The sequence below is a fragment of the Planomonospora sp. ID82291 genome (genome assembly GCF_015711645.1).
Classification (GTDB): Bacteria; Actinomycetota; Actinomycetes; order Streptosporangiales; family Streptosporangiaceae; genus Planomonospora.
On the sequence record NZ_JABTEX010000002.1, the window covers coordinates 1,764,406 to 1,821,367 of the forward strand.

Genomic DNA, 56,962 nt, shown 5'->3' on the forward strand with positions numbered 1-56,962 from the left:
GCACGCCGCAACTTCGTCATGGTCATGGTGGATTTCCTCTCTGTTCCGCCGACCTGCGCCGGCGCATGGGATGGAGCACCCGAAAGGGCCCTGTGCGACGGCTCCGGACGGACCGGGAACCGCCGTACGCCAGCTGTGCTTCCCTGGCCTCCTCCGGCCGAAAACACGGAGTGCAACGATCTAACTACTGATGGACATGATCGGTAAACACATGGATCAACCCTTGCGAGCGGTCCGGCGCGTCTTCTCCGGGCGGCGAGGAGGGGCGCGGTGCGGGCGGGCCTCCTCGCCGCCCGGCGGAGCACCCGGGCCCGGCGGTCAGCGGGGCAGGGGGAGGACGGCCTCCACGGCGGTGCCGCCGCCCGGAGCGCCGGCGATCACGCAGCTCCCGCCGAGCTCGGTGGCGCGCTCGCGCATCGAGACCAGGCCGATCCCCGACCGGGAGGACTCGGGCAGACCGCACCCGTCGTCGGTGACCCGGACGGTGAGCGAGGAGCCCTCGTGCCGCAGACGGACCGTCGCGCCGCGCGCCCGGGCGTGCTTGCGCACGTTGGTCAGCGCCTCCTGGGCGATCCGGTACGCCGCCACCTCGACCGCCGCGGGCAGGCCGGACAGGTCGCCCGAGGCCTCCACCGTCACCGGCGGTCCCCCCTCGGCCGCCAGGGCCCGTACGGCGCCGGCCAGGCCGAGCTCGTCCAGGGTCGGCGGACGCAGGCCGTACACCAGCTCCCTGATCTCCTGGCTGACCGCGTCCATCCCGCTGCGCAGGTCGAGCAGGAGCCGGTCGGCGGAGGCGGGGGCGGAGCGCAGGCTGATCCGGGCCATGTTGATCGACATCGCCATGTCGGTCAGCGCGTGGCCCAGGCCGTCGTGCAGGTCCCGGCGGAGGCGGCGGCGCTCCTCCTCCCGGGCGGTCAGGATGCGCTCGCGGGAGCGCTGCAGGTCGGCGGTCATCCGTACGGCGTGCGCCACGTCGGCCACGTACGGCGTCACCGCGGCGATCAGCCGCTCGTTGTGGGCGGCGGCGAACCTGCGCGGCCCCGGCGAGCCGAGCAGCAGGCGGCCGACCGGCTCACCGTGCCAGACCAGCGGCACCGCGCGCGGCGAAGGACCCGGCAGGCCGAGCGTCACCTGCCGGGAACCCGGGCCGCGCACCTCGATCGTGACGCCGGTGACGCAGAGCCCGTCGCGGATCACGGCGGCGACGGCGGCCAGCGCGCCCGCGGGCTCGGCCTCCCCGACCTCGCGGGCCAGGCGGGCGGCCAGGACGGCGGGATCACCCTGCGTGCCGTACATGAGCCGGTCGACCAGGCGCCGGAGCCGGTGGCGGAGGGGGTGGAAGAAGACGCCCGCGGACAGTGCGGCGACCAGGCCGCCGACACGGTCGTAGTCCGACAGGGCCATCCCGGCGAGGGCGCCCGCGCCGAAGTAGACGACGCTGACCGCGGCGATCAGCCCGGCGGCCACGAAGGCCCGGCTGATCACGGTGTCGATGCCGTACAGCCGGTAGCGCAGCACGGAGAAGGCGATGGCCACCGGGATCAGGCCGGTTGAGACCGTGGCGGCCAGCCACCAGCCCGGCCCGGCGATCAGGCAGACGCTGTAGACGGCGAAGGCCGACAGCGGCCACGCGATCTGCCGGCGGCCGGCGGGATCGGCCCGGCGCAGGCGCAGGACCAGGGAGAGCACGGCCGTCACCACGAGGACCGAGACCATGGTGCTGAGCACCGGCAGCACCGTGCGGTGGTGGGGGGCGAGCGCCTCCACGGCGAGCGGGTTGGGGATCACCCGCGGGTAGGGGTAGTCCTCCGGGCGGGGCGTGGGGCGCAGGACCATCACGGTCGTCTGCGCGACCAGCACGGCGACGCCCAGCGCCGCGACCGGCCGCCAGCGCGGCGACGGCAGGCGGCCGTCGGGGGAGTACAGCGGGAGGAGGACGGCGAGCAGCATGCCGCCGGCGCCCCATCCCACGACGCTGAACCAGCGCAGGTAGCCGGCGGTGGTCAGGTCGCCGGAGGAGGCGGCGGAGAGCACGGCCGCGTCCGCGAAGACGTTGACCGCGCAGCCCAGGCCGCCGACGCACATCAGCCAGGCCGTGATCGGCCGGGCGCCGTGCAGCAGCAGGAAGGCGCCCACCACGGGGAAGGTCAGGCCCGCCGAGAGGTCGGGAGTGGCGGGCGCCTCGGGCGACCACTCGGGCGGCAGGCCGAGGATCCCGACGAACCCCGTGACGGTGAGCGCGACGGCCAGCACGGCGACCGCGACGGGGGCGAGCCGCCGCGGCGAGGTCAGCAGCGCGGCCACCGGGCTCCGGCGCGGGACGTCGAGGCTGACGGCGTCCACGACGCGGCGCGGCACGCCCCCGGCGCCGGACGCGACGCCGGTGCGCGCCCCCGCGCCGGGCGCGCCGCCCGCCTCCAGATACATCGCTACCTGCTCACGGCGCCGGGGTTGACCAGGCCCGACTCGTACGCCGCGACGACGAGCTGCGCGCGGTCGAACAGCCCCAGGTGCGCCAGGAGCCTGCCCACCGACTCGGCCACGGACGGCTCGGGGACCGACAGGGTCGCCGCGATCTGCCGGTTGGTGAGCCCGCGGGCGATCAGCTTCATCAGGTCCAGCTCGGCGTCGCCGAGGCCGGCGAGCGCGGCCGGGGCCGCGGGGTCGGAGCGCCCGGCGAAGGCCGCGATCAACCGGGTGGTGACGGCCGGGTCGATCAGCGCGTCCCCGGCCTGCGCGGCGCGCATCGCGGTGATGAGCTGCTCGGGGGCCGAGGTCTTGAGGACGAAGCCGCTCACCCCGGCCCGCAACGCGGAGTAGAGGTTGTCGTCGGTGCCGAACGTGGTCATCATGATCACCTTGGGCGGGTCCTCGTCGGCGAGGATGCGGCGGGCGGCGGTCAGGCCGTCCAGGCGGGGCATCTGGATGTCCATCAGCACCAGGTCGGGACGGGCCTCGCGGACCAGCGCGATCGCCTGCTCGCCGTTCTCGGCCTCCCCGGCGAGCACGAAGCCCGGCTCGCTGTCCAGCACCACCCGCAGGCCGGTGCGGACCAGCGCCTGGTCGTCGGCCACGACGACGCGCAGGGTCTCCGGCTCCGTCCCCCCGGAGGCCTCCTGCCCGGGAGCCTCCCCCCGTCCGGGCGCGGCCGTCTCCGGGAGCGCCTGCGGGGCCGCGGTCCGGACGGCCCGGGGGGCGGGCGGGTCCAGATGGGGGGCCTGGGCGAGCATGTCGGACTCCAGGCGCTGCAGCGTGGCGCCCAGGTCCAGTCCGAGCTCGTCGCGGAGCACGGTCCGGGCGCGCCGGAGCGCGCCGAGGGCGTCCCCCTGCCGGCCGCCGCGGTAGAGGGCCAGGGCGAGCAGCCGCCAGGCCTCCTCGCGGAGGGGGTGGGCCGAGACGTGCGCCTCCAGGTCCGCGACCAGGGCCGCGGAGTGGCCGAGCGTGAGCCCGGCGTCGGCCCGGCGCTCGACCGCGGTCAGCCGGAGCTCCTCCAGCCGCCCCGCCTCGGTCACCGCCCACGGCAGGTCGGAGAACTCGGCCAGCGCCGGTCCCCGCCAGAGCGCGAGCGCCTCCTCCGTCCGGGCCCACACCGCGGCCGGGTCGCCGTCGAGCTTGACGGCGCTCTCGAAACGCCAGGAGTCCACCTGCCCGGGCGCGGCGCGCAGCGCGTACCCCGGCGGAGCCGAGACCAGGACCTCGGCCTCCTCGCGGGGGGCGCGGTCCGGCTCCAGCGCGCGCCGCAGCCGCGACACGTACCCCTGGATGGTGGACAGGGCCTGGGCGGGGGGTTCGCCCGGCCAGAGCTCGTCGATGAGCACGCTCACCGGGACGGCGCGGCCGCCGGCCACGAGCAGCCGGGCGAGCACCGCCATCTGGCGTTGACCGCCGAGGTCGAGCACCACGTCGCCGTGGCGCGCCTGGAACGGTCCGAGGGCACGGAAAGTCAGCATCGCAGTGGTAAGGGTACGACCACCCTGACTATGGCAATACGGCAAGATTCACCATCGTTCGCGTCCTGTAAGGAATCGGTTATCCGACGGGCCCCGTCTCGACGGCCGCGTCCTCGGCCGCCGGGAGCACCGCCTCGACCACGGTGCCGCCCCCCGGGGGAGAGGTGATCATGCAGGTTCCGCCGAGTTCGGCGGCCCTCTCGCGCATCGACGCCAGTCCGACCCCCGAGCGCCGGCCCGCGGGCACGCCCACGCCGTCGTCGCTCACCCGGACGCCCAGCCGCCCGTTCCGCTCCAGCGCGACCCGGACCGTGCGGGCGCGGGCGTGCCGGTGCGCGTTGGTCAGGGCCTCCTGGACGATCCGGTACGCGGCGACCTCGACGGCGGCCGACAGGCCGGTGAGGTCGCCGCGCACCTCGACCGCGACCTGCGGCCCGGCCATCTCCCGGATCGCGCCGACCAGGCCGAGGTCGTCCAGGGCCGGCGGGCGCAGGCCGTACACCAGGTGCCGGATGTCGCTGGTCACGCTGTCCATGCCGGAGCGCAGGCCGTCGAGCAGCCGCTCGGCGCTCTCCGGGGAGGTGCGCAGGGAGAGCCGGGCCGCGTTGATGGACATGGCCATGCCGCTGAGCGACTGGCCGAGCCCGTCGTGCAGGTCGCGGCGGAGGCGGCGGCGCTCCTCCTCGCGGGTGGTGATGATCCGCTCCCGCGAGCGCCGCAGCGTGTCGACCAGCAGGACCGCGTGGGCGGCGTCGGCGATGTACGGCGTGAGCGCGGAGACGACCCGCTCGTTGTGCGCCGCGGGCAGCCGCCGGGCCCCGGGGCGGCCGATGAGCAGGTCGCCGACCGGCTCGCCGTGCCAGGCCAGCCGGACCCGCCGGGCCACCTCGCCGAGCTCGCCCACGACCTCCTCCGCCGGTCCGGCGGTTTCGCCGGGGGGCCGGTCCGCGCCCCTGTCGGCCGGCCGGGGCGAGAAGCGCACGGCCACGCCGGTGACGGAGAGCCCGTCGCGCAGCACCTCCAGGGCGGCCCGCAGCCCTTCGGCCGGGCCGGTCCGCTGCAGCCGGCGCCGCGCCTCCGCGGCGAGCGCGACCGGGTCGCCCCTGCTGCCGTAGAGCAGGCGGTCGGCGCCGCGCTGGAGCACCTTGCGCAGCGGGTGGAAGAACACCCCGGCGAACAGGGCGGCGAGCAGGCCGCCGATCCGGTCCACGTCGGACAGCAGCAGGCTGGAGGCGGTGCCCACCGCCATGTAGACGCCGCCGATGACGCCCACCAGGCCGGCGCCGACCAGCGTGCGGGTGATCAGCGTGTCGATGCCGTAGAGCCGGTGCCGCAGGACGGCGAACGCGATCGCGGCGGGGACGAGCGGGATGGTGAACGACGCCAGCCACCAGACCGGGTCGCCGACCATCCAGGGGACGACCACGGTCGTCGTCGCCACCAGCGGGCAGAGGATCCGCCGCCGGTCGAGCGGGTCCGCCCCGCGCAGGCGCCCGGCGAGCGAGGCGACCGCCAGCGCCATGCACGCGGCCGACAGCCCGTGCAGGACGTCTCTGAGGACCGGCTGCGGGGGCGCCGCCCCGAGGAGGACGGCCGTCGAGAGCAGCCCTTCGGAGGCCGTGGCCGCGCCCCCGGCGAGGACCAGCGGACGCCACCGGCGCGAGGGCAGGCGGCCGGTCGGGTGCACCAGCGGCAGCAGCACGCCCAGCAGGAACGACGCCAGGGCCCAGCTCTGGCCGACGACCACCCACAGGAACGCGGGCGCGCCCGGCGCGGAGGGGGACGGGGCGTGCAGCAGGGCGACGTTGGCCGCCAGGATGTTGGCGGCGCAGGCCAGCCCGCCCACCGCCAGAACCCAGCCGACGAGCAGCCGCGGGCGCTGGAAGACCAGCAGGGCCCCGAAGACCGGGAAGGCGGTCCCCGCCACGTCCTCGGGAGCGAACGGCAGCGGCGTGGAGGGGGACTGCGGCAGCCGGGAGGTCACCCAGATGTCGGCGAGTTCCATGGCGACGGCGACCGCGGCGATCGTCGCCGCAGCGGCCCGCGCCCGCCCGGGGCCCACCACGGCGGACAGTCGGTCCAGCCCGCGCATATGGCCGGTCCTTTCACGAAACACGATGTGAGAGGACCCTAACCGGTGCGAACAGCAATCCGATCAAACCGGATCGCACCGGATCAACGGACGATCAACGCGCCGCTTCCGCCGCTCCCGTCTCCGCCGCCGCTCCCGTCCCCGCCGCGGTGGTCGCCGTGGTCCCGGTGGTCTCCGCGGTCCCGGTGGTCTCCGCGGTCCCGGTGGTCTCCCTGGTCTCCGCCGTCTCCGCCGTCTCCGCCGTCTCCGCCGCCGCGCGGGCCCTGCGGCGCAGCGCCGGGCCGATCGCGAGCAGGCCCGCGGCGGCGGCCAGCCCGATCGCCCCGACGACCGGCCACAGGACGGCGGGACCGGCCGCCAGCAGCCGGGTGCCGAGCAGCGGGGCGAGCATGGTCCCGGCCGACCAGGCGAAGCCGTACATCCCGGAGTAGCGCCCGCGCAGGTGGGCGGGGGCGAGCGCGGCCACGATCGCCCCGGGGACGCCCGCCGTGACGATCTCGCCCAGCGTCCAGACGGCCACCGCGGCGGCGTACCCGGCGACGCCGGAGACGACGGCGTTCAGCGCGAAACCCCCGCCGATGACCGCGCACCCGATCGCCAGCACGGTGCTGTGGTCCCGCCTGCCGATCCAGCCGCCGGTCAGCGGCTGGACCAGCACGATCAGGACGCCGTTGACCGCCATGACCAGGCCGTAGGCGGAGGGGGACAGGCCCGCGCCGGTCATGGCCAGCGGCAGGGTGGTGAACGCCTGGGCGTAGACCAGGGTGGAGAGCACGGTGATCACGGTGTAGGCGAGCATCAGGCGGTCGGCGAGGACCGCCCGGTAGCCGCCGCCCGCCGGGCCGCCCGGCGCCGGACGGGCCTGCGGCCCCGGCCGGGTCTCCGGCACCGCGCGCCACACCAGCAGGCCGAAGAGGACCGAGGTCGTGGCGTTGAAGGCGAACATCCAGCCGTACCCGGCCTCGGCGAACCAGCCGCCCGCGACCATGGCGACCGCGAAGCCGAGGTTCAGCGCCCAGAAGAGCAGGCCGTAGGCGCGGGGCCGGTCCTCCGGCGCGATCAGGTCGGCCACCAGGGCGTTGGACGCGGGCCGGTAGGCGTCGATCGTCACGCCGAGCACGAACATCAGCGCCACGATCGCGGGCAGCGAGGCGGCGGCCCCCAGCGCCCCCATGGTGGCGGCGGTGGCGACCATGCCGCCGGTCAGCGTGACCCGCCGCCCGAACCGGTCGGCCAGCCAGCCTGCGAGCGGCTGCGAGACCAGCGAGCCCGCGCCGAAGAGCGTCATCACCGCGCCCGCGGCGGCCAGGGACATGCCGCGGGCCTGCGTCAGGTACACGCCGATGAACGGCTCCACCATCATGCCCACGCGGTTGACCAGGGTCCCGGTCCACAGCGCCCAGAAGGCCCGGGGGAGCCCGCCGATCTTCGACTGCAGGAACGAAGGGCCGGTGAGGGTCGTGCTCGTCATGAGGACAGGTTTGGACAGCGGGCCGGGCGGGTGCGAATCTTTTAGCCGTGCCTGAACGGTCGTGCGGTCTCCGGCGGACCTCCTGCCGCGTCGAATGGGTCTTCGCCCCCGACGACGTGGCCCGGATCCGCTTCGCCTTCTCACCCATCTGGGAGCTCGTCGCCAGCCTGCGCACGCTCCGCGACCCGGCCCGGCACTCCCTGCACCTGCCCTGGCTGCGCGCCGTACGGCCCCGCCTGGCGGGCCTGGACCTGGACCTGTCGGAGCTGTTCGCGCTGGTCCCCCCGCGCGGCTACCTCGTGGACTTCGTCACCCCCACGCCCGACACGCCGATGCCCGACTTCGCCGCCGAACTGGAGCGGGTACGGCGCACGCCGCCCGACCGGGCCGCGGCCGAGGCCGGCTGGGTGGCCGGGGCCGGCTCCCGCGCCGTCGAGCGGTTCCGGGCGGATCCGGCCGCCGGGGTGGCGCGGGTGGCCGACACCCTGCAGCGCTACTGGGAGACGGCCTTCGCCGATTTCTGGCCCCGGGTCCACGCGCTGCTGGAGGGCGAGGTGCTGCGCCGCTCCCGGCAGCTCGCCGCCGGCGGCGCCCGGGAGCTCTTCGCCGACCTGCACCCGAACGTCAGCTGGCGCGGCGACCGGCTCGCGGTGGTGCGGAACTGGTCCTACTCCGCGCCGCTGGGCGGCGACGGGCTGGTGCTGGTGCCCACCGCCTTCTGGTGGCCGGACACGGCCGTGGTCGTCGAGCCGTACCAGCCGATGCTCGTCTACCCGGCGAACGGGGTCGGCACCCTCTGGACGGCGAGCCCGCCGCCCGCCCCCGGCGCGCTCGCCGCGCTGATCGGCCGGACCCGCGCGCGGATCCTCACCGCCCTCGCCGACCCGGCGACCACCACGGCCCTGGCCCGGCGCATGGAGCTCACGCCGGGCGCGGTCAGCCAGCACCTGACCGTCCTGGCCGGCGGCGGGCTGGTCACCCGCCACCGCCTCGGCCGCGAGGTCGTCTACCGCCGGACGCCGGTGGGGGACTCGCTGGTCTGCGCCTCCTGAGCGGAGGCGGCGGGATCCGCGGCGGCGGGACCGGACTCCCGGAGGTGCTCCAGGTGGGCCCGGGAGACGGTCAGGAACGCGCAGGCCACCCGGGTCACGTCGCGGCCGGCGGCCAGGCCCAGGCCGTGCCGCTCCACGAGCACGGGGACCGTCAGGGCCGCGGTCCACAGCTCCTCCGTCCGGGCCACCAGCCGCTCGACGACCCGCGCGGCCTCGTCCCCGCGCCCGTCGTGGCCCCCGTGTCCGGCCGTACGGTGCCCGGTCGCGGTCGCGGTCCCGTGCCCGTGCCCGTGTCCGGCCGTACGGTGCCCGGTCGCGGTCCCGTGCCCGTGCCCGTGTCCGGCCGTACGGTGCCCGGTCGCGGTCCCGTGCCCGTGTCCGGCCGTACGGTGCCCGGCCGCGAGGTCGTCGCACCAGGTGACGACGTCGCCGCTCGCCTCGACGAGCGCCCGCCACCGGCGGTCGGCGGCCACCGGGGCGGGAACCTCCACTCCCAGGCACGGCTCCGCCAGGTCGAACAGGTAGGGGCCGGAGACGGCCCTGCTCCGCGTGGGCGGGGGTGCGGACGACGCGGCGTCGAGCAGGGCCGCCCGCTGGGCGGTCAGCCCCGCCAGGAACCGCTCCCGCCACTCCCGGCTCATGCCCGCCGCGGACTCGCGCCACAGCCCGGCGAAGGCCCGCTCCACCGGCCGCGGTCCCGGATCGGCACCCTCGGCCGCCATGAGCACCCCGGTGTAGGCGTCGGACTCCTCGCGGAACCGGCGGGCCCAGGCCAGCCAGCGGGCGAACAGGGTGGCCGCGCCGACGTCGCACCGGGCGAACGCCCGCCCGGCCACCCGGTGCAGGGCCGCCGCCCGGTCGACCTCCAGACCGGCCAGGCGGGACCACTCGATGAGCGCGGCCTCGATCCGGTGGACCGACGGATGCATGGGGCACGGCGCCGACAGCGCCGCGAGCCGTTCGGTGAGCGGGGCCAGCAGCGCGGCCGTACGGGGCGGGGTGCGGAGTTCGGTGCGCATCGTCGTCTTCTCCCCGGGTGGAACGTCGGCGTCTTTCCCGGTCGCTCACTGTAGTGAGACGGTCACGCGGGTTCCGCGGAGGCGCGACGGGAAGAACGGAGGGGAATGCCCGGCGGAGGACCGAGGAGCACCGATGAGCACCGATGAGGACGGAGGCGGGCGGAGCGGTGCCGCGGACGGCCCCGATGCCGCACGCCACCGTGATTCCTCGTAACGTGTGCGAAACACGCAGCGGGCAGACTGGTAGGCGACCAGGAGTGTCGCACCACGTCGGCGGTGACTCCTCCGCTCCCTGAAGGGAGCGGCTTCTCGCTCTCCTCTGCCGAGGTGGGCGACGGACAAGCCCTGCCCGTTTCAAGCAAAAAGACTGTAACAGGGAAGCGATTCCCCTGCCGGTTGAACCCGGCAGCCCCCTCGCTAGATCTGATGGAGGAAAAGCATTGGACCGCCAGCAGGAGTTCGTCCTCCGCACTCTCGAGGAGCGCGACATCCGGTTCATCCGGCTGTGGTTCACCGATGTGCTCGGGTTCCTCAAGTCGGTGGCCATCGCCCCGGCCGAGCTCGAAGGGGCCTTCTCCGAGGGCATCGGCTTCGACGGCTCGGCGATCGAGGGGTTCGCCCGGGTCTACGAGTCGGACATGCTGGCCAAGCCCGACCCCTCCACCTTCCAGATCCTGCCGTGGCGCAGTGAGAACCCGGCGGCGGCCCGGATGTTCTGCGACATCCTCATGCCGGACGGCTCCCCCTCGCACGCCGATCCGCGCTGGGTGCTCAAGCGGACCCTGGCCAAGGCCTCCGACATGGGCTTCAGCTTCTACACCCACCCCGAGGTCGAGTTCTTCCTGCTGAAGAACCGGCCCGAGCGCGGCACGCGCCCCGAGCCGATCGACGAGGGCGGCTACTTCGACCACACCCCGCACAGCTCCGGCCACGACTTCCGGCGCAACGCGATCATGATGCTGGAGTCGATGGGCATCTCGGTGGAGTTCAGCCACCACGAGGGCGCCCCCGGCCAGCAGGAGATCGACCTGCGCTACGCCGACGCGCTCACCACCGCCGACAACATCATGACCTTCCGGCTGGTGATGAAGGAGGTCGCGCTGGAGCAGGGCATCTGGGCGAGCTTCATGCCCAAGCCCTTCACCGAGCACCCCGGCTCCGGCATGCACACCCACATGTCGCTGTTCGAGGGCGACCGCAACGCCTTCTACGAGCCCGGCGCCGACTACCAGCTCTCCAAGATCGGCCGCTCCTTCATCGGCGGCCTGCTCACCCACGCCGCGGAGATCACCGCGGTCTGCAACCAGTGGGTCAACTCCTACAAGCGCCTGTGGGGCGGGGCCGAGGCCATCGCCGGGCAGGGCGGCGAGGCCCCCAGCTACATCTCCTGGGGCCACAACAACCGCTCGGCCCTGGTGCGCGTGCCGATGTACAAGCCGCACAAGAGCGGCTCCACCCGCATCGAGTTCCGCTCCCTCGACTCGGCCTGCAATCCCTACCTGGCCTTCGCGCTGATCCTCGCGGCCGGGCTGAAGGGCATCGAGGAGGGCTACGAGATGCCGCCGGGCGCCGAGGACGACGTCTGGGCGCTGACCAGCGCCGAGCGCCGGGCCCTGGGCATCGCGCCGCTCCCGCAGTCGCTGGACGAGGCCATCGCCGTCATGGAGCGCAGCGAGCTGGTCGCCGAGACCCTCGGCGAGCACGTCTTCGACTACTTCCTGCGCAACAAGCGCGCCGAGTGGAACGACTACCGCCGCCAGGTCACCGAGTTCGAGCTGGGCCGCTACCTGCCGGTCCTGTAAAGGGCGCGGGACCGGACGGTGAGGGACCGCCCGGTCCGCATCGGCGCCGCCGCACGCCCCACCGGGGCGTCGGCGGCCACCGGCCCGTTGAAGGCGTGCGCGGCCACGACCGCGGCCTTGTCGCGGGTTCTCGGATGACGAAGAACAGGGCGAGAGCGCCGAGCGGCATGGGCACGAAGCGGCGGAACGCGCGGAGGGCCGCAGCCGTCGCCCCCTGCCGTGCGGTGCGGGCGCCGCTGGGGACGTGCGCCGTCTGCGGCGGCGCCGGAAGCCGCCGAGGGGCGTACGACCGATCTCCTGTGCTGTTGCCGTCCCCCATGCGAGCTACCGGCGATTGTCCACCTGGCGGGGACGATCCCGGCGCGCCGGATGCCTAGCGTTTCCCCGTGGAACGGCGGGGTCCCGCCGTGTGACCCGCACGTGGGGGAGTCGTCATGCGGTTGTTGAAACAGTTCGTGCCGGTCGCGGTGGTCGGCTTCGGCGGTAGTGCGATCATGGGCGCGGTGCGGGGCGGTGCACTTCTCACTCTGCTCTCCGGCGTCGCGGTGGCCGCACTCGCCGTGTTCGTCTACGCGCGGACGGTGCGGTGGTCCGAGCGCCGCGCACCGGTGGAGGTGGCGGCGCAGGGAGCCTCCGGCGCCGTCGCGCGGGGGACGCTGATCGGTGTCGCGCTGTTCGCGGCGGTCATCGTGAGCATCGCTGTCGTGGGCGGCTACCGGATCGGCGGTCCGGGTTCGCCGGCGGCTGCGGTCGGGCTGCTGGGCGTCATGGCCGCCGCCGCGGTGACCGAGGAGCTGGTGTTCCGCGGCATCCTGTTCAGGATCGTCGAGGAACGCGCCGGTACGTGGCCGGCGATGGTGCTGACCAGCCTGCTGTTCGGCCTGGCGCACCTGTTGAACCCGCATGCCGGCCTGTGGGGTGCGATCGCCATCGCGATCGAGGCGGGCGGCATGCTCGCCGCGGCCTACGCCGCCACGCGCACTCTGTGGGTGCCGATCGGTGTGCACTTCGGTTGGAACTTCGCGGCGGCCGGCATCTTCGGCACCGAGGTGTCGGGCAACGGCGTGGCGCAGGGGCTGCTGCACGGTGTGACGTCGGGCCCCGCCGTGCTGACGGGCGGTGAGTTCGGTCCGGAGGCGAGCGTGTTCGCGGTGGTGGCCGGCCTGCTGCTGACGGTCGTGTTCATGCGCCTGGCCCGTCGGCGCGGAAACGTGGTCCCGTTCCGGCGCGGCGCGGACGCTACGCTCGCACGGTGATCGATCTGCGGCGGATCATGGAGCTGTGGCGGCGGTGCGGCGTCGTGGTCCGGGATTCGGTGTTCGGGCTGCTGCTCGCCGTCGCATCGCTGCTGCCGGCCCTGCACGGCAAGGGGACGCAGGTCGGTGATCTGCCGATGAGCCCTTTCGACGCGCCGGCGTTGGTGGCGATCGCTCTGCAGTGCCTTGCGCTCGCCGCGCGCCGGCGGTGGCCCGCGATGTGCCTGGTCCTGGTGTCGCTCGGCTTCGTCCTCGACCAGGTGCGCGCCTACCACGTGTTCGCGAGCAACGCGATGCCCATCGCGCTCATCAGTGCGGGCGCGCACCTGGAGCGGCACCGGCGCGTCACGGTGGTCGTGCTGTCCACGGCGTACGTGGCGCTGGCGCTGGTGCTGGACCGGTTGGGCGGGGCCGAGAGGGCGGAGGGCTATGTGGCGTTCTACCTGGCGCTGGCGCTGGCGTGGGGTACGGGGGCGTGGTTGCGCTCGACCCGCGCGGCCGAGGCCGAACGCCGTCGCCGCGTCGCCGAGGCCACCCGTGCCGCCGAGCGCACGCGGATCGCCCGCGAGCTCCACGACGTGGTGACGCACCATGTGACGGCGATGGTCGTGCAGGCCGAGGCCGCGCGTTATCTGACCGCCGCTCCCGACCGCCTCGACGCGGCGCTGGGCGCCGTCACCGACACCGGTCGGCGGGCCATCTCCGATCTGCGCCACATGCTCGACCTGCTCAAGGCCGATCATGACAGTGAGGCCGGGGTGCCTTCCGCGGGTGAACTGGGCGCGCTCGTGGAGCAGACCCGTCAGGCCGGGCAGCCGGTGGAGTTCACCGAGGAGGGCAGTGCGGCGGAATCGGCGGGCAGCGCCGAGTTCGTGGCCTACAGGGTCGTGCAGGAGGCCCTGACGAACGCGCTCAAATACGCCCACGGCAGCCGTACCGTGGTGGTGGTGTGCTACGGGGAGAAGGAGATCGGCGTGGAGGTGGGCACCGACGGTCCGGGCGCGCGGGCCGGGTCTCCCGGTGGCGGCGGGCGGGGTCTGGCCGGGCTCCGCGAGCGGGTCGACGCCATGGGCGGTGAGTTCAGCGCGGGTCGGCGGGCGGGTGGCGGCTTCGTGGTGCGGGCCCGCATCCCGGCGGGACGCCCGTCGTGACGGCGCCGCTCCGGGTGCTGGTCTGCGACGACCAGGCGCTGATCCGCACCGGTTTCGCGACGATCATCGATGCTCAGCCCGACCTCGTGGTGGTGGGCGAGTGCGGCGACGGCCGTACCGGGGTCGATCTGGCCCGGCGGCTGCGTCCGGACATCGTGGTGATGGACGTGCGGATGCCGGTGCTGGATGGCATCGAGGCGACTCGCAGGTTGGCCGGCGCCGGGGTGGCCGATCCCGTCAAGGTGCTCGTGGTGACGACGTTCAACCTGGACGAGTACGTCTATGAGGCGTTGCGGGCGGGGGCGAGCGGGTTCCTGCTGAAGGACGCCCCGCCGGCGCAGTTGCTGCACGGTATCCGCACCGTCGCGACGGGTGCGGCTCTGCTGGCGCCGGAGGTGACGCGGCAGCTCGTCGGCAGGTATGCGGCGCGCATCCGTCCTGTCGGGGGCACGGAGAACGGCGTCCCGTTGACCCCGCGTGAGCTGGAGGTACTGCGTTTGATCGCCGACGGCCTGTCCAACGGTGAGATCGCCGCCGCGCTGGTGATCAGCCAGGAGACCGTCAAGACGTACGTGTCGCGCATCCTCACCAAGCTCGATCTGCGCGACCGTGTGCAGGCGGTGGTCTACGCCTACCGCCGGGGTCTGGTGACCTGAGAGGCGCCCGCCGCGCCCGCCGCCGCTCTCGAGGGTGCGCGTCGTGGGGAGACCATGGCCCTCTCCGGGGCGAAAGCGGCCGTTGAGCGTGTGCTCCGCGGTGCCCTCAGCGGCGTCATACCCCCGTTACCGATGGCTCACAAAGGTGTTATCGAGCTCTGGTTGGGTGTGCACGCAACCAGTTCGGTGGGTCGGTTGGTCCTTTTCGTATAAGAATCTGAGACTTAGTCGCCGAGCAGGGCGATGAGGAGGTGCGGCATGACGACGGCTACCGGTCTGCAGACCGTGGTGACCGTTCCGGCACGTTTCCGCGGACCCGAGGGCACCGCGAACGGCGGATGGATCGCGGGCACGGTCTCCGAGGCGCTGAACGGCGCCCGGCCCGACTCGGCCGTCGAGGTGACGCTGCACGCGCCCACGCCGCTGGAGACCCCGCTGCACCTGCGCCGGCTCGCCGACACCGCCACCCTCACCCACGGCGACGAGCTCCTGGTGGAGGCGATCGGCGTCACCGAGCCGCTGGAGGCCCCGCCCTTCGTGCCCTTCCCCGACGCGGCCCGCGCCGAGCGCGGCTTCCCGGGCCTGGCCGGGCACGCCTTCCCCGGCTGCTTCGCCTGCGGCCTGCGCGCCCCCGGCGACGGGCTGCGGATCTTCCCCGGTCCGGTGGAGGGCACCGGCCTGGTCGCGGCGGGCTGGCGCGTGCCGATGACCCTCACCGGTGAGGACGGCCTGGTCCCCGGCGCGGTCATCTGGTCGGCGCTCGACTGCGCCACCGGCTGGGCCCACTTCAGGCCCGGCGAGTCCGCCCTGCTCGGCCGCCTGACCGCCCGGGTCCACCGCCGCGTCTACCCCGGCGGCGCCTACTCCGTGGTCGCCCGCGCCACCGGCCGCCAGGGCCGCAAGCTCTTCGGGGAGAGCGCGGTCTACGAGATCGACGGCACGCTGGTGGCCACCGCCAAGACGATCTGGATCACGCCGGCCTGAGCGCCGCCGTACGGGGTCCGGTGCGCAGAGCCCGTCCGCGGGCCGTACGGGGTCCGGTGCGGAGAGCCCGTCCGCGGGCCGTACGGCCGCGGGCGGGGCCCGGGGCGGGCGCCCGGGGACGCGACGTGTGCCTGCGGGCCCGCGATGGGAAGATGAGCAGACGTCAGCTGTGCCCGTGACCGGAGACGAGGGAGGGGCGGTGGGCGCCGTGCCCCGGATCCAGACGACCGCCGGACGACTGGCCCGCCTCGGCTTCGGCGACGGGACCAGGGCCGAGCGGCTCCTCGGCGAGCTGGGCCCCGAGGCGGCCGGGGACCTCGGCCTGCTGGACTCCCTCGTCGCCACCGCCGACCCCGACCTGGCGCTCACCTCGCTCAACCGGCTGGCCGAGCGGGACCCGGGCGTCCTCGGAGCGCTCCGCGACGATCCCGGCCTGCGGGCCAGGCTGCTGCGCGTCCTCGGCGTCAGCGCCGCCCTGGGGGACCACGTCGTCCGGCACCCGGAGCACCGGCGGCTGCTCGCCGGCGAGCGGGCCGCGGCCCGGCCGTCCACCGCCGACCTGCGCGCCGGGCTGCTCTCGGCGGTCGGGGCCGATCCCGAGGCGGCCGAACCGCGCGCCGCGGGGTCCGGCACGGAGGTCCTGTCCGCGCTGCGCGTCGCCTACCGGGGCCGCCTGCTCCACCTGGCCGCGCGCGACCTGGCCGGGGAGACGACGCTCGCCGAGGTCACCGCCGAGCTGTCGGCCCTGGCCGGCGCCGCGCTGGAGGCGGGGCTCGCCGTCGCGCGCTCCCAGCACCCCGAGTGCGCCGGGGTACGGCTGGCCGTCATCGGCATGGGCAAGTGCGGCGCCCGGGAGCTCAACTACATCAGCGACGTCGACGTGATCTTCGTCGCCGAGCCCGGCGAGGGGATGGACGAGACGGAGGCCGTCCGGCTCGCCACCCGGCTGGCGCAGGGGATGATGCGCGCCTGCTCGGCCACCACCCCCGAGGGCTCGCTGTGGGAGGTGGACGCCGCGCTGCGCCCCGAGGGCAAGGCCGGGCCGCTGGTGCGGACCCTCGCCAGCCACCGGGCCTACTACCGGCGCTGGGCCAAGACCTGGGAGTTCCAGGCGCTGCTGAAGGCCCGCCCGGTCGCGGGCGACCCGGAGCTCGGCGGACGCTACGGCGACACCGTCGACGAGCTGGTCTGGCAGGCCGCCGCCCGCGAGGGGTTCGTCGAGGACGTGCAGGCGATGCGCCGGCGGGTGGAGGCCCACGTCCGGGCCGAGGAGGCCGAGCGGCAGCTCAAGCTCGGCCCCGGGGGGCTGCGCGACATCGAGTTCGCCGTCCAGCTCCTGCAGCTCGTGCACGGCCGCTCCGATCCGCTGCTGCGCCGCCGCGCGACGCTCTCCGCGCTGGCGGCCCTGTCCCGGGGCGGCTACGTCGGGCGGGAGGACGCCAGGGCGCTCGCCGAGGCGTACACGTTCCTGCGCCGGATCGAGCACCTGCTCCAGCTCCACCGGCTCCGCCGGACGCACGTGGTGCCCGAGACGGAGGCCGACCTGCGGCGGCTCGGCCGGGCGCTGGGCATGAGCGCCGACCCGGTGGGGGAGTTCACCACCCGGTGGAGGCGGCACGCGAGCCAGGCCCGCCGCCTGCACGAGAAGCTGTTCTACCGGCCGCTGCTGGCGGCCGTGGCCCGGCTGCCGGAGTCGGAGGCGCGCCTGTCCGCCGCCGCCGCGCAGGCCCGGCTGGAGGCGCTCGGCTACACCGACCCCGCCGGGGCGCTGCGCCACATCAGCGCGCTGACCAGCGGGGTCTCCCGGAGGGCGGCGATCCAGCGCACGCTGCTGCCGGTCATGCTCGGCTGGTTCGCCGACGCCCCCGACCCCGACGCGGGCCTGCTCGGCTTCCGCCAGATCTCCGACCGGCTGGGCACCACCCCGTGGTACCTGCGGCTGCTGCGCGACGAGACCGCGGTGGCCGAACGGCTGGCGCGGCTCCTGGGCACCGGGCGGTACGTCACCGGGCTGCTGCTGCACGCCCCCGAGGCCGTCGCGATGCTCGGCTCCGACGGCGAGCTGGACCCCCGGCCCGCGCGGGCGCTGCTGTCGGAGGCCCGGGCCACCGTCGGCCGCTACCCCGGCGACGCCGAGACCGGGGCCGTCGCGGCGCGGGCCCTGCGCCGCCGGGAGCTGCTGCGCACCGCGGTGGCGGACCTGACCGGGCGCCTGGACGTCGAACAGGTCGGGCAGGCCCTGTCCGCGCTCAACGACGTGACGGTCCAGGCCGCGCTGGACGCCGCGATCGGCAAGATCGAGATGGAGCGGCGGACCCCGCTGGGCACCAGGTTCGCGGTGATCGCGATGGGCCGCCTCGGCGGGCTGGAGTGCTCCTACGGCAGCGACGCCGACGTGATGTTCGTGCACGCGCCGCTGCCCGGCACGGCCGAGAAGGCGGCCGCGGACGCCGCCCACGCGGTGGCCAACGAGCTGCGCCGCCTGCTGGCCCTGCCCGCCCCCGACCCGCCGCTGCTCGTCGACGCCGGGCTGCGTCCCGAGGGCAAGGCCGGGCCGCTGGTCCGCACGCTCGCCTCCTACGCCGCCTACTACGGGCGCTGGTCGGCCCCGTGGGAGTCCCAGGCGCTGCTGCGCGCCCGGTTCTGCGCCGGGGACGCGGATCTGGGCCGGGAGTTCCTGGAGCTGGCCGACCCGCTGCGCTACCCGGCCGGAGGCGTGCCGGAGGAGGCCGTGCGGGAGATCCGCAGGCTGAAGGCGCGGATGGAGGCCGAGCGGCTGCCGCGCGGAGCCGACCCCGCGCTGCACACCAAGCTCGGCCGGGGCGGGCTGTCGGACGTGGAGTGGGCGGCCCAGCTCCTCCAGCTCCGCCACGCCGGGCGGCTGCCGCCGCTGCGGACCACCCGCACCCTGGAGGCGCTGCGCGCGGCGGTGGCCGAAGGGCTGCTGCCCGCCGGGGACGAGGCCGTGCTGGCCGAGGCCTGGCGGTTCGCCTCCCGCATCCGCGACGCGATCATGCTGGTCCGGGGCCGCGCCGCCGACTCCATCCCCGCGGACGTGCGCGAGCGCACGCTCCTGTCCCGGGCGCTCGGCTACCCGCCGGAGGCCAGTGAGGACTTCCTGGACGACTACCGCCGCGTCACCCGGCGGGCCCGCCAGGTCGTGGAGCGGGTCTTCTACGGGAACTGACCGCCCCGCGAGGCGGCCGCCCCGCGGGGCGGCCGTCGCGGGGGCGGGCTTTTACCGGAACTGGAGAGTCTCCTTGCGCCGGGCGTGCCGTCCGTGTAGTAACGGTGCGGGTGATCTCTTGTGATATCGGTCTACGTCGACCTGGCCATCGGGCTGGTGCTGGCCTTCCTGCTGCTCTCGCTCGTGGTGAGCGGGATCAACGAGGCCTTCGTCCGCCTGCTCGGGATCCGGAGCAAGTTCCTCTGGGCCTACCTGCGCGACACCATGGACGGAGGCTCCGCCGACGGGACGTCGTGGATCCCGTCCAAGATCGCTGATGTCTTCGCCAAGCTGCCCTTCTCCAGGAACGATCCGCGGCCCGCGCACAGCCCCGACCCCGCTCCGCCCGTGGTCGCGCCGATGCCGGTCGACCCCGCCGCCGTGCTGACGGCCGAGGAGCCCGCCCCCGACGTCGACATGACCGCCCGGCTCTACCGCCGGCTGCAGGAGATCGACCATCCCAAGGGGGCGCGGACCACCATCGCCGACATCCCGCCCGAGCGCTTCTCCGGCGCGGTCATGGAGCTGGTCTCCGCCGAGGAGGGCGGGGTGGAGGGCCTGCTCGTCAAGCTGGAGGCCGTCGGCAGCCCGCTGGCCGGCCACCTCAAGGGCGTCTGGGAGGGCGCCCAGCGCGACCTGGGCAGGTTCCGCAAGGGCGTCGAGAACTGGTTCGACGGGGAGATGCAGCGCCTGTCCACGCTGTACCGCCGCTACGTCACGTGGGTGGTGTTCGCGCTCGGGGTGGCGCTGACCCTGCTGCTGGGCATGGACGCGCTGGAGTACGGCAAGACCCTGCTGCGCGACAACGCCTACCGGGCGGCGGTCACGGCCGTGGCGGAGGGGGGCGAGGAGGCGCTCGCCGGGCTGCGGGAGCGGTGCGACCCCGCCGTCTCGGCCGACGCCCTCGGCTGCGTGACCGAGTCCTTCAGCTCACCGGCGCTGGTCAGGATCTTCGACCACTCCATCGTGAGCGTCTCCCTCCCGCCGGACGGCGGCGACCCCTCCTTCAACTGGAACGGCGCCCTCTGGTGGGACCGCCTCCTCACCCCCGGCCACTGGCCCGGCTACCTCCTCACCGTGATCGCCCTGCTGTTCGGCGCCCCCTTCTGGTGGGACGTGCTGCGCCGCATGACCGGCTTCCGGCACCGCTCGTAGCCGTCCGCGCCGGTCGGGCCGCCCGGGGCTACCGCAGGGCGGCGAGGATCCGGTCGACGTGCTCCAGCGGGTCGGGGCCGACCGGGCGGAGCACCACGGTGTCGGCGCCGGCCTCCCACAGCGACCGCACGACGTCGGCCGCCTGCCCGGCGGTGCCCGCCGCCATCGGGACGTCCTCCGGCGCGACGCCCAGGAACCCCGCCTGCTCCACCGCGGCGGGCCGTACGGCCGCGCGGACCCGGTCCGGGTCGTCGCCGACGTGCAGGTGGACGAAGACCACCAGCTCGTGGTCCTCCTTCCCGCCGCCCGCGGCGATCAGCCCGCGGGCCTCCCGGACCCGCTCGGGGCCGAACCCCTCGGGCAGGATCGTGCCCTGCGCCACCCGGCCGGACAGCTCCAGCGACCGGGGCCGCACCACCCCGGCCAGCACCGGCGGCGGCACGGCGGGCGGGTGCACCAGGCTCACCCCGTCCAGCCGTACGGCCCGGCCCTCGACGGTGACCGTCTCCCCGCGCAGGAGCGCCCGCACCGCCACGAGGGTCTCCTCCAGCAGGGCCAGGGGCGACGGCGCGAGGACCCCGACCCGGCGCATCCAGTCCTGGACGCCGTGGCCGATCCCCGCCGCCAGCCGGTGGGGGTGCACGCGGGCCAGGTTGCCGAGCTCCATGGCCAGCAGGGCCGGGTTGCGCAGCGGGGCGGGGGTGATCCCGATGCCGACGCGGAGCCGCTCGGTGACGGCGAGCGCGGTGGCCGCCGACGAGATCGACCCGGTCCAGCCCAGGTCCTCCACCACCCACAGGTCCTCGACCTCGGTGCCGTCCAGGTCGCGGGCGAAGGGGATGAGGGATTCGGGGGGAAGGTCGCGTTCGAACATCACGCCCAGGCGCATGTCTCTCCTCTGGATCGGCCGGTTGTTACAGGTATCGGAAATATCCGGCGAAATCCTCGATCCAGGTGACGGGATCGGTGCGGACCTCGGTGCCGGTTCTCAACGCACCGATCATCATGCCCCGGCCGGTGCGGATCCCGGCACGGCGGGTCCGCACCCGGCGTTCACCCGTCTCACCGTAGAAGACGAGACGACCGGGGGCGGGCCCGCGCAGCCGGGACCCCGCCGGGCCGTCGGGCCGCCGGACGGCCCGCGGTCCTGCGCGAGTGTCGCCGAGGGGGGCGACGGCGCCGAGGAGGCCGCGGACAACCCGGTGACCGGCGTGCTCAGTCGCAGTCGTCGGCGTCGACGTCGACCTTCTTCGTCTTCTTGGGCTTCGGCTTCTGGTCCGCCGAGAAACCGGTGGAGGTCTGGACGAACCGGACGGTCGCCGTGGTGCCGGCCGAGGCGGCGCACGCCTCGTCGTCCACGCTGCAGGCGACGAGCGAGGACAGGGCGAGGACGATGACGCCGGCGGTGGTGGCGACGGTGCGGAACACGGTTTTCTCCTGAATGTGTAGTTCTGTGCCCTCAATGACTACCGATGACCGCTTGCAGAACGCTGGGACGCCGCTTGCGTCCGGGACGTCCGCGGCTCGGAGGATTCCCGGCCCACGACCTCCGGGGGCTTCAGGCCGGCGGCCAGTTCCGGAGGACGGCGTCGAGGGCGTCCAGGGTCCTGGACCAGGAGGCGTCCACCTCGCGGGGAGTGCGGCGGAACCCGCCCGCCATCTCCAGGCTGACGTACCCGTGGAACGTGCTGTGCAGCATCCGCACCGCGTCCGTCTGGTCGGGCTCCGGAAGGCGGTACCCGCGCAGGATCGCCCTCGTCATCTCCGCGTGCCGGACCGCAGCGCTGGTGTCCAGCTCCGCCGAGTCGAGCTCGACCTGCATCGCCGCGTATCTGCCGGGATGCTCTTTCGCGTAGTCCCGGTAGGCGTCGGCGAAGGCCGTCAGCGCGTCCTTGCCCGCCCGGCCCGCCAGGGCGGCGGCGGCCCTGTCGGCGAGTTCCGCCAGGGCCAGCAGCGCCACCCTGACCCGCAGCTCCCGCGCGTCCTTGACGTGCGAGTACAGCGCCGCGGGCCGGACGCCGAATTCGCGCGCGAGCACCGAGACGGTCACGTTCGCGAAACCGATCTCGTCGGCCAGGTCCGCCGCCGCCCGGGTCAGCCGTTCCGCGGTCAGCCCCGCTCGTGCCATGCACCGCTCCTCTGCTTACATGCTTTAAGTATTTGCCTACTGTTCTTAAGGAAGACTAGCCTTCCCGCTCATGAGGCCGCTCACCGAACACGACATCCGCACCTCGTTCGTCAACTGCTCCAAGGGCGAGGCCAGGCGTCTCGACCTGCCCAGGGATCTCGCCGACCAGCCCTGGGAGCACCTCGACTTCCTCGGCTGGCGGGATCCGGGCGCGCCCGAACGCGCCTACCTGGTCGCCGAGCGCGACGACCGACTCGTCGGAATCGTCCTGCGGGCCACGTCCGGCGGGTCGCGCGGCTTCACCTCGCGCAGCATGTGCTCGCTGTGCCTGACCACGCACCCGGGCGGCGGCGTGGCGCTGATGACCGCGCGCCGGACCGGCGAACCCGGCCGCCAGGGCGACTCCGTCGGGCAGTACCTCTGCACCGATCTGGCCTGCTCGCTCTATGCGCGGGGGAGGAAGCAGGCCACGGGCGGCGGGGTCGTCGCCGTCGAGGAGTCCCTCACCCCGGAGGAGAAGGCCGCCCGGACCCGGGCCAACCTGCACTCTTTCCTGGACAAGGTGACCGGCTGACCGCACGGGGAGCGGGCGGGCGCCGCGCGGCGACCCGGTCGAGGCGTTCTCCGGACGGCTACCGCGCGGGGCCCGTCCGGGTGGGCCGGCCGGGCGGGGCGAGGGCCGCGACCGCCGCGGCGAGCACGGGGAGCCCGACGACCAGAGCGGCGATCAGCGCCCACGGAGTGTCGAAGGGAACCCGCGGGAGCGGCTCCCAATCGGACGAGGTGGTCATGGGCCACGCCAGGAGCAGTCCGATGACGCATCCGGCGCACGCGCCCGTCACCGTCGCGCAGGCCGCGCCGTAGGCCGCCCGGCAGGAGACGAGAAGCCGCAGGGCGGCCCGACCGCCGCCGAGCCGTGGCGGCACGGGCCCCGAGCCGGTCGAGCGGGCCGCGATCAGCGCGCCGGCGAGAGCGATCGGGATCACCACCGCGACGGTGGACGGCCAGCCGGCCGGAGCCTCGAACCCCCGCTCGAGGTAGGTGAGCGCGCCCTCGCCCAGCCGGTGGTCGAGCCGCTCCCGCTCGGCCACCGACGTCCGGTGGAGGGACGGGTCGACGATCAGCCGCTCCGGCTCCAGCCGGAGGCCGAGGTCCCGCACGGCCTCCTCGGGGATGAAGACTCCGCCCGGCCAGGGATCGGCGGGGCTGACGGTGATCGCCGGGACGGTCCTGGAGAGCGACGGGCCGTCGGCGGAGGAGTAGCGGATCTCCGCCGAATCGGCCTCGTCGCCGTCCGCCGCGATCACCACGGCGGTGCCCTCGCCGTAGCGGGGCGAGGGGTCTGCGGTGAGGTAGCGGAGCAGGGCCCGGTCGCCGATGTAGATCGCCGTGCAGTGGTGGGTGGAGGCGTTCGCGCAGACATCCGGATACTCCTCGTACAGGGAGGAGTGTTCGGAGGAGCGGGACGTCTCCACGATGACGGAGCCGGAGCCGCTCGGGCGGTTGTTCTGCACGACGGCGACGCCCGGCAGCTCACGCTGGACGGCCGCCCGCACGGCCGCCGCCCGGTCGGGGGGGAACCCCGCCACGAGGAGCGCGCCGGGCCGGACCGAAGGCCGGTACGCCGCCCTGTCCTGGGCCGTCACGGCGAACCCGATGATCATCACGGCGACGGCGACCGCGGTCGCGGCCGTCGCCGCCGCCACCCCGGGAGCGGTCCGGTACGGCCTGCCGGCCATGTGGCGGGCCGCCGGCCGGAGCACGGCCGGCAGCCGTACGGCGTTGCGCCCGAGCACTCCCAGCAGCCACGGGACGAAGGGGCCCAGACCGAAGATCAGCAGTGCCCCGGCCGCAACACCCGCCAGGCCGGTCATCGCGGCGCCGAAGTCGTCGTAGTGCTCGTCCTCGTGCGTGAGCCACGCGGTGAGCGCCATCACCGCGACGCCGGCCGCCGACAGGGCCGCCCCCCGGAGCAGGTGGTGTCCGGGCACGGGGTCGTGCCGACCGGCGGGGGCCGATCGGGCGGCGAAGACCACGGAACCGCACACGAGTGCCGCAGGCACGCCCAGTGGCACCGCCAGCGCGATGATCTCCTCGATCATGAAGGGATCGTACGCAGTGGTACACGGTGCCGCAAAGGGCCGGATCCTCGCGGATCGGGGAGCGCGGGCTCATCCACCGCCGCCCTGATCGGCCCCGGTGGAGGGACGCATGCGGAAGAGGCCGCCGAGCGCGCCCCGGACGGACGGTCGCTCGACGGCCTCGCGTTCGGCGCCCGCGGTGTCCTGCACGTGCCCCGGCAGGTCACCGGCCGGGGCCGCGCAGGTCACCGCATCGGCCGGTCAGACGTCGTAGTAGAGCTCGAACTCGTGCGGGTGCGGGCGCAGGCGGATCGGGTCGACCTCGTTCTCCCGCTTGTAGGAGATCCAGGTCTCGATCAGGTCCTGGGTGAAGACGCCGCCCTCCAGGAGGTACTCGTGGTCGGCCTCCAGCGCGGCCAGCACCTCCGGCAGCGAACCGGGCACCTGCGGGATGTTGCGGGCCTCCTCCGGCGGGAGCTCGTAGAGGTCCTTGTCGACCGGCTCGACCGGCTCGATCTTGTTGCGGATGCCGTCGATGCCGGCCATCAGCTGGGCGGCGAAGGCGAAGTACGGGTTGCAGGAGGGGTCCGGGACGCGGAACTCGATGCGCTTGGCCTTCGGGTTGGAGCCCGTGATCGGGATGCGGATGCACGCCGAGCGGTTGCGCTGGGAGTAGACCAGGTTGACCGGGGCCTCGTAGCCGGGGACCAGGCGGTGGTAGGAGTTCACCGTCGGGTTGGTGAAGGCCAGCAGCGACGGGGCGTGCTTGAGCAGGCCGCCGATGTAGTAGCGGGCGGTGTCGGACAGGCCCGCGTAGCCGACCTCGTCGTAGAAGAGCGGCTCGCCGTCCTTCCAGAGCGACTGGTGGCAGTGCATGCCCGAGCCGTTGTCCCCGAAGATCGGCTTGGGCATGAAGGTGACCGTGTGGCCGTGCTCCAGGGCCGTGCTCTTGACGATGTACTTGTACAGCATCAGGGTGTCGGCGGCCTTGAGCAGCGTGTTGAAGCGGAAGTCGATCTCGGCCTGGCCGGCGGTGCCCACCTCGTGGTGCTGCATCTCCACGTCGATGCCCGCGTCGATGAGGCGGCGGACCATCTCCGAGCGCAGGTCGGTGAAGTGGTCCATCGGCGGCACCGGGAAGTAGCCGCCCTTGTAGCGCGGCTTGTAGCCGAGGTTGCCGCCCTCCTGGGCCTTGCCGGTGTTCCAGGCGCCCTCGATGGAGTCGATGTGGTAGTAGCTGGCGTGCGCGCTGGTCTCGAAGCGCACGTCGTCGAAGATGTAGAACTCCGCCTCGGGGCCGAAGTAGACGGTGTCGGCGATGCCGGTGCCGCGGAGGTACTCCTCGGCCTTGCGGGCCACGTTGCGCGGGTCGCGGCTGTAGGCCTCGCCCGTCAGCGGGTCGTGCACGAAGAAGTTGAGGTTCAGGGTCTTGTGCTGGCGGAACGGGTCCAGCACCGCCGTCGACGGGTCGGGCAGCAGCAGCATGTCCGACTCGTGGATCGCCTGGAAGCCCCGGATCGACGATCCGTCGAACATCAGGCCGTCGGTGAAGACGCCGGAGCCGAAGTTCTCCGTGGGGAAGGTGAAGTGGTGCGTCGTCCCGGGCAGGTCGGTGAACCTGACATCGACGAACTGCACCCCTTCGTCCTTGATGAACTTCAGGACGTCGTCGGCGGAGTTGAACACGCGAACCTCCCAAGGGGCACGGGCTATCGGACCGAAAGTAGGCCTGCGCCGTTACCGCCCCGTGTCTCGTTTGTTTCACCCGTGTTAAGCGGAACCCCCTCCACGCTAGCCTGGGGGACGGGTGTCATCGAGGGGGAGCAACGCCTCCTTTGCCCGGTTTTCAGATTCCGGGCGCGACGGCGGCCTCCGCCGGAGCGGTCCCGGGCCGGATCCCCGGCGGCCGGGACGGACGCCCCCGCCCCGCCGCGGAGACCGGCCCGGCCGGGTGCGGGAGCGGGCCCCGCGGCGGATACCGTTGAGGACATGAGCAGCAGGCAGCAGCCCCGGTGGACCCAGACCTGGCTCGGCGGCGTCAGGTCGGCCGGCATCGACCTGGGCTACCCCGGAGAGCGGCTCGGGCTGCCCGAGGAGGGCGGCGGCGCGGTCGCCGGGTTCGGTCGGCGGCTGGGCGCCATCGTGATCGACTGGCTGATCTGCACCTGGGCCGTCGCCCAGGGCTTCCTCGGCGTCGACCCCGCCAAGCAGGCATGGGTCCCGCTCGCGATCTTCGCGGGCACGACCCTGATCCTGGTCGGCACCACGGGGATGACCTTCGGCATGCGCCTGCTCGGCATCCGCGTCGCCGTGCTCGACGGCGGCCGGCCCGGCCCGGCGGCCGTCGCGGTCCGCACGCTGCTGCTCTGCCTGGCCGTACCGGCGCTGATCTGGGACCGCGACCAGCGGGGCCTGCACGACCGCGCGGCGAACACGGTGGTCGTGCGGATGTGATCCGCGTGCGGGTCTTTCCGTGCGGGCGGTCGTGATCCGCGTGCGGGTCTTTCCGTGCGGGCGGTCGTGATCCGCGTGCCGGTCCCTCAGCGCGGGCGGACGTGATCCGCGTGCCGGTCCCTCAGCGCGGGCGGACGCAGGTGAAGATCGCGGTTCCGGGCAGGTGGCGGCCGCGCAGCGGGCTCCACCCGCCCCAGACCCGGTCGTGGCCCGGCGGCCACTCCGGCTCCGTCAGCGCCGCCAGGACCAGCCCCGCCGCCGTGACGCACCCGACCCAGTCGGCCATCGTCCGGTGGTGCTCCACGTAGCTCGGCTCCCCGTCGGGGCCGACCTCCACGTACGGCGAGCGGTCGAAGTAGGAGCGGTCGGCGGTCAGCCCGCGGGGACCGGGGTCGTCGGGGAAGGCCCAGCGGACCGGATGGCTGACCGAGAAGACGAAACGGCCGCCGGGCCGCAGCACGCGCCGGGTCTCGGCGAGCACGGCCGTCGCGTCGGCCACGAACGGCAGCGCGCCGTACGCCGAGCAGGCCAGGTCGAACGAGGCGTCGGCGAAGGGCAGCGCCCCGGCGTCGGCCTGCACCACCGGCAGGGGCCGGGCGCCGGGACCGCTGCCGGAGGCCCCGTCGGGACCGTCTCCGGCGGTGTGGTCGAGGTCGATCCGGCGGGAGTGCTGGAGCTGGCGGAAGGACAGGTCGAAGGCGGCCACCCGGGCGCCCTGCCCGGCCAGCCACCTCCCGCACTGGCCCGCACCGCAGCCGATCTCCAGGACGTCCCGGCCCGCCACGTCGCCCAGCAGGCGGGCCTCGGCCTCGTCGAGGCCCTCGGGGCACCAGACGAAGCCGGCGTCCCGCAGGAACGGGCCGTGCTCCGCCTGGTACTCGTCGGCGGCGCCGTCCCACCAGCCGCGGTTGGCCCGCGAGGTGGCGGCGGCGTCCACCGGACGGCGCTCGACCCCTTCCGGGGACATCAGCGCATCTTCGGTCGGGGCATCTTCGCGCCGCGCGGCAGCGGCCCCTTGGGCATCGGCAGCGTCTGGGGCAGCGCCTTGAGCCGGTTGTTGATCTCGTAGACCGCGGGCTTCTTGAGGTTGCGGGGCAGCTTCATCAGGTGCCGCTGGAGCTTGCCGATCGGGATCTGCCCCTCGCCGTCACCGGACTGGATGTCGTAGACCGGCACGTCGAGCGCGACCCGCTGGACCCGCTTCTTCTCGGCGACGAGCATCTTCTGCACCCGGCTGCCCGGTCCCTCGGAGACCAGGATGATGCCCGGGTAACCGACGACGCGGTGCACGATGTCCTGGTCGCGGTTGACCGCGACGGCCGGGGTGACCTCCCAGTTGCCGCGCATGCCCTGCAGGATCGCCGCGGCGGCGCCGGGCTGGCCGTGCAGCATGGAGTACTGCGCCTTCTGGGCGAGCTGGCCGAACACGACCAGGCCGACGGTGAGAGCCAGCATCACGCCGATGACGTAGAGCGGCCACCAGCCCGTGACCAGGCCGATCACCACGCACAGGACGAGCGTGCCGAACGCCGACGCGTAGACGATCGGCATGCCCTTCGGGTCGGCCTGCTTGATGATCTTGGCGATCATGCGGAGCTGCTTGACGCGCCCCGGGGTCTCTGGGACTTCGGGCTTCTTGGCCATGCTCAGAAGGATACAAATCCCGGGGTCAAGAAATGAAAATGTGACCTTCCCGCGCCGCCCCGCGGGGGGCGGCGCGAACCGGCCGTCAGGCGTTCTGGCGGGCCTCGACGGCCTGCTTGTAGAGGCGGCCGGCCCGGTAGGAGGAGCGGACCAGCGGCCCGGACATGACCCCGGCGAAGCCCATGGCCTCGGCGTCCTCGGCGAACCGGACGAACTCCTCGGGCTTGACCCAGCGCTCCACCGGGTGGTGGCGCGGGGTGGGCCGGAGGTACTGGGTGACGGTGAGCAGGTCGCACCCGGCCTCGTGCAGGTCGCGCATGGCCTCCAGCACCTCCTGCGGCTCCTCGCCCATGCCCAGGATCAGGTTGGACTTGGTCACCAGCCCGGCCGCGCGGGCCCTGGAGATGACCTCCAGGGAGCGCTCGTAGCGGAAGCCGGGACGGATGCGCTTGAAGATCCGCGGCACGGTCTCGATGTTGTGCGCGAACACCTCGGGCCGGGCGGAGAAGACCTCCTCCAGCTGCCCCCGGTCGCCGTTGAAGTCGGGGACCAGCAGCTCGACGCCGCAGCCGGGCAGCAGCGCGTGGATCTGCCGGGCGGTCTCGGCGTACAGCCAGGCGCCGCCGTCGGGCAGGTCGTCACGGGCGACACCGGTCACGGTCGCGTAGTTGAGGCCCATCTGGCGGACCGACTCGGCGACGCGGCGCGGCTCGTCGGTGTCGTACGCCTTGGGCTTGCCGGTGTCGATCTGGCAGAAGTCGCACCGCCGGGTGCACTGGTCGCCGCCGATGAGGAAGGTCGCCTCGCGGTCCTCCCAGCACTCCGAGATGTTGGGGCATCCGGCTTCCTGGCAGACGGTGTGCAGACCCTCGCGTTTGACCAGCGCCCGCAGCTCGGTGTGGTTGGGCCCGGTCCGGAACCGGGTCTTGATCCACTCGGGCTTCTTCTCGATGGGGGTCTCGGCGTTGCGAACCTCCAGGCGGAGGAGCTTTCGGCCTTCTGGAGCTACGGTCACGCTCTCACCTTACGTCCCCTCCGGGGAAGGAGCGGACCCGGGTCCGCGGGGGCCGCCCGGCGACCGCCGCGAGGCGCCCCTGCGGAGCGGAGCGCCCGCCACCCGCGCCTACCGCCGGAAGAGGTCTTCTTCGGGCAGGTCGCGGCTCTCCGCGCCGAGCGCCTCGGCCAGGCGCTTCTCGGCGTACGGCATGACGTCGTCGACCACGATCCGGCGGCCCGTCTCGGCCGACAGCGAGGAGACGCCGGCGTCGGCGAACCCGCAGGGGACGATCCGGTTGTACCAGCTCGGGTCGTTGGAGCAGTTGAGCGCGTAGCCGTGCATCGTGACGCCGCCCGCCACCCGGATGCCGACCGCGCCGACCTGCCGGTCGGGCAGGCCGTGGGAGGGGTCGCCGGGCACCCAGACGCCGCTGCGCCCGGCGACCCGACCGGCCTGCACCCCGAAGTCGGCGCAGACCTTGATGAGCGACTCCTCCAGCAGGCCGACGTAGGTGACCACGTCCAGCTGCTCGTGCAGCCCGACGATCGGGTAGCAGACGAGCTGGCCCGGACCGTGCCAGGTGATCCGGCCCCCGCGGTCGACGTCGATGACGGGGGTGCCGTCGCCGGGCCGCTCGTGCGGGGCGGTGCGCCGCCCGGCGGTGTAGACCGGGGCGTGTTCGAGCATCAGGCAGGTGTCGGGCGCCTCCCCGGCCACCCGCCGGGCGTGGATCCGCCGCTGGAGATCCCAGGCCTGCTCATAGGGGACATCGACGCCGAGACGGACGACTGCCAGCTCACTCACGGTTCAAGAGTAGTTGACCCGCCCGGGATCAGGACGTGAGGAGGCGGGGCTCGATGCGGAACTCCTTGACCCCGTCCGCGCCGTCGTGCTCGACCCGGTAGGCGCAGGCGCCCTGCCGTACGCTGACGGCCTGGATGAACTCGGTGCCGACGTAGTGGAGCCCGACGCCCTCGTCGGCGGCGTAGCCGTCGGGCAGCTCGCCGGAGGCCACCGACGCGTGCAGCAGCTCGCGCCGCTGCGGGTCGGAGTCGTAGTGCACGCCGCACGAGTGGGGCAGCAGCGCCAGGCCGTCGGCCCACGGCCGCAGGGCGGGACCGAAGGAGTCGGTGTTGCCGCCGACGTGCCAGCAGAGCGCCCCCGCGCTCTGCCCGGACAGCACCACGCCCGCCCGCCAGGCCTCCTCGAAGGCCTCGTCCAGACCGTGCAGCCGCCACAGCGCCGCCAGGTTGGCCACGCTGCCGCCGCTGACGTAGATCATGTCCTGGCTCAGGATCCACTCGCGGGGGTCGTCGACGTTGGGCATCGGGAACACCGTCAGGTGGCTGAGCTCGACGTCCCACTCGCGGAACGCCCCGTACATCTTCAGCAGCCACTCCGCGTCGTCGCCCGTCGCGGTGGCCAGCAGGCCCAGCCGGGGCCGGTCCTGCCCGGTCAGGTCGAGGCCGTAGCGCAGGAGCCCGCTCGCCTCGATGAAGCCGTAGCGGGCGGAGGGGCGGAACGAGCCGCCGCCGATGGCGAGGATGTGCGACTGGCCGGATCTGCTCATGATGTCGATCTCCCCGGTGACTCCAGTGGGAACAGGGACCCTAGAGTACGGCGGAGAGTGCCTCGTTGAGGTGGATATGCCGGAACGCGTAGCCCGAGTCGAGCAGCCGCCGGGGAAGCACCCGCTGCCCGGTCAGCACCCCCTCCTGCGCGAACCCGCCCAGCGCGGCGCGCAGCACGGGGGCGGGGACGGGCAGCGGCATCGCCGGCCGGTGCACCGCCCGCGCCAGCGCCGAGGTGAACGCGGCGTTGGTCACCGGCTCCGGCGCGGTCAGGTTCACCGGCCCGGCGACCGCCCGCTCGCCCATGAGGTGCCGTACGGCGTGCACCCAGTCGTCCACGGAGATCCACGACCAGTACTGCCGCCCGGAGCCGAGCGGCGCGCCGAGGCCGAGCTTGAAGATCGGCAGGATGCGGCGGAGCATGCCGCCCTCGCCGCTGAGCACCAGGCCGGTCCGGAGCGTCGCCGTCCTGATCCCCGCGGCGGCGGCGGGCTCGGTCTCGGCCTCCCAGGCCCGGACCACCTCGGCGAGGAAGCCCTCGCCGGAGGGGGCCGACTCGTCCACCTCGCGGTCGCCGGTGTCGCCGTAGTAGCCGATCGCCGACCCCGACAGCAGCACCGCGGGCGGGGACGAGAGCCGGGTCAGCGCCGTCACCAGCGTGCGGGTGCCCTCCACCCGGCTGCGCAGGACCTCGCGCTTGTGCTCCTCGGTCCAGCGGCGGTCGCCGATGCCCGCGCCGGCGAGGTGGACCACCGCCTCGGCCCCCTCCAGGGCCGCCGGGTCGACGAGGCCCTTGCCCGGGTTCCAGAACGACTCGTCGGCGCTCTGCGGCACCCGCCGCACCAGCCGGACCACCCGGGTGCCGTCGGCGCGCAGGGACTTGATCAGCGCCGAGCCGAGCAACCCGGAGGAACCCGTCACGATGGTCGTCATACGGCCAATCTAACCGTCCGTTCCCGCGATCTCCCGGAGGCGGGTCCGGAAGGGGCCGCGCGGTACGTGCCCGGGTCACGGCACGGCGGTGCGACGGTGCGGAGACGGCGGGAAAGGGGCCGGGCCGGTCCGCGCGAGGCGGACCGGCCCGGCCGGGGAGAACGGGGGACTAGGCGTTGAGGCCCAGCTGGTTCTCGAAGCGGCCCTCCTCGAGACGGCGCTTGATCGTCGTCAGGAAGCGGGCGGCGTCGGCGCCGTCGACCAGGCGGTGGTCGTAGCTGAGGCCGAGGTAGACCATCGAGCGGACGGCGATGACCTCGCCGTCGGGGGTGTCGACCACGACCGGGCGCTTGACGACCGCGCCGGTGCCCAGCATGCCGACCTGCGGCTGGTTGAGGATCGGCGTGTCGAACAGCGCGCCGCGGCTGCCGGTGTTGGTCAGCGTGAACGTGCCGCCGGTGATCTCGTCCGGGCTCACCTTGTTGCTGCGGGTGCGCTCGGCCAGATCGGCGATCTTGCGGGCCAGACCGGCGATGTTGAGGTCGCCGGCGTTCTTGATCACCGGGACGAGCAGGCCGCGCTCGGTGTCCGTGGCGAAGCCGAGGTGCTCGACGTCGAAGTAGGTGACCTCGTTGGTCTCGCTGTTGATCGTGGCGTTCAGCTTGGGGTGCTGCTTGAGCGCCTCGACGGTCGCCAGGGCGAAGAACGGCATGAAGGAGAGCTTGACGCCCTCGCGCCGCTGGAACTCGCCCTTGGCCTGGTCGCGCAGGCGCGCGATCCTGGTGACGTCGACCTCGACCACCGTGGTGAGCTGCGCCGAGACCTGCAGCGACTCGACCATGCGCTTGGCGATGGTCTGCCGCAGGCGGGACATCTTCTCGGTGCGGCCGCGCAGGGTCGTGTCCACCGCGACCGGCTCGGGGGCCGGAGCGGCGGCCGGGGCCGGGGCGGCGGCCTGCGGGGCGGGCGCGGCGGCGGCCGGGGCCGGGGTCCGCTCGCGCTGGGCGCGCGCGGCCTCCAGGACGTCCTGCTTGCGGATGCGGCCGCCGACGCCGGTGCCGTTCAGGCTGTCGAGGTCCACGTTGTGCTCGCCGGCGAGCTTGCGGACCAGCGGCGTGACGTAGGGGCTCTCGGCGGACGGCTGGGGAGCCGCGGCCGGGGCCTGGGGCGCGGGAGCAGCCTGCGGCGCGGGCGGGGCCTGGGGCGCGGGCGCCGGAGCCGCGGCCTGCGGGGCCGGGGCGGGCGCGGGAGCCGGGGCCGGGGGCGCGGGCGGGGCCGCCGGGGCGGCGGGGGCCTGCGGGGCGGGCTGCGGGATCGAGGAGATCGGCGCCTGCGGGGCGGGCTCCGGCTCCGGCGCGAGGGCCGGGGCCGCCGGAGCCTCCGCGGGGGCGGTGGCGCCCTCGGTGGCGTTCTCGTCGATGAGGGCGAGCTCGGTGCCGACCTCGACGGTCTCGTCCTCGGCAACGATGATCTTGGTGAGGATTCCGGCCGCGGGCGACGGGATCTCGGTGTCCACCTTGTCGGTGGACACCTCCAGGAGCGGCTCGTCGGCCTCGACGCGCTCGCCCTCCTTCTTCAGCCAGCGGGTGACGGTGCCCTCGGTGACGCTCTCGCCGAGCTGGGGCATCTGTACGGACTTCGGCATGGTGTCTTCTCTCGCGTTCCGAGTGAGGGCTTCGACTAGTTGTGGACGTGCAGCGGCTTGCCGGCCAGGGCGAGCATCGCCTCGCCGACGGCCTCCGACTGGGTCGGGTGGGCGTGGATGAGCTGGGCGACCTCGGAGGGCAGGGCCTCCCAGTTGTAGATCAGCTGGCCCTCGGTGACGAGCTCGCCGATGCGGCGGCCCACCATGTGGATGCCGAGGACCGGGCCGTCCTTCTGCGCGATGACCTTCACCGCGCCCTGGGTGCCCAGGATCTGGCTCTTGGGGTTGCCCGCGAGGTCGTAGGTCATCTCCACGATCTCGTGGCCCTTCTCCCGGGCCTGGGCCGAGGTGATGCCGATCGAGGCGACCTCGGGGTCGGAGTAGGTGATGCGGGGCACGCCGTCGTAGTCGATCGCGGGCGGGTTGAGCCCGGCGATGTGCTCGGCCACCATGATGCCCTCGGCGAAGCCGGCGTGGGCGAGCTGCAGGGTCGGGATCAGGTCGCCGACCGCGTAGACGCCCGGCACGCTGGTCTGGCAGTGCTCGTCGACGACCACGGTGCCGCGCTCGATGGCGACGCCGTTCTCCTCGAAGCCCATGCCGGCGGTGACGGCGCCGCGGCCGACGGCCACCAGCAGCAGCTCGGCCTCCAGGGTCTTGCCGTTGGCCAGGCTGACGACCACGCCGGTGTCGGTGGTCTTGACGCCCTCGAAGAAGACGCCCAGCTCCTGCTTGATGCCGCGGCGGCGGAAGGCGCGCTCCAGCAGCTTGGAGCTGGACTCCTCCTCCAGCGGGAGCAGGTGCGGCAGGCCCTCGACGATCGTCACCTCGGCGCCGAAGGAGCGCCAGACGCTGGCGAACTCCACGCCGATGACGCCGCCGCCGAGGACGACCACCGAGGCCGGCACGCGGTCGAGCGTGAGCGCGTGCTCGCTGGTGATGATGCGCTCGCCGTCGATCTCCAGGCCGGGCAGCGACCGGGGCGCCGAGCCCGTGGCCAGCACGATGGTGCGGCCCTCGTAGACGGCGTCGCCCACGGCGATGCGGTTGGGGCCGACCATGCGGCCCTCGCCCTCGACGATCGTGATGCCCTTGCTCTTGAGCAGGCCCTGCACGCCCTTCCAGGCGCGGGTGACGATCTTGTCCTTGAACGCGTGGACGGCGGGGACGTCGATGCCCTCGAAACGGGCCTTGACGCCGTAGCTCTCGCTCTCGCGCGTCTCGTCGGCCACCTCCGCCGAGTGCAGGAGGGCCTTGGTGGGGATGCATCCCCGGTGCAGGCACGTGCCGCCGATCTTGTCCTTCTCGATCAGCACGACCGTCTTGCCCAGCTCGGCCGCCCGCAGAGCGCAGGCATACCCACCGCTACCGCCACCCAGGACGACGATGTCGTAGGGGCCGCTGCCATCAGCCACAGGAATGCTCCTTGTCGGATCGTTATGCCGCCGGGGCCGGCGTCTGACCGGGCCCCGGCAAGCGCATCTTTTCACTTGTCCGCACCGCGGGCGCCCTGCTCGCGCAGGGTTTGACCTCAGCGCGCGTACTGCTCGGCGAGGCCGACGAGGGTCCGGGTGATCGCCCCGGTCCCGCCCTTCGGCGTGTAGCCGTGCGGCTCGCCCTTGTTGAAGGCGGGACCGGCCATGTCGATGTGCGCCCAGCGCACGCCCTCCGGAACGAACTCCCGCAGGAAGATGGCCGCGGTCAGCATGCCCCCGAAGCGCTCGGGGTGCAGGTTGGCGATGTCGGCGACGGGGGAGTCGAGCCCCTTGCGGAGCTCCTCGGGCAGGGGCATGCCCCAGGCGCTCTCGCCCTGCTCGCCGGCGATCCGGACGACCTCCTCGCGGAGCTCGTCGTCGCCCGCCATGACGCCGGCCGTCCGCCAGCCGAGTGCGACGATCTGCGCGCCGGTGAGGGTCGCGACGTCCACGATCAGGTCGGGGGAGTCCTCGCCCGCGCGCGCGATGCCGTCGATCAGGACCAGGCGGCCCTCGGCGTCGGTGTCGAGCACCTCCACGGTCTTGCCCGCGTAGCTGGTGAACACGTCCGACGGGCGCTGGGCGGTGCCGCTCGGCATGTTCTCGGCCAGGCACAGGTAGCCGACGGCGTTGACCTTCAGGCCCAGCCGGGCGATCGCGACGAGTGCGCCGAAGACCGCGCCCGCGCCGCCCATGTCGGACTTCATCCAGTCCATCGAGGCGGTCGGCTTGAGCGACAGGCCGCCGGAGTCGAAGGTGATGCCCTTGCCGACGAACGCGACCGTCTTGGCGGCCTCCGGGTGGCTGTAGGCGAGCCGGACCAGGCGGGGCGGGTTGACCGAGCCCTGGCCGACGGCGACGATGCCGCCGTAGCCGCCCTCCTTGAGGGCCTTCTCGTCCAGGACCTCCACCGACAGGCCGGCCTCGGCGCCGGTCTGCTCGGCGATCTCGGCGAAGCGGGCCGGCCACAGGTCGGACGGCGGGGTGTTGACCAGGTCGCGGACCAGGGAGACGGAGGCGGCGACGGTGGCGGCGCGGTCGACGGCGGCCTCGGCGCCCTCGGCGCGGCTGAGCACGGTGATCTCGCCGACCGGGGCGGTCTGCTCCGCGCCGGTGCGGTACCGGGTGAAGGAGTAGGCGCCGAGCAGCCCGCCCAGGGCCAGCGCGGCGGCCTGCTCGGCCCCCGCGGCGGGCAGGGCCAGGGCGACGCGGCCGGTCCCGGCCAGGGCGCGGGTCGCGGTGCCCGCGGCGCGGCGCAGGACCTCGGCGTCGTAGTCCCCCTCGGGGGCGTCGCCCAGGCCGACGGCGACGAGGAGCGGGGCGGTCAGCGCGCCGAAGGTCGGCACCTTGGCGATCTCGCCCGGCGTGCCCTTGACGCCCATGGCGCCCAGAGTGGCGGCGAGCCTGCCGCCGAGCGCCTCGTCGAGCCCTTCGGCTCCGGGGGCGGCGCGCAGGCCGTCCGGACCGGGGTGGACTCCGACGACCAGCGCTTCGGTATCGAAAGAGACGACGTTGTCACTTGGGTTCAGCCGCACAGTGGTCACGTAGGCCGATGCTAGTCCTGCCGGGGCCGTACGCATAAACGAGGGGTCGTCCTACCAATCGGTAAACTTCAAATGGTGCTATTTCGAGTAGCTTCATCGTATTGATGATGCTATTGTCGATAGCATCATGTTACTCACTCTGGATCTGAACGACCCCCGGCCGCTGCACGAACAGGTCGCCGGGACGATCCGCCGCGCCGTCGCCGACGGGTCCTACGCCCCCGGAGACCGGCTGCCGCCCGCCCGCGACCTGGCGGACGCGCTCGGCGTCAACGCCAACACCGTCCTGCGCGCCCTGCGCGAGCTGCGCGACGAGGGTCTGCTGGAGTTCCGCCGGGGCCGGGGCGTCAGTGTGCTGAGCCGCCCCGACGCCCGCGGGGCGCTGGCCGAGGCCGTGCGCGAGCTGCTCGCCGAGGCCGACCGGTACGGCTACGGCCCCGAAGAAGTCATCCACATCATCAGGGAGCTCTCATGACCGCCTCCGCCTCCCGGCCGTCCACCTCCGCCCCGCCGGGCGGCCGCGCCTCCTCCCGGGGGGCGGCCCTCACCGTCGCCGCGCTCTGGGGCGCGCTCGTCACGGCCGTCCTGGTCGCCGTGCCGCTCGTGCTCCGGGACCGCCTGCCCGAGCCGGTGGCCGTCCACTGGAGCGGCGGCTCCGTCCCGGACCGGAGCATGTCCTTCGTCGGCGACCTCGCCACCGGCCTGGCCCTGTGGGGCGTGGCCTGGGCGTTCCTGGTCGGCGCCGCACTGCACGGCGCGGCCCTGCGCGCCCGGCCGACGCGCGTGCACTGGTGGGGCTTCCTGTTCGGCTGGGCCGTGTTCGCCCTGGGCGTCCAGGGCTCCACGCTCCTGGCCAACCTCGACGCGGGTCACTGGCGGCGGGCCCTGCTGCCCGGCTGGACGGTCCTCGCCGTCCTGGGCGCCGCCGTCGCGGTGGGCGTGCTGGCGGGATGGCTCGGCCGGGGGGAGCCGGACCGGGCCCCGGAGCGCCCGGAGGAGGCGCCGCGCCTGCGGCTCCGTCCCGGGCGGCGCGCGGTCTGGGTGAGCCGCACCTCCAACCCGTGGCTGCTCGCCCTCTCGGCGGTGGCGCTGTCCGCCGCGGCGGGGGCGGCCGTGCTGACCGCCGTGGGAGCCCTGGACGGCTCCGCCGCCTGGATCCCCGTCGTGGTGGCCGCCCTCACCGCGCTGCTCGGGCTCGCCACCGCCACCGTCCAGGTCAGGGTCGACTCCGACGGGCTGCGGATCGGTTTCGGGCCGCTGGCCCGGCCCGCCTACCGGGTGCCCGCGGCGGCGATCGAGTCGGCCCGGGTGGAACGGGCCGTCCCCGGCCGGGTCGGCGGCTGGGGCCTGCGGAGCCTGCCCGGCACCGGCCGGGTGACGCTCATGCTCCGCGGCGGCGAGCACCTGGTGGTCCGCCGCACCACGGGCGGCGAGTTCGCCGTCTCCACCGACGACGCCGAGCGGGGTGCCGCCCTCCTCAACGCCTACGCCGCCGAGAGCGCCGCACTCCGCTCGTGACGGGACACGTCCGCGTCCCGGGCCTTTCCCTTCCCGGGACCGGGCTCACCCCAGGGCGGCGCAGGCCAGCAGGGCGGCCGCCGCGGCGGTCTCGGCGAGCGCGCCGAGCACGTCCCCGGTGATCCCGCCCAGCCGCCGCACCGCCCGGCGCCGCAGCACCCGTGCGGCGAGCAGCCCGGCCGCCACCGCCGCGGCGGGAAGGCCGAGGAACACGATGAACGGCGACCAGCCCGGGGGGAGACCGGCGATGGAGGCGAAGGACACGTCCACCGCGTCCAGGTAGGCCGGGTCCGTCCCGATTCCTTGGAGCGGCGCGTAGGAGCCGTCGTAGAAGACGATGTCCCCCTCCACGGAGGTGTACTCCGCGTAGCGGCGGCCGAAGGCGTCGTCCGGAGGGAGCAGGCGAAGGGCCCCGAGGCAGTAGGCGGACGTCAGCACCGCCAGGCCGGCGAGGGACAGGGCGGTCGCGGCCAGGGCGGGGCCGCGCCGTACGGTGCCCGCGACCGTCGCGCCGAGCCCGCCCTGCCGGGCCGCCGGGACGCCCTCCCGGCAGGCCCGGGTGATCGCCAGCCGCCCGGCGACGCAGGCGGCGACCAGCGCGACGGGCCCGTACCCGGCGGCGGAGGCCTCGGCCAGCGCCGCGACCTGGACGCCCAGCACCAGGACCAGCGTCACCACGCCGAAGGGGCCGATGTCGGAGCGCTTCATGATGTCCAGGGCCTGCTCGGCGGGCCTGCCGCTGCCCAGCCCGTCGGCGAGGTCGGCCAGCCCGTCCAGGTGCAGGGCCCGGGTGAGCAGCGCGAGCGTGCCGACCGCCAGGACCGAGGCGAGCAGCGGCGAGACCCCCAGCCGGAGCGCGGCCGAGAGCACGACCGCGGCGACCCCGCCGAGCAGCGCGCCGACCAGCGGGGCGAGCGCCATCGCCCGCCCGCCCGCCCGGCGGTCCACGGTCCCCGGCCGCACCGGGAACACGCTCAGCGTGCCGACCGCCAGCCGGAGCCCGTCGCCGAACGTGGACGGACGCTCCGAGGCGTCAGGCCCGCCGGGGTTCTCGGGGTCTCCGGGGTCCCCCGGAGGCGGTTCTGCGGACATGACCGACGATCGTAGTGCCGGGCCGCCCGTCCGCCGGAACGGGATGATCCGGCCGGGAGCGGGCCGTCAGACGGGCAGGGGGAGCAGGCGCCCGGCGACGACGAGGGCGACCTCCTCCGACTCGGCGGCCAGCCGCTGGTTCAACCGGCCCAGGACGTCGCGGAACAGCCGTCCTGCGGAGGTGGCGGGGACCACGCCCAGGCCGACCTCGTCGGAGACGGCCACGACGCGCGCCCGCGTCCCGCGCCATGCCGCCACCAGCCCGTCGCAGCGCTCCTGCACCCGGGCGAGCGCCTGCGGGTCCCGGTCCCAGGCGCCGCACTCGTCGAGGACGGCGGTGACCCACGTGCCCAGGCCGTCGACCAGCAGGGGGACGCGCGCCTCCGCCAACAGCCCGGCCAGGTCCGTGGTCTCGGCCGTGCTCCAGTGGGCGGGACGCCGCTCCCGGTGGGCCCGGATCCGCCCGAGCCACTCCGGGTCGCCCTCCCCGGACGGGCCGGTCGCCGCGTAGACGACCTCGGGCTCGGCCAGCAGCCGCAGCTCGGCCTCGGCCGACTTGCCCGACCGCGACCCGCCCAGCAGCAGGGTCCGGCGCGGCGGCTCCGGCCGGGCGGGCGCGGGCCCGCGGGCGTCGAGGAGCGTCCCGTCCGGTACGGCCCGCACCCCCCACAGGGCGAGCCGCCGCTCCAGCTCGGCCTCGCTGGGCACCCGGTGGTCGATCCCGACGGCGACGACGTGGGTGCGCCCGGTCACCAGGCCCAGGCGCCGCAGCAGGCCCAGCAGCTCCGGCCGGTCCAGCACGTCGAGGAGCACGACGTCGTAGGGGCCGTCCCCGGGAGCGGGGGCGAAGTCCGCGGCCGCGTGCAGCAGGCGGCCGCCGTCCGCGGCGGTCACGGTGAACCCGTCCCGCGGGAGCGGGCGGCCGTCGACGAGGACCCGGGTGGGGCGGCGGGGGGCGGGCAGGAGGCCGCAGGAGGCGCAGGGGCAGCCGGGCACGGGCCGGCCGAGCGGCCCCGCCGTACCCTCGAACAGGACGTCCATCCGGAAAGGGTCGCACGGCGCGGCGGTTGTCCGGTGCGCCGCACTTCGCGATCACGTAGGCTCGCGGAGCCGCCGGCGGAGCAGCCGGGGCCGGCGGAGGCACCGGCGAGAAGGAGCGTGTGGCATGGCGTGGCGCTGGCGTTACGAGAACGCGAACGGCGGAGAGGTGACCGAGGGGGTCCCGCCGGTCGAGGCGTTCACCAGTCAGGCCGACGCGGAGTCCTGGCTCGGCGAGAACTGGCGCGAGCTGCTCGCGGCCGGCGTGGAGAGGGTCACCCTCCTGGAGGACGACCGGGTCGAGTACGCCGGGATGTCGCTGCGCGAGGAGTAGCGGAGCGGACGGCGGTCCCGCTCCCCGGATCGGGGGGCGGGACCGCCGTCCGCTGGCGCCGCCGTCGCGGCGGCGGGCGTCCGCCAGGGGGAGCGGGGACGGTCCCGGACGTCCCGCGCGCCGCCGCGGCTACGGGCGCTTGGGCGGGCTGACGGTCTTGGCCGGGTCCCGCTCGACGATCGGGTCCAGCACGTCGTCGATCTTCTTCAGCACCTCGGCGTCCAGCGTCACCCCGGCGGCCTTGACGTTGTCCCGGACCTGCTCGGGCCTGCTCGCGCCGACGATGGCCGAGGAGACGTTCGGGTTCTGCAGCACCCAGGCCACCGCGAGCTGGGCCATGGTCAGGCCGAGGTCGGCGGCGATCGGCTTGAGCTCCTGGACGCGGGTGAGCACGTCGTCGGAGAGCATCCGGGAGATGAAGTTGCCCCCGGTCGGGTCGGTGGCTCGGGAGCCGGAGGGCGGCGGCTGCCCCGGCAGGTACTTGCCGGTGAGCACGCCCTGGGCGATCGGGGACCAGACGACCTGGCCCAGGCCCTCCTTCCGGCACAGCGGCACGACCTCGGCCTCGATGACCCGCCAGAGCATGGAGTACTGCGGCTGGTTGGAGACCAGGCGGTCGAAGCCCATCTCGTCGGCGATCTTCAGCGCCGCGGCGATCTGCTCGGCGTTCCACTCGCTGACGCCCACGTAGAGGACCTTGCCCTGGCGGACCAGGTCGTCGAAGGTCTTGAGGGTCTCCTCCAGGGGCGTCTCGGCGTCGAACCGGTGCGCCTGGTACAGGTCGACGTAGTCGGTCTGCAGACGGCGCAGCGAGCCGTGGATCGACTCGGTGATGTGCTTGCGGGACAGCCCGCGGTCGTTGGGCCCGGGGCCCGTCGGCCAGTAGACCTTGGTGAAGATCTCCAGCGACTCCCGGCGCACGCCCTTGAGCGCGCGGCCGAGCACTTCCTCCGCCCTGGTCCCGGCGTACACGTCGGCGGTGTCGAAGGTGGTGATCCCCTCGTCGAGCGCCGCCTGCACGCATTCCTTGGCGGCGTCCTCCTCGACCTGGGAGCCGTGCGTGATCCAATTGCCGTAGCTGATCTCACTGACCATGAGACCGCTGCGGCCGAGGTGACGGAATTCCATGCTTCGACCCTAATAGGCGCCGACTGAAGATCTGATTCGGGATACTCTGCCCGGCGTGCGGCATTTGATCACTTATAGATGGGTACGGCTCGCGCTCGCGGCGGCGGCGGCCGTCGCGGCGGTCGCCGTGGCCGTGCGTCTGCGCCGCCGCTCGGCCCCCTCCGGCGCACGGCCCGCGCCGGATTCCGCGCGCGGCCTCACGCCGGGTGCCGTGCAGGACCCCCCGCCGGGGCGCGAGAGCGCGGAGCCGTGGCCGCCCGCTCCGATCCTCGGTACTCCGACGGCCGCCGATCTGGCGCGTCTCGCACGCAGGCCGGACGCGCCGGAGCCGTCGCCGCGGAGCACACCGAGAACGCCGAGGCCGCCCCTGGACGAGGCGGTCCGGCGGCGCGTGGTGCGCTGGGGCTCCACGGCGGTCGCCCTGGGCGTGCTGGTCTTCGCCGCCCAGGCGCTGGAGACGGCGGTCTTCTCCGAGGAACCCGCCACCGAGGTCACCTCCGAGGCCGTCGTGAGGCTGTGCGATCCACCGGAGGCGCCCGGAGGGGACGCGGAACCGGGGCCTGTCCACTGCGACGAGGGCGAACGGATCGTGGACGAGGCATGGAGCGACGGGGCGGGCGGGGGCAGGGGCACCGCCTTCGTGGAGTCCGCGCCGCCCTCGCTCCCGCCTCCCGTCTCCAACGACACCGGTGCTCCCGAGAGGGCGGAGCCGTACGGAGCGGCCCCCGACCGGGACTGCACCCCGTCCGCGCGCGCGCCGGTGGTGCGGAGACCTGACCCGAGGGCGGTCCGGGCGGTGAACCGGCAGTGGGCACGGATCGAGCGGTGGCTGAAGGCCAACGCGCCCGCGACCTACCGCACGCTCGCCGGCCCCGCCCGTGCCCGCACGATCGCGGTCGCCGAGGCGCAGATGGGCCTGCGCTTCCCCGACGACCTGAAGGCCTCCCTGCTCCGGCACAACGGGGCCAGGAGCAGCGGGACGAGCGCGGGCTTCCCCTTCTTCCTGCACACGATCGCGGATGTGCGCGGGATCCGCGACGCGTGGCGGAGCCTGTGCGCGATCGACGGCGAGGACGGGACCGACCCCCGCACGGAGTGGTGGGATGGACGGATGATCCCGATCGGCGCGGACGGGCTCGGGAACCATCTGGTGATCGACTCGGTCCGGCGCGACGTCGGGGAGTCGGACCACGAGGGGAGCCTCGGGTTCACCCCCGGGGACGTGCCGATCCGCTCCCACCACGCGCTGCTGCGGATGACCGCCGACGCGCTGGAGAGCGGCGGGTCCATCGGCTACTGGCGGCCGGTGGTGGACGGGGGAGAGCTCTCCTGGGAGGTCGAGGACGCCTGACGGTCCTGCCCTGACGGTCCTGCCCTGACGGTCCTGCGGAGCCCGCGGCCGGTGCCGGCGGGCGTCCGGCCGGACCGCGAGGGCGGGGGAGGGCCGGACCGCGAGGCGGTGAAGGAGGGGCGGGGCGGAACCGGGCCGCAGGCGGGAGCCCCGCCGCTCCTCGCGGAGGGGCGGGGCTCGGCGGCGGTCCTACTTCTTCGGCCCTACTTCTTCGGCGGGACCGGCTGACCGCCGGGCAGGAACTGCGGCGGCGGGAAGCGCAGCTTGCGGATCTGCAGCGCGCGCATCGCCGCGTAGAAGCCGACGCCCCGCAGGCTCTCGCCGGGGAACTTCTCGGCGGCGAGCCTCTTGACCTTCCACGACACCCAGATCGAGGTGAACAGGACGCCGAGCATCATGATCGGCCAGCCGATGCCGATCACGGCCGCGGCGACCTGCCCCTGCATCGCGCCGGGGAAGGGGATCCAGGTCAGCAGCAGGATGGCCAGCGAGAACGGCAGGAAGTACTGGCTGACCAGGCGGCGGGAGTCGACCCAGTCGCGGGCGAACCTGCGGACCGGCCCCCGGTCGCGGGCCGGCAGGTAGCGCTCGTCGCCGCGCATCATGCCCTCGCGGGCCCTGGCGCGCTCGGCGGCCTGGCGGTCGCGGAGGTTCTTGTAGGCCTCCTTGCGGTTCTTGGGGGCGGTCACCGGCTGGCGGCGACGGCCTTCGGCGTCCCGGCGCTTGGGTGTGGGACGCCCCTTGCCCGCAGGCTTAGGATCGGTGGCGGAGACGGGGGAATCGTCCGCGGTGGTCTGGGTACGTCGGAACACAAGGTCAGCCTACCGGGACTGCAACTTAGTGACGCCCCCGTGCGTTATGCGTAGGGTGAACCCTATGTGGCTCCGCCGCTCTTGCCGGGGGCCGGAATCACTGGGGTGGCCCGAAGCGCATTTGAAGAAGGGGACGGCCGACGCGCATGAGCGTGATGAAGAGACTTTCCATGATCTTCAAGTCCAAGGCCAATGAGGCCCTGGACAAGATGGAGGATCCGCGCCAGACCTTGGACTACTCCTATCAGCGGCAGCTGGAGCTGCTGCAGAAGGTGCGCCGGGGCGTGGCCGATGTCGCAACCTCGCGCAAGAGGGTCGAACTGCAGATCAACCAGATCGAGGCGCAGGCGCGCAAGCTGGAGGAGCAGGGCCGCAAGGCGCTCAGCGTGGGCCGCGAGGACCTGGCCCGCGAGGCGCTGACCCGCCGCGGCAGCCTGCAGACGCAGATCGCCGACCTGCGGGTGCAGCACGACAACCTGCAGGCGGAGGAGGAGAAGCTCACCCACGCCTCGCACCGCCTCCAGGCCAAGGTCGACTCCTTCCGCACGCGCAAGGAGACCATCAAGGCCACCTACACCGCGGCCGAGGCGCAGACGCGGATCAACGAGGCCTTCTCCGGCATCTCCGAGGAGATGGGCGACGTCGGCCTGGCGATCCAGCGGGCCGAGGACAAGACCGCGCAGATGCAGGCGCGGGCCGGGGCCATCGACGAGCTGCTCGCCAGCGGTGCGCTGGACGACTTCAGCGGATCCCGCGGCGACGACATCCAGGCGGAGCTCGACCGCATGGGCGGCGGCGCCGACGTGGAGCTGGAGATCGCCCGGATGAAGGCCGAGCTGGGTCAGGCGCCCGCGCCGAAGAGCGCGATCGAGCAGGGCCGGCCGCAGCAGCAGCAGCAGGCCCCCCAGCAGCAGCCGCAGCAGCAGGCCGATCCGTACGGCCAGCCGCAGCAGCCCGATCCGTACGGCCAGCCGCAGCCGACCCAGCAGTACCGCCAGCCGGGGGAGGGGCAGTGATCGTTCGCATCATGGGCGAGGGGCAGGTCGAGATCGCGGCCGACGACCTCGCCGTGCTCAACAAGCTGGACGGCGAGCTGGAGGCGGCCATCCAGGCCGGCGACGAGGAGACGTTCCGGGTCCGGCTGCACGCCCTGCTGGACAAGGTCCGCCATGTGGGCAAGGAGCTTCCCGACGAGAGCCTGGAGCCCTCGGAGCTGATCCTGCCGCCGGCCGACGCCTCGATGGAGGAGGTCCGGGAGATGCTGGGGGACGAGGGCCTGATCCCCGGATAACGCGCCGTCTTCCACGGATGCCCGGAGCGGAGCCGATCCGCCCCGGGCCGGGCCCTCCCGACGCCGGGTGGGCCTTTTCTCCGTCTCACCCCGGGCTGGTGTGCAGGTTAGGGAAGTTTGCCCTCACAATGGGACAGAAAAAGCCCAGAGAGAGGGTGTCGTTATGCCGGACCTTGCGCCCTTGCGCCCCGGGGATCCCGAGCGGGTGCGCGAGTACCGGCTCACCGCGCGCCTCGGCGAGGGGGGCCAGGGGACGGTCTACCTCGGCGAGTCCGAGACGGGAGCGCGCGTCGCGGTCAAGCTGCTCCGCGCCGACCTCGCACAGGACGAGGAGGCGCTGGAACGTTTCGTCCGCGAGGTCAGCACCGCCCAGCGCGTCTCGCCGTTCTGCACCGCCGCGGTGCTGGACACCGGAGTGGACCGGCACCGGCCGTACATCGTCAGCGAGTACATCGACGGGCCGACGCTCGACGCGGTGGTGGCCGCCGAGGGTCCGCGCTCGGGCTCGGCGCTGCACCGGCTGGCGATCGGCACGGTCACCGCGCTCGTCGCGATCCACCAGGCGGGGATCGTGCACCGCGACTTCAAGCCGTCCAACGTGCTGCTCGCGCCCGACGGCCCCCGCGTCATCGACTTCGGCATCGCCAAGGCCCTCGACCGGACCTCGACGCTGACCGCGATGGCGATCGGCACCCCCTCCTACATGACGCCCGAGCAGCTCGCGGGGGAGGCCGCCGGATCGGCCGCCGACATGTTCGCCTGGGGCTGCACGATGGTCTTCGCCGCCACCGGGGCGCCGCCGTTCGGCACCGACAGCCTGCCGGCGATCTTCAACCGCATCATGAACGCCGAGCCGGACCTGTCGGCGATCGCCGACGCGGCCCTGCGCGAACTGGTGGGCGACTGCCTGGCCAAGGACGCGAGACGCCGCCCGACGGCGAGCGAGGCGCTGATGCGCCTGCTCGGCCACAGCGGCGCGGGCACGACGGGCGGCGCGCCGCCGGTCCCGCCCCAGGGCATCCTCGCCGAGGGCTCGGCCGTGGCCGCCCAGCAGACCGGTCCGGGTCCGGACGGCGTTTCCCACCCGACCGGTCCCGGCGGGTTCGCCCATCCGGCGGGGCCGGGTGGTCATCCGCCGCACCAGACCGGTCCCGGCGGGTTCCCGCAGCAGGCCGGACCGGGCGGCTACCCGCCGCACCAGACCGGACCGGGCGGGTTCCCGCAGCAGGCGGGTCCCGGCGGTCATCCGCCGCACCAGACGGGTCCCGGCGGGTTCGCCCACCCGGCCGGTCCGGGCGGCTACCCGCCGCACCAGACGGGTCCCGGCGGGTTCGGGCAGACCGTCTACGGCGTCCCGCCGCAGGGCGCCGCGCCCTACCCCGGTTCCGAGGGGCACCCGGGCGGCGTGTTCGCGCAGCCGCCGGTCCCCGGTCCGCAGGCGCCGTACGCGGACTCCGGCGGGTACGGCCGGCAGTCGCCGTACGGCGTCCCGCCGCAGGGCGCCGCGCCGTACGGAGGGCCCGGCGGGCGGAGCGGTCACCAGGAGCCCGGGGGGCCCGGGGGACAGGGCGCGGGGGCGCAGGGGGCCGGGCGGGTGCGCCGGGCCTGGATCGCGGTCGGAGCGGGACTCGCGGTGGCGCTCGCCGGCGGCGGCGTCACGCTGGCGCTGCAGGGCATCGGCGGGTCCGGGGCGACCCCGTCCTCCTCGCCGGCCGCCGGCGCGTCCGCCACGCCGACCCCGATCGCCGCCCGGGTGCCGCAGGCCGCCCGGGAGATCAGGCTTCCGGGCAGCTCGACCACGATCCACGAGAGCGACGAGGACCCGATCAGGCTGACCTCCTACAGCCTGACCACGGCCGGGAAGTTCCACCTCTACGCCCGCAAGCACGGCGCGAACGACTTCGCCGCCGCCGACCAGTACATCGACTACACGGTGAACCCCCAGGGGACCGGGGCGCTGGCCACCGACCTGCACTACGACAAGGACAACCACGCCCTGGTCTCGATCATCGACCGGGTCGGCGGCGCGGTGGACAAGGTCAGGATCACCAAGGCGCCGGTCTACCCGTCGCTGCCGCAGTGGTCGCCGGACGGGAGGAAGGGCCTGGTCACGCTCTACCAGGCGGACGCCGACGTGACCAAGCCCAGCCACCCGTACGGCTACGCGATCATCGACATCGCCGCCAAGAAGGCGAAGATCGTCAAGGTGAAGGAGAAGGACGCCGGGACGTGGAGCTACTTCTGGCGGGGTGACGGCCGGGCGGTCGGCACCTGGGCGATCGACGGCTCCACCCGCCGCATCCGCTTCTACGACCTGGAGGGCACCGTCCTGCAGACCCTGCTCGACGTGGGCACGCCGCTCACCGTCGAGGGGGAGGACGTCAACCCGTCCGGATCGCTGATCATGACGTACTGCAAGGGGACCGAGAAGGAGATCTGCGTCTGGTCCACCGCGGCCGACGGGGAGCCGCAGGCCAGGATCCCCTTCGCGACCAAGCGGGTCGTCGGCTGGTACGACGACCGGCACATCGCGGTCTGGCGGGCCGCGGGCTCCGGGTTCGAGGCGGTCGTGATCGACCTGGAGGGCCGGGTCGAGCGGGTGCTCGCGGAGACCGCGGACGCCAAGGAGTACGAGAAGCAGTTCATGCGCTACACCCGGGTGCGCTGACCCGCCGCACCCCGGTCCGCCGTACCCGCGGAGGCCGCACCCCGGTCCGCCGCACCCCGGTCCTCCGCGGGTACGGCGAAGGCCCCGGCGCGCGGCCGGGGCCTTCACGGCTCCGCGGGCAGACCCCGCGGCCCGGTCCCGCGACGGGACCGGAGGGTCACGGCAGGGCGAGCATCCGGTCCAGGGCGACCTTGGCCCAGTGGGTGGTGTCGGGGTCGACGGTGATCCGGTTGACGACCTGGCCGGCGGCCAGGGACTCCAGCGCCCACACCAGGTGCGGCAGGTCGATCCGGTTCATCGTCGAGCAGTAGCAGACGGTCCGGTCCAGGAACGACACGTTCTTGTCGGGGAACATGGCCCCGAGCCGCTTGACCAGGTTGAGCTCGGTGCCGATGGCCCAGGAGGAGCCGGCCGGGGCCTCGGTGAGCTTCTTGATGATGTACTCGGTCGAGCCGACGTGGTCGGCCTTGACGACCACCTCGTGCCGGCACTCGGGGTGGACCAGCACGTTGACGCCGGGGATGCGCGCGCGGACGTCGTCCACGCTCTCGGGGGTGAACCGGCCGTGCACCGAGCAGTGCCCCCGCCACAGGATCATCTTGGCGTCGCGCAGCTGCGCCTCGGTCAGGCCGCCGTTCGGCCGGTGCGGGTTGTAGACGACGCAGTCGTCCAGGGACAGGCCCATCTCCAGCACGGCCGTGTTGCGGCCCAGGTGCTGGTCGGGCAGGAACAGCACCTTCTCGCCGCGGGAGAACGCCCAGTCCAGGGCCCGGCGGGCGTTGGAGGAGGTGCACACGACACCGCCGTTGCGCCCGCAGAACGCCTTGATGTCGGCGCTGGAGTTCATGTAGGTCACCGGGACGGTGACGTCGGCGATGCCGGCGTCGGCGAGCGCGTCCCAGCACTCCTCGACCTGGTCGAAGGTGGCCATGTCGGCCATGGAGCACCCGGCGGCCAGGTCCGGGAGCACGACCTTCTGGGAGTCGCCGGTCAGGATGTCGGCCGACTCGGCCATGAAGTGCACACCGCAGAAGACGATGTACTCGGCCTCGGGCCGGGCCGCGGCCTGCCGGGCGAGCTTGAACGAGTCGCCGGTCACGTCGGCGAACCGGATGACCTCGTCGCGCTGGTAGTGGTGGCCGAGCACGAAGACCCGGTCGCCGAGCGCCGCCTTGGCCCGCTGCGCGCGCTCCACGAGCGCCGGGTCGGAGGCCGGCGGCAGTTCGCCCGGGCAGTCCACCCCGCGCTCGCTGTGCGGGTCGGCCTCCCGGCCGAGGACGAAGAGCGGAAGCCCGGTCTCGGTGGTCGTCACGACCACACCCCCTTATCGTCTAAGTGACGACTAATGATGACACACGGTCCGGGCGATTTATTCCGGGGGTGGGGGGATCGGAATGCATGGCATCGCGCGGGTGTTGGTAGCGTCTGAGAAGGACGTCAGAAACAGACAGCCGTTCAGACGGGCGGTTGACGTAGACGCGGGAGTCACCACATGTCGGTTGAGAGCAGCGAGACCACGGCGCAGGGCCTGATCCTGAGCGACGCGGCCGCGGCCAAGGTCAAGAGCCTGCTGGAGCAGCAGGGCGAGGAGGGCCTCCAGCTGCGGGTGGCCGTGCAGCCCGGCGGCTGCTCCGGCCTGCGCTACCAGCTCTTCTTCGACGACCGTTCGATGGACGGCGACGTCGTCACGGACTTCAACGGTGTCAGCGTGGTCACCGACCGGATGAGCGCGCCGTACCTCATCGGCGCCACGGTCGACTTCGTCGACACGATCGAGAAGCAGGGCTTCACGATCGACAACCCGAACGCCACGGGCTCCTGCGCCTGCGGCGACTCGTTCAACTGAGCCGGCCGTCCGGCCGGTACGCCTGAAAAGCCCTGCCAGGTGAGAGGTCCCTCACCGGGCAGGGCTTTCACGTGTCATGAGGTGGCGTATCCTTGCGTGGCTCACCGCCCGAAGATGCTGACAACGAGGAGAAGGATCCCGTGCGCATCGCCGTCACCGGCTCAATCGCGACCGACCATCTGATGACCTTCCCGGGCCGGTTCGGCGATCAGCTGATCGCCGACCAGCTCGACCGGGTCTCCCTGTCGTTCCTCGTGGACGACCTGCAAGTCCGCCGTGGCGGCTGCGCGGCCAACATCGCCTTCGGCATGGGCTGCCTGGGCCTGTCGCCGATCCTGGTCGGCGCGGTCGGGGCCGACTTCGCCGACTACCGCTCCTGGCTGGAGCGCCACGGCGTCGACTGCGGCTCGGTGCACCTGTCCGAGACGTACCACACGGCCCGCTTCCTGTGCACCACCGACACCGAGCACAACCAGATCGCGTCGTTCTACACCGGTGCGATGGCCGACGCCCGGCTGATCGAGCTGCAGCCGATCGCCGACCGCGTGGGCGGGCTCGACCTGGTGCTGGTCAGCCCCAACGACCCCGACGCGATGCTCCGGCACACCGACGAGGCCCGCCAGCGCGGGATCCCGTTCGCCGCCGACCCCTCCCAGCAGCTCGCCCGCATGTCCGGCGAGGACATCCGCCTGCTGATCGACGGCGCCGCCTACCTGTTCAGCAACGACTACGAGAAGGGCCTGATCGAGCAGAAGACGGGCTGGTCCGACGGGGAGATCCTCGACCGGGTCGGCGTCCGCGTCACCACGCTCGGGCCCAAGGGCGCCGTGATCGACCGCAAGGGCGAGCCGTCGCTGCACGTCTCCCCGGCCCCCGAGCTCGGCAAGGCCGACCCCACCGGCGTCGGCGACGCCTTCCGCGCGGGCTTCCTGGCCGGCCTGGCCTGGGACCTGTCCCTGGAGCGCTGCGGGCAGCTCGGCAACCTCACCGCCACGCACGTCCTGGAGCGCGTCGGCTGCCAGGAGTACGAGCTCGGCCAGCAGGTGTTCCTGGAGCGCTTCACCGGCGCCTACGGCGCCGAGGCCGCGGCCGAGGTGGCCGGGTTCGTGCGCTGCCACCACCCCTGACCCTGCCGGGCCCGAGGCCGGTCCCCGCGGACCGGCCCCGGACCTCGCCAGGGACTCAGGCCCTGGCGTAGACGCGGTGGACGAAGTCCGCGAGCTTGTCGTCCGGCAGGTTCTTGGCCAGGTCGGCCTCACTGATCATGCCGACGATCCGGCCGTTCTCGATCACCGGGAGCCGCTTGATCTGGTTCTGCTCCATCTTGGACAGGGCCTCCTCGACGCTGGCCTCGGCCGGCACCCAGACCAGCCCGGTGGCGAGCTCCCCGGCGGTGGTCCGCGCCGGGTCCCTGCCCTCGGCGATGCACTTCACGATGATGTCGCGGTCGGTGATGATCCCCTTGAGCCGGTCGTCGCTGCCGCAGATGGGCAGGGCGCCGACGTTCATCTCCCGCATGAGCTGCGCGGCGCGGTCGAGCGTCTCCTCGGCCTGGATGCACTGGCAGCCGGCGCTCATCAGATCCTTGGCGGTGTCCCCGTTCATGGTGTCTCCCCCGAAAACGTGTGAATGGCACTTCCGGGGGAGCTCTACCCACTTTCCGGACGAATCAGTAGTTGCGCCGCACGTGGATCGCCCAGCCGCCCTCGGGGAGCTCGTGGCTGGCCACGTGGCGGTGGGACTTCAGCCGGCACCAGGCGGGCACGTCGGTGAAGGCCGCGGGGTCGTCGGCGAGGACCGCGACGACCCCGTTCAGCGGGACCTCGTTGATCCGCTCGGCGAGCATGATGATCGGGATCGGGCACTTCTTGCCCAGCGCGTCGATGGTCAGCGCCGGCGGCTGGGCGGCCTCCTCGGCGGCCTGCCTGGACGACGTCACGCTCTCACTCCCCGACTCCTCCTCACGACCTGACCCCGGCCTCCGCGCGGATCCTGCGCACCGTCTCCGGCAGCAGGGCGAGGAAGCGGTCGACGTCCGCTGCGGACGTGCCCCGGGGCAGCGATACCCGGACATTCCCATGCGTAAGCACGCCCATGGCCTCCAGGACGTGCGATGGACGAAGCGTACTCGCCGTGCAGGAGCTTCCGGAGGAGACGGCGAAACCGGCCTTGTCCAGCTCGGTCAGCAGCGCCTCCCCCTCCACGTAGAGGCAGGAGAAGGTGACGAGGTGCGGCAGCCGCGCGACGGGGTCGCCGATCACCTCGACGTCGGGGACGAGCCGGGGCACCTCGGACCGGATCCGGTCGACCAGCGCCGACAGCCGGGCGCCCTCATGGGCCGACTCGGCCGCCGCGGCCCGCAGCGCGGCGGCCGCCGCGACGGCCGCGGGCACGTTCTCGAACCCCGGGACCCGGCGCCGCTCCCGATCGTCCTCCGGCAGCGGGCTGCGCCACCGGACGCCCTTGCGGACCGCCAGCACGCCGACGCCGGCCGGCCCGCCCCACTTGTGCGCGCTGGCGGTCAGCACCGACCACCCGGCGGGCACGGGCAGCCGGCCCGCCGTCTGGGCGGCGTCCACCAGCAGCGGCACCCCCGCCGCGGCGCACGCCTCGGCGGCCTCGGCCACCGGCTGGACGGTGCCGACCTCGTGGTTGGCGCTCTGCAGGCAGGCCAGCGCCGTACCGGAGGCCGCGACCGCCGCGCCGAACTCCGCCGGATCGACCATCCCGGTACGGCCGACGCCCACCGTGACCGCCTCGCCGCCGTCGCGCTCGTGCAGGGCCGCGGCGTGCAGCACGCTGGAGTGCTCCACCGCCGAGACGACCAGGCGGTGGCCCGCCCGGCGCCGCCCCGCCAGGGCGCCCAGCACGCCCAGGTGGACCGCCTGGGCGCCGGAGGAGGTGAAGGAGACCTCGTCGGGCCGGGCGCCGAGCACCTCGGCGACCTCCTCGCGCGCCTGTTCCAGTAACATCCTTGCCCGGCGGGCCGGGCCGTACAGCCGTGCGGGGTCGGCCCAGCCGGCGTCGAGCGCCGCCACCAGCGCCTCGCGTGCCCGGGGGTGCAGCGGCTCGGTGGAGGCCGCGTCGAAGTACGCCACGCCCCAATCGTCGCATCCCGCACGCCACAACCGGGGCCGGGAGGGGGACCGGGGGTGGTCCGCGCTAATGTGTCCCACAGCATAAAGCTGTGAACTGCATGCTGTGAGTCTGAATAAACGACCGCCCAGGAGCGACTCTTGGGCTTCATCTGTGGGGTAGGCGATCCGTGAGTCCGACCCGCCGTTCTGCACGGCGTCCGTTGGCCCGCCGCCGGGTGCCACGCACTGCCGCTCTGGCGCTGCTGCTGGTGTCCGCGACGGCGTGCAGTGCCGAAGACTGGTCCCGAGGCGGCATGCCGGAAGGCGTCACCAAGCAGGCCGAGGCCGTCCAGAGTCTGTGGAACGGATCCTGGATCGCGGCTCTGGCCACCGGCGCGGTCGTGTGGGGCCTGATCCTGTGGTCCGCCGCGTTCCACCGCAAGCGGAAGAACTCCGCGGAGCTGCCGCCGCAGGTGCGGTACAACCTGCCGATCGAGATGCTCTACACGATCGTGCCGCTGATCATGGTCAGCGTGCTGTTCTACTTCACCGCCCGGGACCAGAACTACATCAACGAGATGTCGGCCACCCCGGACGTGAAGGTCAAGGTGGAGGGCTTCCAGTGGAGCTGGCGCTTCACCACCGAGGCGGGCGGCAAGCAGGTCCAGGTGATCGGCCGGCCCGCGGACAGCTACATGGCCGCCGAGGCGCCGGAGCTGATGCTCCCGGTGAACAAGCGGATCGAGTTCGACCTCGTCTCGCCGGACGTCATCCACTCCTTCTGGGTGCCGAACTTCCAGTTCAAGCGCGACGTGATCCCGGGCGTGCAGAACAAGTTCCAGATCGAGACGACCAAGGAGGGGACCTTCGCGGGCCGCTGCGCCGAGCTGTGCGGCGTGGACCACAGCCGGATGCTCTTCCGCGTGAGGGTCGTCTCCCAGAACGACTTCGACAAGTACATCGCTAGCCAGGCGGGTGCCCAGTGACCGCACAGATCCAGGCCGGCGTCTCCGCGCCGGTGCCGACCCGCAAGGGGTCGATCATCGCGAAGTGGGCGTCGTCCACCGACCACAAGGTGATCGGCAACCTCTACTTCATCACCTCGTTCGTGTTCTTCCTGATCGGCGGCGTGATGGCGCTGGTCATGCGGGCGGAGCTGGCCCAGCCGGGCCTGCAGTTCACCAGCAACGAGCAGTTCAACCAGCTGTTCACCATGCACGGCACGGTCATGCTGCTGATGTTCGCCACCCCGCTGTTCGCCGGCTTCGCCAACGCGATCATGCCGCTGCAGATCGGCGCGCCCGACGTGGCGTTCCCGCGGCTGAACATGGTCAGCTACTGGCTCTTCCTGTTCGGCAGCACCATCGCCCTGTCGGGCTTCTTCACCCCGAACGGCGCGGCCAGCTTCGGCTGGTTCGCCTACACCCCGCTGTCGAACGCGATCAGCTCGCCGGGCGTCGGCGGCGACCTGTGGATCGCCGGTCTGACCATCAGCGGCCTGGGCACGATCCTCGGCTCGGTCAACTTCATCACCACGATCATCTGCATGCGCGCGCCGGGCCTGACGATGTTCCGGATGTCGATCTTCACCTGGAACATCCTGCTCACCTCGATCCTGGTGCTGATGGCCTTCCCGGTGCTGGCCGCCGCGCTGCTCGCGCTGTTCGCCGACCGCAAGCTCGGCACGCACATCTTCGACTCGGCCACCGGCGGCGCGCTGCTCTGGCAGCACCTGTTCTGGTTCTTCGGCCACCCCGAGGTGTACATCATCGCGCTGCCGTTCTTCGGCATCGTGACGGAGATCCTGCCGGTCTTCAGCCGCAAGCCGCTCTTCGGCTACATCGGCCTGGTCGGCGCGACCATCGCCATCGCGGGCCTGTCGATCACGGTGTGGGCGCACCACATGTTCCCCACCGGCCAGGTGCTGCTGCCGTTCTTCTCGTTCATGACGTTCCTGATCGCGGTCCCGACCGGGGTGAAGTTCTTCAACTGGATCGGCACCATGTGGCGGGGCCACCTGTCGTTCGAGTCGCCGATGCTGTTCACGGTCGGCTTCCTGGTCACCTTCCTGTTCGGCGGCCTGACCGGCGTCATCCTGGCCTCCCCGCCGCTGGACTTCCAGGTGACGGACTCCTACTTCGTGGTGGCGCACTTCCACTACGTCGTCTTCGGCACCGTGGTGTTCGCGATGTTCGCCGGCTTCTACTTCTGGTGGCCGAAGCTCACCGGCAAGATGCTGAACGACGCGCTCGGCAAGTTCCACTTCTGGACGCTGTTCATCGGCTTCCACTCCACCTTCCTGGTCCAGCACTGGCTGGGCGCGCAGGGCTTCCCGCGCCGCTACGCCGACTACAGCCCGATCGACGGCTTCACCGACCTGAACATGGTCTCCTCGGTCGGCGCGTTCCTGCTGGGCGCCTCCACGCTGCCGTTCCTCTACAACGTGTGGAAGACGGCCAAGACCGCGCCGAAGGTCACCGTGGACGACCCCTGGGGCTACGGCAACTCGCTGGAGTGGGCCACGTCCTGCCCGCCGCCGCGGCACAACTTCACCTCGCTGCCGCGCATCCGGTCCGAGCGCCCCGCGTTCGACCTCAACCACCCGTACGCCCCGGCCCCGCGTGAGCTGGAGGAGGTCCGATGAAGGTTCAGGGCTGGCTGTTCATCCTCGTGGGCGTCTTCTTCGCCGCGGTGGACGTCGTCTACTGGTTCTGGTCCAAGGAACCGGTCGGCACGACGGCGATGGCGATCTCGGTCGGCTTCGCGCTCATGATCGGGTACTACCTGATGTACACCGCCCGGCGGATCGGCGACCAGCCGTCGGACGACAAGCAGGGCGAGATCAGTGACGACGCGGGCGAGCTGGGCTTCTTCAGCCCGCACAGCTGGTGGCCGCTCTTCGTCTGCCTGGCCGTCGCGCTCGCCACGGTGGGCCTGGTCATCGGCTGGTGGCTGTTCATGATCGGCGTCTTCGCGATCATCATGGCCATGATCGGTTTCGTCTTCGAGTACTACCGGGGCAACTTCTCGCACTGAGCGCACTGAGCGCGCCGAATGCGCACTGAGCGCGCCGAATGCGCGGAGAGGCCGCCCGGGCGTCGCCGCGACGCCCTCCGGACCGCGGAAGCGGGCCGTGGAATTCCCTCCACGGCCCGCTTTTTGGATTTATTTGAGGTTTGTTGATCACTCGCGTATCTCTGCGACGTGCTCGCCCGCTTACTCCGGGTAATAACGGAATCTGGAGACAGGCCGGGAAGAGGGAGCTCACGTGCGGCAGGCGATCCGTGGTTCGACCTATGGGCCGGGGCTGCTCGCCCTGGCGCTGGTGGTGTCAGGTCCGGCGGCCGGCGCCGCCGCGGGCACCGGGGGGGCGACGGAGCCGCCCGGGCGGGCCGGTGCGGCCGCACCGCAGGCGGTGCGCGAAGACCCCGCCGTGATGGTGATGCCTCCCGACGGCGGCGAGGGGGTGCCGACCGACACGACCGTTCTGGTCGGCGTCCGGGGAGGGACCCTGAAGAAGGTCGCCGTGCGGGCCGTGCGAGGCTCCGGGGGTGCTTCCGGGGCGGCGCTGCCGGGCGTGCGGAGCGCCGACGGCACCCAGTGGCGGAGCCGGGGGACGGCCGCTCCCGGGACCACCTACGAGGTCACCGTGCTGGCGGCCGATCCCGGAGGCGGCACCACGGAGACCACCAGCACCTTCACCACGGTCCGGGCCCGCGAGGGATTCGCCGTGCAGAGCCTCCTGCCGCACCGGGACCACACCGGGCTCACCGTGGGCGTCGGCATGCCCATCATGATCACTTTCGACCGGGACGTCACCGACCGGCTCTCCATCGAGCGCAACCTGCTGCTGCGCACCTCCAGGCCGGTGCACGGCGCCTGGCACTGGTTCGACGACCGGAACGTGCACTTCCGGCCGAAGCGGTTCTGGCCCGCCCACACCCGGGTCCGCCTGGAGGCGCGGCTGTCGGGCGTGCGCGGCGGCGCGGGCCTGTACGGCAGGCGCGACCACGTCCTGGACTTCAGGATCGGCCGGTCCCAGATCACCTCGGGCAGCGTCCGCGCCCACCGCCTGACGGTCCGGCGCGACGGCGAGGAGATCCGCCAGATCCCGATGAGCGCGGGACAGGGCGGCGTCTGGAAGTACCACACGACCAGCGGCGTCCACCTGGCCATGTCGCGCGAGCCGGTGACCATCATGATCTCTCCCGGCATCGGCCCCGGGCAGCCCGGCTACTACCGCAAGACCGTCTACAACACCGTGCGGATCTCCAACAGCGGCGAGTACGTGCACAGCGCCCCGTGGTCGGTCGGCTCCCAGGGCCGGGCCAACGTGAGCCACGGCTGCGTCAACGTCAGCCCGGCCGACGCGCGCTGGTTCATCGACAACACCCTGATCGGCGATCCGATCGTCATCACCGGCTCGCCCCGCGAGCTCGAACCCACCAACGGCTGGGGTCACTGGCAGGAGGACTGGGCGCAGTGGACCCGGTGGAGCACGCTCAAGGGCTTCACCACCGA

Annotated in this window: 51 protein-coding genes (2 of these 51 running past the window's edge); 23 read left to right on the plus strand and 28 right to left on the minus strand. The window is 73.4% G+C overall.

Going from position 1 to position 56,962, the window contains the following annotated elements:
• The 5 genes from HS045_RS18845 to HS045_RS18865 all read right to left on the minus strand — a co-directional run.
• Positions 1-26 carry the 5' portion of a hypothetical protein gene (locus tag HS045_RS18845; protein WP_068894317.1) on the minus strand. 250 nt of this gene lie to the left of the window's left edge, so only the first 26 of its 276 coding nucleotides appear in the window; the start codon lies at positions 24-26; its stop codon lies beyond the left edge, outside the window.
• 292 nt (positions 27-318) lie between these two features.
• Positions 319-2,427, minus strand: coding sequence for a sensor histidine kinase (locus HS045_RS18850; protein WP_196452613.1), 2,109 nt, complete (start codon positions 2,425-2,427; stop codon positions 319-321).
• 2 nt (positions 2,428-2,429) lie between these two features.
• The gene (locus HS045_RS36215; RefSeq protein WP_196452614.1) at positions 2,430-3,950 is read right to left on the minus strand and encodes a BTAD domain-containing putative transcriptional regulator; all 1,521 of its coding nucleotides are present in this window, start codon (positions 3,948-3,950) and stop codon (positions 2,430-2,432) included.
• A gap of 79 nt (positions 3,951-4,029) precedes the next feature.
• Positions 4,030-6,042, minus strand: coding sequence for a sensor histidine kinase (locus tag HS045_RS18860; protein ID WP_230884104.1), 2,013 nt, complete (start codon positions 6,040-6,042; stop codon positions 4,030-4,032).
• Between the two features lie 94 nt (positions 6,043-6,136).
• A complete protein-coding gene (locus HS045_RS18865; RefSeq protein WP_196452615.1) occupies positions 6,137-7,513 on the minus strand; it encodes an MFS transporter in 1,377 nt (458 codons plus the stop codon).
• Between the two features lie 47 nt (positions 7,514-7,560).
• Here HS045_RS18865 and HS045_RS18870 point away from each other — a divergent pair, with 47 nt between their 5' ends.
• Positions 7,561-8,565 carry a DUF5937 family protein gene (locus HS045_RS18870; RefSeq protein WP_196452616.1) on the plus strand — a complete coding sequence of 335 codons (1,005 nt, stop codon included), beginning with the start codon at positions 7,561-7,563 and terminating at the stop codon, positions 8,563-8,565.
• Here HS045_RS18870 and HS045_RS18875 read toward each other — a convergent pair.
• Complete coding sequence (locus HS045_RS18875; protein WP_196452617.1) at positions 8,520-9,584, minus strand: terpene synthase family protein; 1,065 nt, start codon at positions 9,582-9,584, stop codon at positions 8,520-8,522. The genes HS045_RS18870 and HS045_RS18875 overlap by 46 nt on opposite strands.
• Positions 9,585-10,024: 440 nt before the next feature.
• Between HS045_RS18875 and HS045_RS18880 the strand changes: the two genes are divergently transcribed.
• The 7 genes from HS045_RS18880 to HS045_RS18910 all read left to right on the plus strand — a co-directional run bounded on the left by HS045_RS18880 (position 10,025) and on the right by HS045_RS18910 (position 19,814).
• Positions 10,025-11,386: a glutamine synthetase family protein gene (locus HS045_RS18880; RefSeq protein WP_196452618.1), complete on the plus strand. Its 1,362-nt coding sequence runs from the start codon at positions 10,025-10,027 to the stop codon at positions 11,384-11,386.
• A gap of 434 nt (positions 11,387-11,820) precedes the next feature.
• A complete protein-coding gene (locus HS045_RS18885) occupies positions 11,821-12,642 on the plus strand; it encodes a CPBP family intramembrane glutamic endopeptidase (protein WP_196452619.1) in 822 nt (273 codons plus the stop codon).
• Positions 12,639-13,793, plus strand: a complete 1,155-nt coding sequence (locus tag HS045_RS18890; protein ID WP_196452620.1) for a histidine kinase — start codon at positions 12,639-12,641, stop codon at positions 13,791-13,793. Before HS045_RS18885 ends, HS045_RS18890 begins: the two co-directional genes overlap by 4 nt.
• Complete coding sequence (locus HS045_RS18895) at positions 13,790-14,449, plus strand: response regulator transcription factor (RefSeq protein ID WP_196452621.1); 660 nt, start codon at positions 13,790-13,792, stop codon at positions 14,447-14,449. The genes HS045_RS18890 and HS045_RS18895 overlap by 4 nt, the downstream gene beginning before the upstream one ends.
• A 258-nt stretch (positions 14,450-14,707) precedes the next feature.
• Positions 14,708-15,433 (plus strand): PaaI family thioesterase, encoded by a 726-nt coding sequence (locus HS045_RS18900; protein ID WP_196452622.1) that lies wholly within the window; start codon positions 14,708-14,710, stop codon positions 15,431-15,433.
• 199 nt (positions 15,434-15,632) lie between these two features.
• The gene (locus tag HS045_RS18905) at positions 15,633-18,620 is read left to right on the plus strand and encodes a bifunctional [glutamine synthetase] adenylyltransferase/[glutamine synthetase]-adenylyl-L-tyrosine phosphorylase (protein WP_196452623.1); all 2,988 of its coding nucleotides are present in this window, start codon (positions 15,633-15,635) and stop codon (positions 18,618-18,620) included.
• A 120-nt stretch (positions 18,621-18,740) separates the two neighbouring features.
• Complete coding sequence (locus HS045_RS18910) at positions 18,741-19,814, plus strand: hypothetical protein (RefSeq protein ID WP_196452624.1); 1,074 nt, start codon at positions 18,741-18,743, stop codon at positions 19,812-19,814.
• A 28-nt stretch (positions 19,815-19,842) separates the two neighbouring features.
• Here the strand turns inward: HS045_RS18910 and HS045_RS18915 are convergent, their stop codons facing one another.
• From HS045_RS18915 to HS045_RS18925, 3 genes are all read right to left on the minus strand, one after another.
• Positions 19,843-20,703 (minus strand): LLM class flavin-dependent oxidoreductase, encoded by an 861-nt coding sequence (locus tag HS045_RS18915; protein WP_196452625.1) that lies wholly within the window; start codon positions 20,701-20,703, stop codon positions 19,843-19,845.
• 326 nt (positions 20,704-21,029) lie between these two features.
• Positions 21,030-21,242 carry a hypothetical protein gene (locus tag HS045_RS18920; RefSeq protein WP_196452626.1) on the minus strand — a complete coding sequence of 71 codons (213 nt, stop codon included), beginning with the start codon at positions 21,240-21,242 and terminating at the stop codon, positions 21,030-21,032.
• Between the two features lie 130 nt (positions 21,243-21,372).
• Entirely contained in the window at positions 21,373-21,942 is a 570-nt protein-coding gene (locus HS045_RS18925; RefSeq protein WP_196452627.1) for a TetR/AcrR family transcriptional regulator, read from the minus strand.
• A gap of 70 nt (positions 21,943-22,012) precedes the next feature.
• Between HS045_RS18925 and HS045_RS18930 the strand changes: the two genes are divergently transcribed.
• Positions 22,013-22,516, plus strand: coding sequence for an FBP domain-containing protein (locus HS045_RS18930; RefSeq protein WP_196452628.1), 504 nt, complete (start codon positions 22,013-22,015; stop codon positions 22,514-22,516).
• A gap of 58 nt (positions 22,517-22,574) precedes the next feature.
• Here the strand turns inward: HS045_RS18930 and HS045_RS18935 are convergent, their stop codons facing one another.
• Complete coding sequence (locus HS045_RS18935) at positions 22,575-24,044, minus strand: hypothetical protein (RefSeq protein WP_196452629.1); 1,470 nt, start codon at positions 24,042-24,044, stop codon at positions 22,575-22,577.
• Between the two features lie 240 nt (positions 24,045-24,284).
• Positions 24,285-25,709 (minus strand): type I glutamate--ammonia ligase, encoded by a 1,425-nt coding sequence (gene glnA, locus HS045_RS18940; protein ID WP_196452630.1) that lies wholly within the window; start codon positions 25,707-25,709, stop codon positions 24,285-24,287.
• Between the two features lie 303 nt (positions 25,710-26,012).
• Between glnA and HS045_RS18945 the strand changes: the two genes are divergently transcribed.
• Positions 26,013-26,477 (plus strand): RDD family protein, encoded by a 465-nt coding sequence (locus HS045_RS18945; RefSeq protein ID WP_196452631.1) that lies wholly within the window; start codon positions 26,013-26,015, stop codon positions 26,475-26,477.
• 121 nt (positions 26,478-26,598) lie between these two features.
• Here HS045_RS18945 and HS045_RS18950 read toward each other — a convergent pair whose 3' ends face one another.
• The 9 genes from HS045_RS18950 to HS045_RS18990 all read right to left on the minus strand — a co-directional run bounded on the left by HS045_RS18950 (position 26,599) and on the right by HS045_RS18990 (position 36,322).
• Complete coding sequence (locus tag HS045_RS18950) at positions 26,599-27,444, minus strand: class I SAM-dependent methyltransferase (RefSeq protein WP_196452632.1); 846 nt, start codon at positions 27,442-27,444, stop codon at positions 26,599-26,601.
• Positions 27,444-28,121, minus strand: coding sequence for a DUF4191 domain-containing protein (locus tag HS045_RS18955; protein ID WP_196452633.1), 678 nt, complete (start codon positions 28,119-28,121; stop codon positions 27,444-27,446). Before HS045_RS18955 ends, HS045_RS18950 begins: the two co-directional genes overlap by 1 nt.
• An 85-nt stretch (positions 28,122-28,206) precedes the next feature.
• The gene (gene lipA, locus HS045_RS18960) at positions 28,207-29,136 is read right to left on the minus strand and encodes a lipoyl synthase (RefSeq protein ID WP_196452634.1); all 930 of its coding nucleotides are present in this window, start codon (positions 29,134-29,136) and stop codon (positions 28,207-28,209) included.
• Between the two features lie 108 nt (positions 29,137-29,244).
• The gene (gene lipB, locus HS045_RS18965; RefSeq protein ID WP_196452635.1) at positions 29,245-29,922 is read right to left on the minus strand and encodes a lipoyl(octanoyl) transferase LipB; all 678 of its coding nucleotides are present in this window, start codon (positions 29,920-29,922) and stop codon (positions 29,245-29,247) included.
• Positions 29,923-29,950: 28 nt separating this feature from the next.
• Positions 29,951-30,688, minus strand: coding sequence for a peptidase E (locus tag HS045_RS18970; protein WP_196452636.1), 738 nt, complete (start codon positions 30,686-30,688; stop codon positions 29,951-29,953).
• A gap of 40 nt (positions 30,689-30,728) precedes the next feature.
• Positions 30,729-31,622 (minus strand): TIGR01777 family oxidoreductase, encoded by an 894-nt coding sequence (locus HS045_RS18975; protein ID WP_196452637.1) that lies wholly within the window; start codon positions 31,620-31,622, stop codon positions 30,729-30,731.
• 169 nt (positions 31,623-31,791) lie between these two features.
• Positions 31,792-33,267, minus strand: a complete 1,476-nt coding sequence (sucB, locus tag HS045_RS18980; RefSeq protein ID WP_196452638.1) for a 2-oxoglutarate dehydrogenase, E2 component, dihydrolipoamide succinyltransferase — start codon at positions 33,265-33,267, stop codon at positions 31,792-31,794.
• Positions 33,268-33,302: 35 nt separating this feature from the next.
• Positions 33,303-34,682: a dihydrolipoyl dehydrogenase gene (lpdA, locus tag HS045_RS18985; protein WP_196452639.1), complete on the minus strand. Its 1,380-nt coding sequence runs from the start codon at positions 34,680-34,682 to the stop codon at positions 33,303-33,305.
• A gap of 116 nt (positions 34,683-34,798) precedes the next feature.
• On the minus strand, positions 34,799-36,322 hold the full coding sequence (locus HS045_RS18990; RefSeq protein ID WP_196452640.1) for a leucyl aminopeptidase: 1,524 nt from the start codon (positions 36,320-36,322) through the stop codon (positions 34,799-34,801).
• Between the two features lie 91 nt (positions 36,323-36,413).
• Here HS045_RS18990 and HS045_RS18995 point away from each other — a divergent pair, with 91 nt between their 5' ends.
• Positions 36,414-36,761: a GntR family transcriptional regulator gene (locus HS045_RS18995; protein WP_196452641.1), complete on the plus strand. Its 348-nt coding sequence runs from the start codon at positions 36,414-36,416 to the stop codon at positions 36,759-36,761.
• A complete protein-coding gene (locus HS045_RS19000; protein ID WP_196452642.1) occupies positions 36,758-37,804 on the plus strand; it encodes a hypothetical protein in 1,047 nt (348 codons plus the stop codon). Before HS045_RS18995 ends, HS045_RS19000 begins: the two co-directional genes overlap by 4 nt.
• 45 nt (positions 37,805-37,849) lie before the next feature.
• On the opposite strand, the gene HS045_RS19005 is transcribed toward HS045_RS19000, so the two are convergent.
• On the minus strand, positions 37,850-38,896 hold the full coding sequence (locus tag HS045_RS19005; RefSeq protein ID WP_196452643.1) for an adenosylcobinamide-GDP ribazoletransferase: 1,047 nt from the start codon (positions 38,894-38,896) through the stop codon (positions 37,850-37,852).
• Positions 38,897-38,962: 66 nt separating this feature from the next.
• Positions 38,963-39,937: a bifunctional adenosylcobinamide kinase/adenosylcobinamide-phosphate guanylyltransferase gene (locus HS045_RS19010; protein WP_196452644.1), complete on the minus strand. Its 975-nt coding sequence runs from the start codon at positions 39,935-39,937 to the stop codon at positions 38,963-38,965.
• 124 nt (positions 39,938-40,061) lie between these two features.
• Between HS045_RS19010 and HS045_RS19015 the strand changes: the two genes are divergently transcribed.
• On the plus strand, positions 40,062-40,268 hold the full coding sequence (locus HS045_RS19015) for a hypothetical protein (RefSeq protein ID WP_196452645.1): 207 nt from the start codon (positions 40,062-40,064) through the stop codon (positions 40,266-40,268).
• Between the two features lie 129 nt (positions 40,269-40,397).
• On the opposite strand, the gene HS045_RS19020 is transcribed toward HS045_RS19015, so the two are convergent.
• Entirely contained in the window at positions 40,398-41,396 is a 999-nt protein-coding gene (locus tag HS045_RS19020) for an aldo/keto reductase family protein (RefSeq protein WP_196452646.1), read from the minus strand.
• A 64-nt stretch (positions 41,397-41,460) separates the two neighbouring features.
• On the opposite strand from HS045_RS19020, the gene HS045_RS19025 reads away from it, so the two are divergent.
• Positions 41,461-42,747, plus strand: a complete 1,287-nt coding sequence (locus tag HS045_RS19025) for an SMI1/KNR4 family protein (protein WP_196452647.1) — start codon at positions 41,461-41,463, stop codon at positions 42,745-42,747.
• Positions 42,748-42,950: 203 nt separating this feature from the next.
• On the opposite strand, the gene HS045_RS19030 is transcribed toward HS045_RS19025, so the two are convergent.
• Entirely contained in the window at positions 42,951-43,559 is a 609-nt protein-coding gene (locus HS045_RS19030; protein ID WP_196452648.1) for a DUF3043 domain-containing protein, read from the minus strand.
• A gap of 146 nt (positions 43,560-43,705) precedes the next feature.
• Between HS045_RS19030 and HS045_RS19035 the strand changes: the two genes are divergently transcribed.
• The 3 genes from HS045_RS19035 (at position 43,706) to HS045_RS19045 (ending at position 47,518) form a co-directional block, all read left to right on the plus strand.
• Positions 43,706-44,575 carry a PspA/IM30 family protein gene (locus HS045_RS19035; protein WP_196452649.1) on the plus strand — a complete coding sequence of 290 codons (870 nt, stop codon included), beginning with the start codon at positions 43,706-43,708 and terminating at the stop codon, positions 44,573-44,575.
• On the plus strand, positions 44,572-44,850 hold the full coding sequence (locus HS045_RS19040) for a hypothetical protein (protein WP_196452650.1): 279 nt from the start codon (positions 44,572-44,574) through the stop codon (positions 44,848-44,850). Before HS045_RS19035 ends, HS045_RS19040 begins: the two co-directional genes overlap by 4 nt.
• 181 nt (positions 44,851-45,031) lie before the next feature.
• Entirely contained in the window at positions 45,032-47,518 is a 2,487-nt protein-coding gene (locus HS045_RS19045) for a serine/threonine-protein kinase (RefSeq protein WP_196452651.1), read from the plus strand.
• A 157-nt stretch (positions 47,519-47,675) separates the two neighbouring features.
• Here HS045_RS19045 and nadA read toward each other — a convergent pair whose 3' ends face one another.
• Positions 47,676-48,830, minus strand: coding sequence for a quinolinate synthase NadA (gene nadA, locus HS045_RS19050; protein WP_196452652.1), 1,155 nt, complete (start codon positions 48,828-48,830; stop codon positions 47,676-47,678).
• A 180-nt stretch (positions 48,831-49,010) separates the two neighbouring features.
• Here nadA and erpA point away from each other — a divergent pair, with 180 nt between their 5' ends.
• A complete protein-coding gene (gene erpA, locus HS045_RS19055; protein ID WP_196452653.1) occupies positions 49,011-49,364 on the plus strand; it encodes an iron-sulfur cluster insertion protein ErpA in 354 nt (117 codons plus the stop codon).
• A gap of 140 nt (positions 49,365-49,504) precedes the next feature.
• Positions 49,505-50,491, plus strand: coding sequence for a carbohydrate kinase family protein (locus HS045_RS19060; RefSeq protein WP_196452654.1), 987 nt, complete (start codon positions 49,505-49,507; stop codon positions 50,489-50,491).
• 55 nt (positions 50,492-50,546) lie between these two features.
• On the opposite strand, the gene HS045_RS19065 is transcribed toward HS045_RS19060, so the two are convergent.
• The 3 genes from HS045_RS19065 to HS045_RS19075 form a co-directional block, all read right to left on the minus strand.
• Positions 50,547-50,969, minus strand: coding sequence for a CBS domain-containing protein (locus HS045_RS19065; protein WP_196452655.1), 423 nt, complete (start codon positions 50,967-50,969; stop codon positions 50,547-50,549).
• 64 nt (positions 50,970-51,033) lie between these two features.
• Positions 51,034-51,303, minus strand: coding sequence for a sulfurtransferase TusA family protein (locus HS045_RS34725; RefSeq protein WP_307827586.1), 270 nt, complete (start codon positions 51,301-51,303; stop codon positions 51,034-51,036).
• 22 nt (positions 51,304-51,325) lie between these two features.
• Positions 51,326-52,462, minus strand: coding sequence for an aminotransferase class V-fold PLP-dependent enzyme (locus tag HS045_RS19075; protein WP_196452657.1), 1,137 nt, complete (start codon positions 52,460-52,462; stop codon positions 51,326-51,328).
• A gap of 215 nt (positions 52,463-52,677) precedes the next feature.
• Between HS045_RS19075 and coxB the strand changes: the two genes are divergently transcribed.
• The 4 genes from coxB to HS045_RS19095 form a co-directional block, all read left to right on the plus strand.
• Positions 52,678-53,427, plus strand: a complete 750-nt coding sequence (gene coxB / locus HS045_RS19080) for a cytochrome c oxidase subunit II (RefSeq protein ID WP_307827587.1) — start codon at positions 52,678-52,680, stop codon at positions 53,425-53,427.
• Positions 53,424-55,085 (plus strand): cytochrome c oxidase subunit I, encoded by a 1,662-nt coding sequence (gene ctaD / locus HS045_RS19085; RefSeq protein ID WP_196452659.1) that lies wholly within the window; start codon positions 53,424-53,426, stop codon positions 55,083-55,085. Before coxB ends, ctaD begins: the two co-directional genes overlap by 4 nt.
• Entirely contained in the window at positions 55,082-55,477 is a 396-nt protein-coding gene (locus tag HS045_RS19090) for a cytochrome c oxidase subunit 4 (protein ID WP_196452660.1), read from the plus strand. Before ctaD ends, HS045_RS19090 begins: the two co-directional genes overlap by 4 nt.
• Positions 55,478-55,709: 232 nt before the next feature.
• Positions 55,710-56,962, plus strand: the 5' portion of a protein-coding gene (locus HS045_RS19095) for an Ig-like domain-containing protein (RefSeq protein ID WP_196452661.1). The gene runs 28 nt beyond the window's last position; only the first 1,253 of its 1,281 coding nucleotides appear in the window; its start codon is at positions 55,710-55,712; the stop codon falls past the right edge of the window.

Bases quoted from the DNA above. Each gene is read 5' to 3' on its own strand.
- HS045_RS18850 (WP_196452613.1), bottom strand. From the start codon at position 2,427: ATGTATCTGGAGGCGGGCGGCGCGCCCGGCGCGGGGGCGCGCACCGGC.
- HS045_RS36215 (WP_196452614.1), bottom strand. From the start codon at position 3,950: ATGCTGACTTTCCGTGCCCTCGGACCGTTCCAGGCGCGCCACGGCGAC.
- HS045_RS18860 (WP_230884104.1), bottom strand. From the start codon at position 6,042: ATGCGCGGGCTGGACCGACTGTCCGCCGTGGTGGGCCCCGGGCGGGCG.
- HS045_RS18865 (WP_196452615.1), bottom strand. From the start codon at position 7,513: ATGACGAGCACGACCCTCACCGGCCCTTCGTTCCTGCAGTCGAAGATC.
- HS045_RS18875 (WP_196452617.1), bottom strand. From the start codon at position 9,584: ATGCGCACCGAACTCCGCACCCCGCCCCGTACGGCCGCGCTGCTGGCC.
- HS045_RS18885 (WP_196452619.1), top strand. From the start codon at position 11,821: ATGCGGTTGTTGAAACAGTTCGTGCCGGTCGCGGTGGTCGGCTTCGGC.
- HS045_RS18900 (WP_196452622.1), top strand. From the start codon at position 14,708: ATGACGACGGCTACCGGTCTGCAGACCGTGGTGACCGTTCCGGCACGT.
- HS045_RS18915 (WP_196452625.1), bottom strand. From the start codon at position 20,703: ATGCGCCTGGGCGTGATGTTCGAACGCGACCTTCCCCCCGAATCCCTC.
- HS045_RS18925 (WP_196452627.1), bottom strand. From the start codon at position 21,942: ATGGCACGAGCGGGGCTGACCGCGGAACGGCTGACCCGGGCGGCGGCG.
- HS045_RS18930 (WP_196452628.1), top strand. From the start codon at position 22,013: ATGAGGCCGCTCACCGAACACGACATCCGCACCTCGTTCGTCAACTGC.
- HS045_RS18935 (WP_196452629.1), bottom strand. From the start codon at position 24,044: ATGATCGAGGAGATCATCGCGCTGGCGGTGCCACTGGGCGTGCCTGCG.
- HS045_RS18945 (WP_196452631.1), top strand. From the start codon at position 26,013: ATGAGCAGCAGGCAGCAGCCCCGGTGGACCCAGACCTGGCTCGGCGGC.
- HS045_RS18950 (WP_196452632.1), bottom strand. From the start codon at position 27,444: ATGTCCCCGGAAGGGGTCGAGCGCCGTCCGGTGGACGCCGCCGCCACC.
- HS045_RS18955 (WP_196452633.1), bottom strand. From the start codon at position 28,121: ATGGCCAAGAAGCCCGAAGTCCCAGAGACCCCGGGGCGCGTCAAGCAG.
- HS045_RS18970 (WP_196452636.1), bottom strand. From the start codon at position 30,688: ATGAGCAGATCCGGCCAGTCGCACATCCTCGCCATCGGCGGCGGCTCG.
- HS045_RS18975 (WP_196452637.1), bottom strand. From the start codon at position 31,622: ATGACGACCATCGTGACGGGTTCCTCCGGGTTGCTCGGCTCGGCGCTG.
- sucB (WP_196452638.1), bottom strand. From the start codon at position 33,267: ATGCCGAAGTCCGTACAGATGCCCCAGCTCGGCGAGAGCGTCACCGAG.
- HS045_RS18990 (WP_196452640.1), bottom strand. From the start codon at position 36,322: ATGCGTACGGCCCCGGCAGGACTAGCATCGGCCTACGTGACCACTGTG.
- HS045_RS18995 (WP_196452641.1), top strand. From the start codon at position 36,414: ATGTTACTCACTCTGGATCTGAACGACCCCCGGCCGCTGCACGAACAG.
- HS045_RS19000 (WP_196452642.1), top strand. From the start codon at position 36,758: ATGACCGCCTCCGCCTCCCGGCCGTCCACCTCCGCCCCGCCGGGCGGC.
- HS045_RS19005 (WP_196452643.1), bottom strand. From the start codon at position 38,896: ATGTCCGCAGAACCGCCTCCGGGGGACCCCGGAGACCCCGAGAACCCC.
- HS045_RS19010 (WP_196452644.1), bottom strand. From the start codon at position 39,937: ATGGACGTCCTGTTCGAGGGTACGGCGGGGCCGCTCGGCCGGCCCGTG.
- HS045_RS19015 (WP_196452645.1), top strand. From the start codon at position 40,062: ATGGCGTGGCGCTGGCGTTACGAGAACGCGAACGGCGGAGAGGTGACC.
- HS045_RS19020 (WP_196452646.1), bottom strand. From the start codon at position 41,396: ATGGAATTCCGTCACCTCGGCCGCAGCGGTCTCATGGTCAGTGAGATC.
- HS045_RS19035 (WP_196452649.1), top strand. From the start codon at position 43,706: ATGAGCGTGATGAAGAGACTTTCCATGATCTTCAAGTCCAAGGCCAAT.
- erpA (WP_196452653.1), top strand. From the start codon at position 49,011: ATGTCGGTTGAGAGCAGCGAGACCACGGCGCAGGGCCTGATCCTGAGC.
- HS045_RS19065 (WP_196452655.1), bottom strand. From the start codon at position 50,969: ATGAACGGGGACACCGCCAAGGATCTGATGAGCGCCGGCTGCCAGTGC.
- HS045_RS19090 (WP_196452660.1), top strand. From the start codon at position 55,082: ATGAAGGTTCAGGGCTGGCTGTTCATCCTCGTGGGCGTCTTCTTCGCC.